Below are 57671 nucleotides of genomic sequence, written 5' to 3' on the forward strand. Positions count from 1 at the left end.
CCTGGCTCGGCGGGGTCTGCGCCCCCCTGTCCGCCAACGAGGTGAGCCTGAGCACGAAGGACACCCACGCGACCGTCTCCGTGTGGGTGACCAACCAGAGCGCCGACACCCTCTCCGGGGTGGTGAGCCTGGACCTGCCTACCGGGGTCACCGCCGAGGGCGCCACGGTCAGCGACCTCGCCCCCGGGGCCTACACCAAGGTGGACATCCCGCTGACCATTGCCGCCGGGGCCCTGAGCCAGGGCTACGTGGAGGTGACGGCCACCTTCACCACCTCCACGGGCGCCGCCTCCACGGGAACGGTCTGGCTGAAGGTGGACGATCCCGACCACGTGGACCGCAGCCACCTGTCCATCGGGGGCTTCTCCAGCCAGAACCTGGGAGGCGGGGAGTACTCCCCGGCCACCAACGTGATCGACGGCGACACCAGCACCTTCTGGCACTCCCAGTGGTCCGGGGCGGTGGCACAGCCCCCGCACTACGTGACCCTCAAGATCGACGCCCTCTACGACGTCACCCGCCTGGGCTACGTGCCGCGCACGGACAACCTCAACGGGGTCGCCGAGCAGTACGTCGTCAATGTGGCCCGCTCCACGGACGGTACCTGCCCCGCGGAGGACTCCGCGTGGCGTCAGGCGGCCTCCGGCACCCTGACCAAGCCCGTCCAGACCACTATCGACCTCCAGGGCGCCACCGGTGTGGACTGCGTGCAGTTCGTCATTAAGACCGACCAGGCCAAGGGGTCGGTGGAGTACGGGTCGGCGGCCGAGATCAACCTCTTTGGGACGCCGTCTTCTTCTCCGTCGCCTTCTCCTTCTTCTTCTCCGTCTGTGTCTTCTTCTCCTTCGCCGTCTGCGTCTGGGTCTTCGTCGTCTGGTGGTGGGGGTGTGGTTCCTGGGGTGATGCCTGTGTTTGTGGCTCGGGTTGCTGCTGATGGGACGGGGAGTGTTCTGGTGGGTGACTGGGATGGTGATGGTGTTCGGTCTTATGGTGTGCGTGTGGGTAGTCGGGTGGTGTTCTATTCTGAGAACTCGGTTCTGGCTGCTCCGGTGGCGTCGTTGTCTCTGGGGAGGGTGTCGGACCGGGTGTTCGTGGGTGACTGGGACGGTGATGGTCGGGACACGTTGGCCCTGGTGCGGGGTAGGAGTGTGTTCTACCAGCAGGTGATGGAGTCCAGTGCCACTACGGCGGGGCGGGTGCCTGAGGGGGAGCTGGTGGTGGCCCGTCAGGGCGACCACGACGTCCTCATAGCCAGGTAACAGCCCCCCCGCCTGGGGGGCGGCGGCCCACCCGCCCCCGCCCCACCGTGAGAACGGTACTTGTTCCCCGCGAGAACGGTACTTATTCGTCGCGAGAACGGTACTTATTTCCTATGGGGAACGAGTACCGTTCTCACGGCTGGGGGCGCCGCCCTGACCGTAGACACAGGGCGTCGCCGTCCCCCGTGGTGGAGGGGGCCCGTGCCGCCTCTACGACCGGGCCCTGGCTGGCGCCGTCCCCCGCGGTGGGGGAGGGAGCCGAGACACTCTGGGCCGACAAGGTCGGATCCCTGCCCACGTCGCCTAGGCCCTACGACTAGCGGCCAGGTCGGGGGCGCACCGGACCTCCCGCCCCCGGCGTCCAGGGTCATCACCTCCCGGCTACCTCACCTGGCTGCCGTTCCCGCTACGTCGCCCAAGGTCCTCACAAGCCGTCGGGACGTGCGGTGCGCGGCACCAGGATCCCGGCCCCCCGGCCAGCTCGCCCCTCGTCCCAGTGCCATCCGGTGAAGACGGCGGCCTCCATGAGCGCACGCGCCCAGACCACCGGCTCCTCGCCCCGTCGGCGTCCCACCCCCAGGTAGTGGCGTAGGAGACCAGCGGCCGCGTAGGCGTCGTCGAGCGCCGTGTGGTGCTGGCCGACCACGACCCCGGCCGCCTGGCAGCAGGCCGTCAGCCGTCGTGAGGGGGTGGTCATAAAGTGCCGGGCCCACTCCATGGTGCACACGCGCGGCACTCTGGCGCCGACGTCGAGCATGTGCCCCCCGCCCAGGGCCTGGGTGAGGAACCCGACGTCAAAACGTGCGTTGTGGGCGACGACGGCCCGCCCGGCCAGGTCACGCACCAGCAGGTCGGCGACGTCGTCCAGGGCGGGCGCCCCCACCAGGTCCTGGGCGCGCAGCCCGTGGACAGCCGTGGGGCCCACGCCCGTCAGGGGGCCGGGGTCAATGAGCGTGGACCAGCTGCGCTCGACCTGCCCGTCGGCGTCAGTGAGTACCACGCCGACCTCCAGGATGGCGTCAGCGGTGGGGGACAGGCCGGTGGTCTCCAGGTCGACGACGGCGTAGCCCACCTCCCGCCATCGCCGGGCGTCGGTGACGTCGGGTGCCGGGCGGCCGGGGGCCACCAGGGGACGCAACGGCTGACGGTCGTGGGGGGCGCGGTGGTAGAAAGGCATTAGCCGCATCGTAGCCAGGCGGGTCCTGCCCGGCGCCCCGCGCCTGCCTCAGCCTCGTGCCCGCCACCTGTCCGCCCGCCTGGCCCGCGCCTGCCCGCCTGGCTGGCCTGCCTGTCCTGCGCCCGGCCGTGCCGCACCCGCCGCGCACCCGTGCCTGCCCGGCGTCCGCCTATCTCAGTCTCATACCCGCCCGCCCTGAGCCTGCGTTGCACCCGCTCGCGCCCGCCGCGCGCCCGCCCACCCGTGCCTGGTCGCCTGGCCCGGCCGTGCCGCACCCGTGCCTGCCCGGCGTCCGCCTATCTCAGTCTCATACCCGCCCGCCCTGAGCCCGTGCTGCACCCGCTCGCGCCGCGCCGGGCCGTGCCGAGCCCGCCCTGCGCCCACCGCGCGCCCGCCGCGCACGCGCGCCCGCCCCCTCCCACCTCCCTGTGGACGTGGCGGAACCCCCAATGCACGGCTCAACCCGTGATTGATCGGCAGCGTTGCCGCCTTCAATCCATCACATTCGCGCATACCGCACCGTCCTGCGGGCACCGTCGCCCGCACCCTGTTCCCTAGACCCTCCCCGGGAGTGAGCATGACACCGTCGTCACGCCGTCGAGCCGCTGGCACTGTCCTGGCCACAGCCCTGGCCGTCAGCGGCGTGGGGCTCCTGGCGCCCGCCACCTCCGCCGCCCCGGTGAGCCACCCCGGCCTGGCCTCCGTCACCCGCTACGAGGCGGCCGACATCCTCTTCCCCGGCAACGACGGACGCGCGCACACCGTCACCTTCGACAAGAACTCCTTCATGGTGGACGGCACGCGCCTGAACATCTGGTCCGGGGAGATCCACTACTGGCGCCTGCCGGACGTCAACGGCTGGCGCGACGTCTTCCAGAAGATGCGCGCTAACGGCTACAACGCCGTCTCCCTGTACATGTTCTGGGGCATGCACCAGAGCGAGGAGGGCGGTGACTTCGACTTCACACCGGGAGGCGTCAAGGACATTGACCTGCTCCTGACCCTGGCCGAGCAGGAGGGCCTCTACGTCATCGCCCGCCCCGGCCCCTACGTCAACGCCGAGATCTCCATGGGCGGCCTGCCCGCCTACATGTCCAACTACGGTGGCGGCCTGCGCTCCACGGACGCCAGGGCCCTGACCGCCTCCAAGTCCTGGCTCAGCGCCGTCAACGCCATTATCAGGCGCCACCAGGTCACCGACGGCGGCGGCTCGGTCCTGCTCTACCAGGTAGAGAACGAGCTCACCGAGGCCAACAGCGCGGACACGGCCTTCCTGGCCGAGCTCACCCGGCACGTGCGGGCCGACGGCATCACCGTGCCGCTGTTCCACAACGACTGGGGCCTGGGCGGGCGCATGTCGGACACCTCCGCCACCGGCCTGGACCTCTACGCCTACGACTCCTACCCGGTAGGCTTCAACTGCTCCGCGCCCCGCAACGCCATCAGGGACTCCGAGGCCGCCTTCCACGCCTACGCCCCGAGCAGCCCCAACTTCATCACCGAGTCCCAGGGCGGGGCCTTCACCCCCTGGGGCGCCTCCTACAACGCCTCGGACTGCTACGGGTACACCGACCCGGACTTCACCCGCCAGTGGGGGGTCAACAATATCGGCAACGGGGTGACCGCCTTCAACTTCTACATGGGATTCGGCGGCACCAACTGGGGGTGGACCGGCTCCCCGGCGTCGGGCTTCACCTCCTACGACTACGGTGCGGGCATTACCGAGGACCGGGTCATGACCGAGAAGTCGGCCGTGCAGAAGGAGATCGGCTACTACGCCAGGGGCGTGCCCGCCCTGCCCTCCATGGACGCCGTGGAGGCCCCCGCGCCCGCCGACCACCAGGGCGACGCCGTGAGCCTCTACTCGCGCCAGGCCTCGGACACCTCCACCTCCGTCACCGGCCACGGTACCCGGACCATCGCGGCCCGCCTGAGGGACTCCAACTCCACCACCGAGACCACCTTCACCATCCCCCTGAGCCTGGGGACCGGCAGGACGGGCCCCACCCACTCCCTCACCCACGACGACCGCGACCCCGCCATCACCTACACCGGCTCCTGGCAGCAGGTGGAGGACACCACCGCCTCCAAGGCCACCCTGACCCGCTCCTCCACCCCGGGGGACACCGCCGCCCTCACCTTCACCGGCACCGGCGTGCGCCTGGTCACCAGCACCGGGACCGACCACGGCGAGTTCACCGTGAGGGTCGATGACGCCGACCCCGTCACCGTCTCCTCCACCAGGGTCGACACCGAGCAGAACAAGCCCACCCAGTTCGTGGCCTTCGAGGCCACCGACCTGGCCCAGGGCGAGCACACCGTGACAGTGACCAACACCTCCGGGGCGGTCCTGGGCCTGGACGCCTTCGACGTCGTGACCCCCCAGGCCACCCAGCCGGTGACCGTGGGCGACGACGACCCCGCCATCACCTTCGCCTTCTGCGTCTGTGTCTTCTTCTGTGTTGCCGTCTTCGTCTTCGTCGTCTGGTGGTGGGGGTGTGGTTCCTGGGGTGATGCCGGTGTTTGTGGCTCGGGTTGCTGCTGATGGGACGGGGAGTGTTCTGGTGGGTGATTGGGATGGTGATGGTGTTCGGTCTTATGGTGTGCGTGTGGGTAGTCGGGTGGTGTTCTATTCTGAGAACTCGGTTCTGGCTGCTCCTGTGGCGTCGTTGTCTCTGGGGAGGGTCTCGGATCGGGTGTTCGTGGGTGACTGGGATGGTGATGGTCGGGACACGTTGGCCCTGGTGCGGGGTAGGAGTGTGTTCTACCAGCAGGTGATGGAGTCCAGTGCTACCACGGCGGGGCGGGTGCCTGCCGGGGAGCTGGTCGTGGCCCGTCAGGGCGACCACGACGTCCTCATAGCCAGGTAGGCACCCCCCACCCCGGGGCGGGGGCCCCCACCACCCCACCGTGAGAACGGTACTTATTCCCCGCGAGAACGGTACTTGTTCGTCGTGAGAACGGTACTTGTTCGTCGCGAGAACGGTACTTATTCGTCGTGAGAACGGTACTTGTTCGTCGTGAGAACGGTACTTATTCGTCGCGAGAACGGAAGAGGGGCAGGGTCTTGGGACCGTCCGCCAACGAGGCCCGCCCAGGGTCCGCGAGGTGCCACGGTCAGGGAGCACGCGCACACAACATATTCCGGACCGGCCACATCCTGGACGGGCCACATCCCGGACCGGCCGTATCCCGGACGGGCCGTATCCTGGACGGGCCACATCCCGGGCCAGCTCGGACGTCCTGAGACGTGCCGAAGATATTAAATACAGTTAAAAACATTCGCCAATTTGTCCTCTCTGCAAAGGAGCATATGATGAGACCCCTTCCTGCGAGGCGCCGACGCCTCGCCCGAGCCGCCGCCCTCCTGGGCGCGACGGCGCTGGTCGCCACCGGTCTGGCGGCCACCGCCCCTACCCAGGCGCTCCCGGCGACCCCACCGGCCGTTGTCGCCGAGCCTGCCGCCACCGGGCACAACGTGGCCCTGGCCAGCGCCGGGGCGGACGTCACCTCCTCGGGCACCGAGCTGACCGACCGGTGGCTCGCGGACAAGGCGATCGACGGCGTCGCCAGCGGAGACTCCCGGTGGTCCTCGAACTACTCCGACCAGGCCTGGCTCGCCGTCCACCTGGCCCGTCCCACGACGATCGACCACGTCACCGTCAAGTGGGAGGCCGCGTGCGCGGCCGCCTACCACCTCGAGGTGTCCAAGGACGGCCAGACCTGGCAGCGGGCCTCGGAGACGATCCGCCCCACCTGCGCCACCACGGACACCCAGACCCTGTCGGCCGCACAGGCCTCTGAGCAGTGGAGCTACGTCAAGATGCAGGCCGAGGAGCGCACCCCCATTAACAACACCAAGTACGGCGTCTCCCTGTACGAGCTGGAGGTCTGGGACGACCCCCAGGCCGCCGACCCGCCCCAGGCGTCCCCGGGCCTCCACCTGGTCCCCCTGCCCGTCAGCCTCACCGACAACTCCGTCACGCAGGCGCCCTTCACCCTGAGCGCCGAGTCCCGAATCGTGCTCGACGGCGCGACGGCCTCCGCCGCCCACGGCGTCGCCGACATCCTGGCCACCGAGCTGCGCGCCTCCACCGGCTACCCCCTGGAGGTCGTGTCCTCCGCCACGCCGGGTGCGCACGACGTCGTCCTGCGCGACGGCGAGGTCCCGGGGCAGACCGGGGACGAGGCCTACGCCCTGACCACGGCCGACACCGGTGCGGTCGTGACCGCCACCAGCGCCCACGGCTTCTTCAACGGCACCCGCACGCTCCTCCAGCTGCTGCCGGCCGCCGCCGCCTCACCCACCGCCCTGTCCACCACCTGGGCGGCCCCGGCCGTGAGCATCGCCGACGCGCCCCGCTACGAGTACCGCGCCGTCATGATCGACCCGGCCCGCTCCTTCATTACCGTGGACGAGGTCAAGAAGATCATTGACGAGGTCTCCAACCTCAAGATGAGCTACGTGCACTTCCACGTGGCTGACGACCAGGGGTGGCGGGTCGAGATCACTAACGAGGGCCGTGAGGCCGGGGACACCATTGACTACACCCGGCTGACCGAGGTCTCCGGCAAGACGGCCATGAACACCCACGACCGTCAGGCCTCCCAGGAGCTGGGCCGTACCGGCTACTACACGCAGGCCGAGTTCCGTGACATCGTGGCCTACGCGAGCTCCCGCTTCGTGACCATGGTGCCCGAGGTGGACCTGCCCGGACACACCAACGCCGCCCTGCACGCCGTCTCCGAGCTCAACACGGCCGGCTCCTCCCACCCGGGCACGCCCGAGGAGCCCACCGCCCCGGCCAACGGGACCGGCAACGTCGGCTACTCCTACCTCGACCCCAACTCGGAGGTCAGCTTCACCTTTATGCGCCACGTCCTGGGGCAGCTCGCGGACATGACCACCGGACGCTTCCTCCACATCGGCGGTGACGAGCCCCACTCCATGCTGAGCCGCTACGGCCAGGCCACGTACAACGCGACCCTGAGCCGCATCCTGCAGACCGTGCGCGACACCGGTAAGAGCCCCATTGGCTGGTCAGAGGCCGCGGCCACGACCATGCAGGCCGGTGACGGCATCCAGTACTGGGTCGGGGACAAGACCACGGTGGCCCGCGCGGTCAACCAGGAGGGGGCCAAGGTCGTCGTCTCCAACGGCGCCACGTCCTACATCGACCAGAAGTACCACTCCTCCACCCCCATCGGCCTGACCTGGGCCTGCTCGGGCACCTGCGACGTGCGCCAGTACTACCAGTGGGACCCGGCCAGCATTATCCCGGGCGTGGGCGACTCGGGCATCCTGGGCAACGAGGCCGCCCTGTGGTCCGAGACGGTCCGCGGCGGGGACCAGAACGAGTTCCTCATGTGGGGCCGTGCGGCCGCCCACGCCGAGATCGGCTGGACCCCCCAGGCCCGGCGTGACGTGGACGACTTCGTGGGCCGGCTGAGCGGCATAGGGCCGCGCTGGACCATGGAGGGCACCAACTTCTACGACACCGCCCAGGTCACCTGGGAGGCGGACCTGGCCGCCACGGCGGGCCTGAGCGTGCGCCCGGGCCAGGAGGTGACCGTCCCCGTGGGCGCGCTCGCCGCCCCGGGCACCGTCACCGACTCCACCACCGTCTCCCCGGACTCCACCGCCGACGCCGACGGCGTCTCCGCCTCCCGCCTGAGCCCGGGCTCCACGGTGAGCGTCAACTGGGGTGACGGCACGGAGCCGACGACGGCCACGGTCACCACGGACCGGCCGCGTGACCCCTACTACGCCTCCGGGCTGTACCGGCTCCTGGGCAGCCACACCTACGCCGCCGCCGGGGACTACACCCTGACCCTGACCCTGGGGGAGAGGACGGCGACCACCACGGTCCACGTGGCCGACGACGCCACCAACCCGTCCCTGCCCCAGCCCTGGGACCCCTCGGTGACCCCGCAGGCCCAGGTCCCCGTCACCGACCTGGCCGTGGGCGGCCGCTACGCCATGGGGGTCACCGGGTTCGCCCCCGGCTCCTACGTGGACATTACCGTGGGTGAGACGCGCCTGGGGCAGTTCCGTATGGACGCCACCGGCGCGCGCACGGGCCAGTGGGTCAACGCCCCCGCCTCGCTGGTGAACGGGCCGCAGACCCTGCGCTTCGCCCAGGGGGACCGGCACGTGGACGTGGCGGTGAACGTCACCGGCGGCCGCGTGGCCCTGGAGAACCCGCTGCCCGCGGGCTCCCTGACCCTGACCGAGGCCGACTCCGAGGAGCGCACCGGTGAGACGCCTCCCAACGGCCCCGCCACCGCGGCGATCGACGGCGACCCCAGCACCTTCTGGCACACCCAGTGGCAGGGTGGTTCCCCCGGGTTCCCGCACCACATCACCCTGGGCCTGCCCCAGGGCCAGACCTGCCGGGTGACGGGATTTGAGTACACGGGGCGCTCCGGGAACCAGAACTCCCGGGCCAAGGACTACCGCCTGGAGGTCTCCGAGAACGGCCAGGACTGGAGCGTGGTCCACGAGGGCAGCCTCGCTGACACCGACGCGCCCCAGGCGGTCAACCTGGATCCCTCCCAGGTCCGTCAGGCGGCCTACGTGCGCATGGTCCAGCTGAGCTCCCAGGCGGGCAACGCCTTCGGCGGGGCCGCTGAGATCCGGGTGGGGGCCACCTGCTCCGCCTCTCCCACGCCCGAGCCCACGCCCTCCCCGAGCCCCGAGCCCGGGCCCAGTCCTGAGCCGACGCCCCAGCCGTCCCCGAGCCCTGAGCCCACGCCCGGGCCCCAGCCCACGCCGTCCCCGGAGCCGAGCCCGGGCCCCACGCCGGGTCCGTCCCCGGAGCCTGTGCAGCCGGCCTTCGTGTCGGCCATGGTGCGTCTGGACCGCGGCACCGCCTTCCTGGGCGACTGGGACGGCGACGGGACCAAGAGCTGGGCGGTGCGCGTAGGCAGCCGCACGGTCTTCTACAACGAGAACGCGGTCGCCGCGACCCCGGCTGGCTCGGTCTCCCTGGGGCGTGCCACCGACCGGGCCTACGTCGGTGACTGGGACGGCGACGGGCGTGACACCCTGGCCCTGGTGCGTGGTACCACGGCCTTCTACCAGACCTCCCTGACCTCCACGGAGACGACGTCGGGCCAGGTGCCCGCCGGCGAGCTGGTGGTGGTGCGCGAGGGCGGCCGCGACGTCCTCCGGGCCAAGTAGCCGCCGGGTGGCGGTCCGGCCGCGCCCGTAAAGGGCCAGGCCAAGGGGTGGGTCACCGGCGTGCCGGGCCTGGCTTCGGCCGCGCCCGTAGGGGACCGGGGCCAGCCTCACAGTCAGGCCCTATGGGGTGCGGACCCGGGCCGTGCCCGTAAAAGACCGGGACCGGCCACCTGTGGTGAGCAGGTGGCCGGTCCTGCTGCCCGGGGGCGCCCTGGGGGCACCCCCGGTCCCACGTGCGTGCCAGACGGAGCTCCCTGCTGCCCGGGGCACCCCGGGGGCACGGCCGTTCGTCGGCCTGTGGGAGTGCGGGCCGACCAGAGGCCCGGGGGCGCCTCGGGGGCACGGCCGTGCGTCTTCGCGCTGGCTCCCGGAATTCTGCCCCAAAGTACCCTGTGGGTCAGCGCGGGCGGCCTACACTCTGCCCATGGGAGCAGCTCTGACCACCCCCGAGACCACCGCCGTCACCAACAGCACGATCGCCACCCAGATGGCCCACCGCACCATCCGCGCCTTCACCTCCGAGCCGCTGGCCCCGGAGGTGGTGGACACCCTTCTGGACGTCGCCCGCCACAGCGCCACCTCCGGCTTCCAGCAGCAGCTGACCATTATCCGGGTGCTCGACCCCGCCGTCCGCGAGGAGGTCCACGCCGCCTCCGGCCAGCCCTACGTCGGGGGCTCACACGGTGAGCTGCTGGTCTTCGTCGTCGACCTGTACCGCAACGCCCTCATCCGCCAGCGCGCCGGGGCCGACCTGGAGCCCCTGGAGCGCACCAACCTGTTCCTGGCCGGCATGGAGGACGCCGTGATCGCCGCCCAGAACGTCGTCGTGGCCGCCGAGTCCCTGGGGCTGGGGACGGTCTACCTCGGCAGCGTCCTGGGCGACCCGCGCCGCCTCGTCCGGGCCCTGCGACTGCCTGAGCGCACCTTCCCCGTCCTGGGCCTCCTCGTGGGGCACCCGGACCAGGAGCCCCAGTACAAGCCGCGTCTGCCGCGTGCGGTGACCTGCGCCGTCGACTCCTACCCCGAGCTGGACGAGGCCGCCCTGGAGGAGTACGACGCCCGCGTGGAGGAGTACTACGACCTGCGGGACGCCAACCGCCGGGTGGACGCCTGGACCACCCAGATCGTGCGGGCCCTGGGCCAGGGTCCTGCCGCCCAGTCCCCGGTCCTGGAGGTCCTCCACGAGCAGCGCCTGGCCCTGCACTAGGACCCGCCGCTCAGGACGGGTGCCGGGTTCCGGGCGCACTCCGCCAGGACCCACCGCGCTGCCCACCTGCTTGCGTCATTACTCGCCGCCTGCTCCGGCCCGCCCACCTCGCGCCCGCCCGGGTGCCGCCTGGGGTCGTACCCGGCCCCTTGCGCCTTTGCGGCCCCGGGACTGTCCTCCGCCGAGTTCGTCGTCGTGCCTACGCGCCGCGGTTGGGTCCGACCGCATGGCTGGCTCGGTGCGCCCTGGCGCGGGCTAGCATCGCTCCATGACGGAGACGACGCCCACCGCCCCCGGTGCCCACCCGGACCGCCTCCCGGCGCTGTCAGCCTTCAGCCTCCCTACGGCCCTGGTCGTCGCTCAGGACGGACAGGTCATTGCCCGCGCCGGGGACGTGGACGCTGTCCACCCCCTGGCCTCCGTCACCAAGCCGCTGGTGGTCTGGTCGGCCCTGGTCGCCGTCGACCGCGGCCTGCTCGCCCTGGACGACCCGGCCGGCCCGGGGCTGCCCGGGGCCACCATTGCGCACCTCATGTCCCACTCCTCGGGCGTCGCCTTTGACTCCCCGGCCGTCCTGGCCGCCCCCGGCACCCGGCGCGTCTACTCCAACTTCGGTATTGAGATCCTGGGTCAGCGGCTCCAGGAGGCCACGGCCACGCCCCTGGAGGCCTGGGTGGAGACCACCGTCCTGGAGCCGCTGGGTATGGCCAGCGTCCTGGTGCCCGGCTCCCCGGCGTACTCGGGCAGCGGCACGGCGGCGGACCTGTCCGTCTTCGCCCGTGAGCTCGCCGCGCCCCGGCTGGTCTCGGCCGACCTGGCGGCGCTGGCCCGCACCCCCTTCCTCCCTCAGCTCGACGGCGTCCTGCCGGGCTACGGGCGCCAGGTGCCCAACGGCTTCGGCCTGGGGCTGGAGGTGCGCGGCCACAAGTCCCCCCACTGGACTGGTAGCCGCAACAGTCCGGCGACCTTCGGGCACTTCGGGCAGTCCGGGAGCTTTGTGTGGGTGGACCCGGTGGCCGGGCGGCAGGCCGTCTTCCTGGGCGAGCAGCCCTTCGGTGCCGTCCACAAGGCGAGCTGGCCAGCCCTGTGCGACCAAATCCTGGCCCTGTGATGCCCGCGCCCTCTCCGTGAGAACGGTACTTATTGCTCGCGAGAACGGTACTTGTTGGCCGTGAGAACGGTACTTGTTGTGTGGGGGACCTGGTTGTGGGGGGGGTGTGGCTGTTGGTGCCGGGGTCGTCAATGTCGGGACCGCCTCGTGTCCTGGGCCCCTCAGTCCAGCTCGATAATGACGGGCACGTGGTCCGAGGCCCCCTTGCCCTTGCGCTCGTCGCGGTCAATGGCTGCTCCTACCACCCGCGCGGCCAGGGCCGGTGAGGCGTAGGCAAAGTCAATGCGCATACCCTCGTTGCGGGGAAAACGCAGGCGCTGGTAGTCCCAGAAGGTGTAGTTGGTCACGTGTGGGCGAGTCACCTCGCTCATGCCCACCGACTCAAAGGCGGCGAACGCCTCCCGTTCGGGCGCCGAAACGTGCGTGGCTCCCGCAAAGGCCGACATGTCCCACACGTCCTCGTCGCGGGGGGCCACGTTCCAGTCGCCCACGAGGGCCAGGGGCAGGTCCGGGTCGGCCTCCAGCCAGGAGCCGACGGCGTCGCGCAGCCGGGCCAGCCACTCCAGCTTGTAGGCGTAGTGGGGGTGGGTGAGCTCGCGCCCGTTGGGGACGTACAGGCTCCACAGCCGTACCAGGCGTGGGACGCCGGTCGCCGTGGCGTCCCTGGCGGTCCCGCTGTCCCCACCGGTCCTGGCGTCCCCAGCGACCCCAGTGGTCCCGGTGCCTGATGCGCCCCCCACGGTGGCGCCTAGTGCGCGGGCCTCGACCACGGGCTCCTTCCCCTGGCCGGCGACCCAGGTGGGCTGTCCGGGGAAGGAGGTGACGACGTCGGACAGGCCGACGCGCGAGGCAATCGCCACCCCGTTCCACTGGTCCAGCCCGTGGACCGCCACCTCGTAGCCAGCGGCCTCAAAAGGTAGGTAGGGGAACTGCTCGGGGCGGCACTTGGTCTCCTGGATGGCCAGCACGTCTATGTCCTGGCGCTCCAGGAAGCGGATGACGCGCTCGGTGCGGGTGCGGACGGAGTTGACGTTCCAGGTTGCCAGGCGCATGAGGGCAGCCTAATGGTGTGGGACAGGTGTCGAGGACACGGCGCCCTGGAGGCAGGGGGCCGAGGTCCTAGGCTGCGTGAGGCCTCGCCCCTGGCTGACCCCGGCAGCGAGCCCGGTGCGGTGAGGCCCCAGGCTGCGTGAGGCCTCGTCGGTGGGGGCGCGGTGGTGGGGGCGCGGCGGCCCTGGGGACAGAGCTCGGCAACCTGTCCCGGTGCCGTCTCTCGGCCGCCCCTCGACGTCGCGCGGGCCGCCAGAAATCACGGTTTCGTCACGTGCGGGACGCCAGTACCCCCTGTGGCGTACCACACTGATGTGCTTTTGCCCAGGCAGGCGCGGTACGCGGCCAGATTCCCGGCAGGAGGTCAGACAACGCACTTGACGAGATGCCTGCCACTTCGTACTCTGTGCGTGGAGTCAAGCGCTTCACATGGCAATCGATCAAGACCGAGCACGGGAGCTCGGTCTTGCGTTTACAGAGAAGGGTTCCCATGAAGACCACCATGTACGCATCCCGCCGCCAGGTCCTGGCTGGCGGCATCGCTGCCGCCGCCCTGGCTACCCTGGCCGCCTGCGGCTCGGACAAGAAGGACACCTCCGCCACGGGCGGGTCTGACGCCGCGGGCAGCGGCGAGGTCGTGAAGATCACCTACTGGCACCGCCTGCCCGACAAGGAGGGCATGACCAAGGTCGACGACGTCGTCGCCCAGTGGAACCAGGCGAACCCCGGCATCCAGGTGACGGCCAAGAAGTTCGACGGCAAGGCCGACGAGTCCTACGCCAAGATCGCCCAGGCCGTGAAGTCCGGTGACGCCCCCGACCTGGCCCAGGTCGGCTACGGCGAGATCGCCGCCGAGTTCCTGGCCGGGGACCTGGAGGACGTGGCCGCCCAGTTCAAGGAGGGCGGCTACGAGAAGAACTACGCCGCCGGTCCCATGGCCCAGTGCAAGCTCGACTCGGTCGTCGTCGGCCTGCCCCAGGACACCGGCCCGCTGGTCTACATCTACGACAAGGCCGCCTTTGACGCCCTGGGCATCAAGGTACCCACCACCTGGGCGGAGCTCAAGGAGGCGGCCAAGACCGCCAAGGCCTCGGGCAAGTACATCGCCTCCTGGCAGGGCGACGAGGTCGGCTACCTCATGTCCGGCCAGGCCGCCGCCGCCGGCGCCTCCTGGTACACCCCGGAGGGCACCACCTGGAAGGTGGACTGCAACTCCGAGATCTCCAAGAAGGTCGCCACCGTCTACCAGGAGCTTCTTGACGAGGGCCTCATTTTCGTCCCCTCCGACGGCCGCTGGGGTGACGCCTTCGGTGCCGCCCTCAAGGACGGCAGCCTCATTGGCACCGTCGCCGCTGGCTGGGAGCCCGGCTTTATCCTCGGTGACCTCGGCGTGACGGAGACCAAGTGGCAGGTCGCCTACCTGCCCAAGTTCGACGGCGTCACCAAGGACGCCACCGGCGCCGACGGCGGCTCGGCCGTTGCCGTCATCAAGGGCTGCAAGCACCCCGCCGAGGCCCTCAAGTTCGCTGACTGGTTCAACCAGCAGATCCCGGCCCTCGTCTCCCAGGGCCTGGTGGTGGCCGCCACCACCGGCAAGCCCGAGACCCCCGAGGCCCTCAAGAAGCTCTGGGGTGGACAGGACGTCTTCGGCTTCCTCGCCGAGGCCAACGCCACCATGAACCCGAACTTCCCCTACGCCCCGACATGGCCTAAGGTCACCAGCGCCATGGCGGAGGTCGGTGGCAATGTCACCCTCGGCAGCGCCAAGGTCGCCGACATCTTCTCCAAGGCCCAGGAGACCTCGCTGACCACCCTCAAGGCCCAGGGGATCTCCGCCAAGGAGTGACCTACCACGGTGGGGAGGCGGGGCTCCTGCCTCCCCACCGGCGGCGGTTCGGGGCGGCCAGGGCGTCGCCCCGGACGCTGGCTGCCAGCCGGGCCCGACACCCGGGTCCAGGTCGTCCAGGACAACCCCGCGTCGGCCGACGCGACGGGCGGCTCCGACACCCGGGCCCAGGGCCCGGTCCGCAGGCTGAGGGCCTCCCCTCCCCGGCCCGCGGTTCGCGCGGCGACTCCATCCCCCAGCACCTAAGGACCTTCATGAGCACAGCACCTGCCGCGGCAAACGCCGCGAACATCAGGGCGATCAGGGCGCGCAGATTCCGTAACACCGTCTACGGGTGGATCTTCGCGGCCCCGTTCACCCTGTTCTTTGCCGTCACCTTCGTGGTGCCGATTATTGTCTCCATCTACCAGGCCTTCTTTACCACGAAGTCCGTGGGCGGCGGCCTCTACGGGGACGGGGAGCGTGTCACCTCCTTCTCCGGCCTGGACAACTTCGAGGCGGTGGTCACCAACGGGGACTTCTGGGTCGGGATGGGACGGGTCCTCCTGTTCGCGGCCTTCCAGATCCCGGTCATGATTATCTCCGCCCTGGTCCTGGCCCTGGTCCTGGACTCATACCTGATTAGGCGGGTCACGGTCTTCCGCCTGGGCTACTTCCTGCCCTACGCCATCCCCGGCGTCGTCGCCGCGATGGTCTGGCTCTACATCTACTCCCCGCATCTGGGACCCCTGACCGACCTGACCGGCATTAACTTCTTTGGGAAGAACATTATCCTGGCCTCAATGGCCAATATGACCACGTGGACCTTTACCGGTTACAACATGCTGGTCTTCCTGGCCGCTCTCCAGGCGATCCCCACCGACCTCTACGAGGCGGCCCGCCTGGACGGTGCGAGCGGTTTCCAGATCGCCACCCGCATTAAGATCCCGATGCTCTCCGGGGCGGCCCTGCTCACCGTGCTGCTGTCTATTATCGGCACCATCCAGCTCTTTAACGAGCCCACCATTATGGCCAGCTCCCAGGCCTGGATGGGGAAGAACTACACGCCGATGATGATGGCCTACAACACTATGATTACCTCTCCGGGCGACCCGCACATGGCCTCGGCGATCTCCATCGTCATGGCCCTGATTGCCGGGGGCCTGGCGGCTGTCTACGCCTTCGTCCAGACCCGTGTAGACAAGTGAGGACGACCATGAGCGACACCACTCAGAGTGACACTGTGACTGACGACGTGGAGGAGGATGCCACCGAGCTGGAGGAGGATGCCACCGGCGACGAGGGCACCGACGCCACGCCACGCCACGACCGGCGCGCGACGGCCGTCCTCCCTGACGGCCGGCGGTACCGGCCCAGCAAGGCGGACCACGCCCGTTCCCTGGAACCTTCCGAGGGGGCCAAGCTGATGACCTGGGTCGTCCTGGTCCTGGTCCTCCTGTACTTCCTCTTCCCGCTGTACTGGCTCATTGTCTCGGCGACGAAGACCAACGCCCAGCTGAGCGAGGGGAGCCTGGGCCTCAGCGATGACCCGCTGTCCACCATGAAGGCCAACTACAACGCCCTCATGGCCTGGACCGACGGCATGTTCTGGCGCTGGGTGGCCAACTCCGTGTTCTACTCCACCGTGGCCGGGGTGATCGGTACGCTGATCTCCGTCATGGCCGGCTACGGTATGAGCAAGTTCAAGTTCCGGGGGGCCAACGTCCTCCAGCTCGCGGTCCTGGGCGGACTGCTCCTGCCGATTGCGCTGCTGACGATCCCCCTGTACATTGTGATGCACTCCCTGGGTTTGACCGACACCATCTGGTCTATTATCATCCCCAGTTGCGTGAGCCCGTTCGGCGTCTTCCTGGGACGCATGTACGCTGCGACGTCAGTGCCTGACGAGCTGCTTGAGGCGGCCCGGATCGACGGCGCCGGGGAGTTCCGCATCTTCTTCACCATGGTGCTGCGGCTCCTGGCCCCAGCGATGGTGACGATCTTCCTGTTCATCTTCGTGGCGACCTGGAACAACTTCCTCCTGCCGCTCATGATGGTGACCAACAGCACCGAGCTCAAGCCGGTGACACTGGGCCTGTACGGCATGATGTCGTACTTCGACCCGACGTATGGCGCGGTCCTCCAGGGAGCCCTTCTCGGCGTGCTTCCGCTGGCCGTGATCTTTCTCTTCCTGCAGCGCTTCTGGCAGGCTGGTCTCGCAGCCGGCTCTGTCAAGGGCTGACAGGTTTGGGGTGGGGACCCCGACGGTGCCCGTCACCAGCAGTGGTGGCGGGCACCGTCATATCTACCGCCTGCTGCCCGCCCCGACCCTCCCACCCGCCCCTCTTCGCGAGAACGGTACTTGTTCGTCGTGAGAACGGTACTTGTTGCTCGTGAGAACGGTACTTGTTCGTCGTGAGAACGGTACTTGTTCGCTTCGGTAGGGGAGGGCGGCTGGGCTGTCACGGTCTGCGGATCCGGGCCCGGGGCCGTCGGACCACTCCCGTCCCGACCTCTGGTGACTGGTGCCCGTGCGGGTTGAGGTGGTCGTTCACGCACTGGTGGTGCGTGGAAGTGGCGGCTGGTGCCTACAGGTCGGGGCTGGCCGAGGGGCTCCATGAGGACTACGGCGTCGAGGAGGCCGGTGCCCGCAGGCCGGGGCTGACTGTTCTCGTCGTCCTCACGGAGGGCGTCGGTGACCTGGTGCTTTGTGGGGCAGGGTAGTGGGGCAGGCGCCCGCCAACGGGCACGTCGTCGGCCTGATTACCTGCGGGCAGGGGCTGGGTGGCCACAGCATTCGTCGAGAGCCAGACGGCCTGGTGACTGCGGGCCGGTGGCCCCGCTGCCGCTCCAGCGGGAGGCCGCAGCAATCGCCTGGTGCCCGCAGGCCGGGGTCCTGGCCCCAGGAGGCCCATAGTCCGCCCCGATCCACGCCGGGTACGTGACAGGCGCCCCGGCGCCCCGAACGCCACCCGTTCTCACGGCAAACAAGTACCGTTCTCACGGCAAACAAGTACCGTTCTCGCGACGAACAAGTACCGTTCTCACGGCAAACAAGTACCGTTCTCGCGACGAACAAGTACCGTTCTCACGGCGAACAAGTACCGTTCTCGCGAGTGGTGGCTGGGGGGTTCGCGGACGACGTCGTAGCCTTGGGACATGGGAACCGCACTCGTCACCGGCGCCACCTCAGGGATCGGGCTTGAGCTGGTCTGGCAGCTCGCCGCAGCCAGGCACGACCTGGTCCTGGTGGCCCGAGACCATCAGCGCCTGGCCGTCCTGGCCGAGGACCTGCACCAGGTAGCGGGCGTGGGGGCGCAGGTCCTGCCCGCCGACCTCTCCACTGCGCAGGGCCGCCAGAAGGTTGCCCAGCGCCTGCTGAGGACGGGAGCGGCAGGGGCCGGGAGCCCCAACCCTGCCGAGGCCGGAAGTACCACACGCCCCGGCCCCGCCGGGACAGGGAGCGGTACCGGTCCCCAGGGCTACGCCCGTCTGGATCCTGCTCGCCTCCGGGATCACGTGCGGCCCCAGGGCCCTGGTCGGCAAGGGGGCTCCCGGCTCCCTGCCCGCTCGGCCCGCGGGCCACGGACCGCCCAGGAGGTGGCCCGTCGTCCGGTGGACCTGCTGGTGAACAACGCGGGCTTCGGTCTGGGGCAGGCCTTCGTGGGCGGGGACGTAGACAGGGAGCGCCGCGCCCTGGAGGTCATGGTCGGCGCGGTCATGGAGCTCAGCCACGCGGCCCTGCCCGGCATGGTGGAGCGCGGTCACGGCGCGGTGCTCAATATCGCCTCGTTGGCCTCCCTGACGGCCATGGGCACCTACGCCGCCCACAAGGCCTGGGTGCGGACCTTCACCGAGGGGCTGGCCACCGAGCTGAAGGGTACCGGGGTGAGCGCCACCGTGGTGTGCCCGGGCCTGACCCGCACCGAGTTCCACGAGCGGGCCCACATGGAGGACGTGTGGCCATCCCTGGTCTGGACCGACTCCCAGGAGGTGGCCCGCCAGGCCCTGGACGCGGTGCGCCGGGGCCAGGTCATCTGCACCCCCACCCTGCGCTACCAGGCGGCGGCCGCTCTCCTGCGTCTGAGCCCCCGGTGGCTGGTGCGCCGGGTCGCCGGGCACGCCTCGTCAGCCACCCGCTACTGAGCCAGCCACCCACTACTGAAGCCACCCACCGGCCCGCCGCCCCTGGCACGCGGCCCTGAGCCTTAGGCATTGTCGGCGCGGCCCGAGTTGCACATTCTTTCTGCCGCCCTGGCTGCTGGAACCGCGGAATCATGCGGATCCGTGGCGCGGGTCAGGGCCTGGGACACGGATGAATGTGCAACACTGACGCCGTTGCACATTCATTAGTCCTCCCGACCGCCTCGGGGTCAGCGAATCGTTGCAATGGCGCCAACGACCTGCTGGCGCTCCATGGATGAATGTGCAACTGCCGGTGCTGTTGCCGCCGGGTCCTCGCGGCAGGCCCCAGGTCGGCGGCCTCGGCTGGGACACGCCACTGCCTGGGGGCTCACACCAGGGCCCGGACCATTGCGCATAGGACTAAAGGCCTGCCATTATGGGGTCATGGCTGAGATCACCTTCCACGGAGCCCCCGTCACGACCGTCGGGGAGCTGCCCGCCGTCGGCACCACCGCACCCGGCTTCGAGCTCGTCGGCGCCGACCTGTCGCCTGTGACCAGCGCGTCTCTGCGCGGCCAGCGGCTCGTCCTCAATATCTTCCCGTCCATTGACACCGGCGTGTGCGCCACCAGCGTGCGCCGGTTCAACCAGCGTGCCGCCGCCCTGGAGGGCACCACGGTCCTGTGCGTCTCGGCGGACCTGCCCTTTGCGCTGGGCCGCTTCTGCGGGGCTGAGGGGATTGACGACGTCGTCACCGCCTCCGTCTTCCGCTCCACCTTCGGGGCCGACTACGGCGTGACCATTGCCGACGGGCCGCTGGCAGGCCTGCTGTCGCGTGCCGTCGTGGTCCTTGACGCCGACGGCACGGTCCTCCACGCCGAACAGGTGCCCGAGATCGGTCAGGAGCCCGACTACGAGGCCGCTGTCGCAGCCCTGGCCTGAGGGCTGAGGTCTGGCGCCGCTACCGGGCCCCGTGCTGTGGTGGCGGCCGCCAGCCTCCTGACGGGCCACTCCTCCCGAGCTGACTCCGTCAGGCCAGTTTCATCCTAGGCTGGCTCCGCCGGGCCGACTTCCCGTCAGGCCTCCGCCGGGCTGGCTTTCTGTCGTGCGCCCCTGGCCTCTGCAGCCGAACGCAGCGCAAACGCCCCCGGCGCATGCGGCCCGGCCTCTACGGCTGGCCGGGGGCGTGCCACTGCCCGAGAGCAGGCCACTGCCCAGGAGCAGGCCACTGCCGCAGACCACTGCCCGAGATCAGGTCGTTGGCCACGCGCTGGCCTGGAGCGAACCACTGCCCGAGAACAGACCGCTGCCTAAGAGCAGACCGCACCAAGGCCTCCGAGGTGCCACTGGGTGACGCCGTCGCCTAACCTAAAAGCCGTGAGTACCAACGATTCCCAGCGCGCCCGCCTCGCCCAGCTCGTTGAGGAGCTGGCCGTCGTGCGCGGCAAGGTCACCCTCGCCTCGGGCCTGGAGTCCGACTTCTACGTGGACATGCGCCGTGCCACCCTGCACCATGAGGCCGCCCCGCTCATTGGCCACGTCATGCTCGACATGCTGGAGGAGGCGGGCCTGGGGCCGGAGGATATTGACGCCGTCGGCGGCCTGACCATGGGTGCCGACCCGGTGGCTACCGCCATGCTCCACGCCGCCGCCTCCCGCGGCCTGGACCTGGACGCCTTCGTGGTGCGCAAGGCGGCCAAGGACCACGGTATGCGACGGCGTATCGAGGGCCCGGAGGTCGCTGGCAGGCGGGTGGTGGTCCTGGAGGACACCTCCACCACCGGCGGCTCCCCGTTGGAGGCGGTCGCCGCCCTGCGGGAGGCAGGAGCCGAGGTCCTGGCCGTGGCCGTGGTCGTGGACCGCGACACCGGTGCGCGCGAGCGCGTCGAGGCAGCGGGCCTGCCCTACCACGCCGCCCTGGGCCTGGACGACCTGGGACTGGGCTGAGGAAGACGTCCGACGGTGCGAACCACGTCCTCGTGATCACGCCTCGTACCCGGTTTTGATTTCGGAAACTTTGCTGTGCTGCGCATAGTTCTGCCGTCACGGAGTTGGCGGCCATTGGTGCCGAGCCGGTCCTTCGTGGCTGCCTTGGGTAGTGTCGACGTCCCGGCCTGGTTCGCCCGGGACGGGGCCCGCGGGCTCCTTGACCGGCTCCGCCTACTGAACCGCCGTGTCAGGACATCTGGCGCGCACGGTGACGACACACTCGTCGAGGGGTTTCTCAGGGGATCTCGTTACTCGCCCGGGGAAGCGCAGTGACCTGGTCGGCCCCGGCCTCTGACCTGCCCGAGGGTGGGTACCGGCCGCGTGCGTCGTACCCGGGGCGCCCGGAGGGGAATGCCCCCGCCGACCGTCAGCGCCCGGAAGGGAACCTCCCCGCCGACCGTCAACGTCTGGAGGAGGACGTCCCCGCCGACCGTCGCGAGGTGGGGGTGGGGCCCTGGCCCGGGGGAGAGGCCGCCTGGCCCACCGACCCCTGCTACGACCCGGCCCTGCTGGCTGCCGGGGACCGGCGTAACGTCGTGGACCGCTACCGGTACTGGTCGGTGGAGGCGATCCGTGCCGACCTGGCTGCCCGCGCCCACAGCCTGCACGTGGCCATTGAGAACGTCAGCCAGGACCTCAATATCGGCTCGATCGTGCGCAGTGCCAACGCCTTCAATGTGGGTGGGGTCCACGTTGTCGGCCGACGCCGCTGGAACAAGCGTGGCGCCATGGTCACCAACCGCTACCTCAGCGTCACCCACCACCCCCAGGCCGCCGAGCTCCTGGCGTGGGCGGAGCGTGAGGGCTACGAGGTGGTGGGTATTGACAACGTCCCGGGCGCCCGCCTCCTGGAGGGCGAGTCCCTGCCTGAGCGCTGCCTGATGGTCTTTGGCAGCGAGGGGGAGGGGATCAGCTCGGGTCTGCTGGCCAGCTGCTCCCGCGTCCTGCGTATCGGGCAGTACGGCTCGACCCGCTCTATTAACGTGGCGGCGGCGGCCGCGGTGGCAATGCACACCTGGATCCTCCAGCACGGCGGACCCGCCCCGGACTGACGTGCCCTGACGTCAGGACGGTCAGGGTCCTGACCGTGACCCCGGTTGACCGAGACCCCGGCTGACCGCGACCTGCGGGCCGCGCTGGCGTCGCTGCCTCAGGCGACCACGCCAGCGTCGCTGCCTCAGGCGGCCCACAGGCCGCGACGCCTGGGGTGGCGCGGGACTCGCTTCCTGGCGAGCCCCGAGGCTCAAGAGCCGCGAACGGCCTGTCAGCCCCACTGCGAGGCTGACAGGCCGTCAGAGGGCTCGGCTGCCCCGGGGCCTGGTGCTGGCCGCCTACCAGACCGAGCCCACCGGGCCCGGCTCGAAGTGCCGGCCAGCCCGCCAGGCCGGGCCCACCAGGTCGGGTTCACCAGGCCCGGGGTGCCGGACCGGCTCAGGCCTTCGGCTCGGCCTCGATAATGGGCTGGGCCGCCTTGGAGTGCACTACCTCGATCTTGCGGGGCTTGGCCTCCTCCGCCACGGGGATCGTCAGCGTGAGCACGCCGTCGGTGTAGGTGGCGGAGATGCGGTCCAGCGCCAGGCCGTAGCCCAGCGTGAGCTGGCGGGCGAAGGTGCCCGAGGGACGCTCGTGGGCGAGCCACTGGACCCCGTCCTCGTCTCGGGCGGGGCGCTCGGCGCGCACGGTGAGGGTCCGGTCCTCCACGTCCACGTCGATCGTGGCGGGGTCGACGCCGGGCAGGTCGATGTGGGCCACGAAGGACTCGCCCTTGCGGTACAGGTCCAGCGGCATGCCCACGGACGCGGGGGTGCGCACCAGGCCGTTGGTGAGCCAGCGGTCCAGGTCGCGGAAGGGATCGAAGGACGACGGTGTTGCCATGTCAACCACCTCCTGTGGTCACGGTCCCGGAGCCTCCGGGAACCGGGCGGGAGGGGCGCGCCTCGCGCCCTTCCCGGACACCTCGATTCTGGCACTCTCGACCCGAGAGTGCTAAGAGGCATCGCCCAGGGTGAAAAAATAGAGCATCGAAGTGTGACCTGGGACCATGATCCGCTTCCAGGATCGGCCGATCCGTGGAACAATGAGCCCTGCACCACTGACTCACCATTCTTCAGGAGGCATCTAGTGGCCATCGCAACCCCGGAGTCCTACGCGGACATGCTTGACCGCGCCAAGGCTGGCAAGTACGCCATCCCCGCGATCAACGTCACGAGCTCCCAGACCCTCTCCGCTGCCCTCAAGGGCTTCGCCGACGCCGAGTCTGACGGTATCGTCCAGATCTCCAACGGCGGCGCCGCCTACTGGTCCGGCTCCTCCCGCCTGGACCGCGTCACTGGTTCCCTCGCCTTCGCCGCCTACGCCCGCGCCGTCGGTGACCTCTACCCCGGCATCGTGGGCCTCCACACGGACCACTGCCCCAAGAAGTTCCTTGACTGCTGGATCCACCCGCTGCTGGAGATCGAGGCCGAGCAGGTCAAGCGCGGCGAGCTGCCGGTGTTCCAGTCCCACATGTGGGACGGCTCGGCGGAGTCCCTGGACGACAACATTGAGATCGCCGTGGACATGCTCAAGCGCTCCCGCGCGGCCCACACCGTCCTCGAGATCGAGATCGGCGCTGTCGGCGGCGAGGAGGACGGCATCAAGGGTGAGGAGAACGCCAGTCTCTACACCACTGCCGACGACGCCTACCGCGCCATCGAGGCCCTGGGCCTGGGCGAGAACGGCCGTTACATCACGGCGCTGACCTTCGGCAACGTGCACGGCTCCTACAAGCCCGGTCACGTCAAGCTGCGCCCGGAGATCCTGGGCGAGATCCAGGCGGACGTCGCCAAGCGCCTCGGCGACCGCCTCCAGACCAAGGTCGGGGTCAAGGACTCGCCGTTCGACCTGGTCATGCACGGCGGTTCCGGCTCCACCGACGAGGAGATCGCCACCGCGGTGCGCAACGGCGTCATCAAGATGAACGTCGACACCGACACCCAGTACGCCTTCACCCGCCCGATCGCGGACTGGATGTACCGCAACTACGACGGCGTCCTGAAGGTCGACGGCGAGGTCGGCTCCAAGAAGAAGTACGACCCCCGCGCCTGGGGCAAGGCTGCTGAGGAGGGCATGGCCGCCCGCGTGGTCGAGGCCTGTGAGCGCCTCGGCTCGGTCGGCTCCGCCAAGCGCTGAGCAGCTGCCCGCAAGGGGCGGTACCGCCGCGGCCCTAGGGGTCGCGAGCCACACGGTCGGCCCGGTCTCACGCTGGTGGGGCCGGGCCGACCTGATCCCGATCGTTACCAAACTGTGTCTTGTGCGGGAGCGTTCTGCATGAGATACTGAAATGGATGTATAGCTATCCCCGATAGAGGGTCTCATGACTTATAGGTACATCCACATCCCCTCCCTTTCCTCCCTTGTCTCCCTCGTCCTGGTCGTGCTCCTCACGGTTGGTGCCACCTCCCCGTCGTTGCCGGACGGTGAGGTCCCCCTGGGTGGAGGTGGGGCACTGACCTGCCGGTTCTTCCCCTGGCTGTGGTGGTGCCAGGTATGAGTGCCGGGCAGGTGCCTGGCATTGGTGGCCAGCTCCCTCTGCGGCGTCAGGCAGAGCGGATCCTCGCTCGTCGGGAGGTGGTCCCGGCGGGGGCGGCGCTGGCCCTCCTGGTCCTGGACTGGATTCCGCCAGGTGTCCAGAGGCCGTCAGGGCTCACTCTTCTCGCCTCAGTTGTTATAGCGGTCTGCGTGGGGCTCTCGGGCTGGTACCCACGGCTCGCGGGCGGTGCCGCCCTGGTGGTGACGGTGGTGGTGAACGCTCTTCCCAGTGACGTCGCCGTGCTGACGGCGCCGGCAATCGGCTCGGTCCTGGTGATCGGCGGCTGGGTGGCACGTCGCTGGAACCTGGCCGTACTCGTAGCGGGCACGGCCCTGCTGGCTGGCTCAGTCATAGGTGGTGACCCCGACCGTGTCAGGTCCTTCGTGGCGTGGTCCTTCCAGATCGTCGTGGGGGTCGGGGTCGGGCTGGTAGTTCGTCTTTATAAGGACCGCCTACAGGTGGCCGACGAGCAGGTCGGGTACTGGCGTCTCAGGGTGGAGGCCGAGGACTCCCGGGTGCGCTCGGTCCTGGCCGCGCAGCTCCATGACTCGGTGGTGGCCTGTCTGGCCCGGATCGTGGTGAACACGGAGTACCTGATCCGCGAGCCGTCTAGGGGCCGCACGCAGGTGTGCGAGGAGCAGATCCTGGCCGACGCCCAGAGCGCGATGCGGCAGATCCGCCAGATCATTCACGCGAGCACCCCGGCGGCTGAGGCGGTCCGAGACGACGGGTCCTGGGTGGCGGTCCTGAAGGAGTACAGGACGCTCCTGGCTGCTGCCGGCCTTGAGCTCCGCCCCTCAGTCCCCTCGGAGCAGGAGCTGGCTGAGGTGCTTGACGGTCCCCGCCTGTCGGTACTGGCGGTGGCGTTGAGGGAGGGCTGCCTCAACGCCCTGAAGTACGCCGGACGAGGGACGTCGGTGAGGGTCCAGGTGGTGCTTGACCCGGACCAGGTCGAGCTCATGGTCAGGTCTACGACGGCCCCGTCGGGCACGCCCGAGGAGGCCTGGCGCAGGGGGCTGGAAGGCGGCATGGGCCTGACCATGCTGACACGCCGGGCTGAGCAGGTCGGAGGCTACGTCAGCTACGGGCCCCTGAAGGACGACTGGCTGCTTGGAGTCGCCCTGCCGCACCCCGCGGCAGGGGTAGGAACAGATCACGGCACCGACGAGGTGCCGCTAGACAAGGAGGAAGAACATGACTGAGAACACTGGTGCTGCCTCGGAGAAGAAGGAGCCGGTCCGCGTACTCCTGGCTGATGATGACGAGGGGTACCGCCGTCAGCTCAGCAGTCTCCTCGGCACCGTCCCCTACATTGACGTGGTCGCTGTGGCTGGAGACGGTCGTGAGGCTCTTAATGCGCTGGAGAAGTGTCAGGTAGACGTGGCACTTGTAGATATTGCTATGCCATCTATGGATGGCGTTGAGGTGACCAAGGTCATAACTGAGTGTTATCCGGATACGAAGGTCGTCATCCTCTCGGGGCTGGTGCCTGAGGACTACATCGAGAAGGTCCTGGCCACCGAGACGATGGGGTTCCTGACCAAGGACATGGGAGTGGACGACATTGCCAGGGGTCTGCGTGCAGCCTCCCAGGGGCAGCAGGTGCTCGGCCCCGAGCCGACGAGGCTCCTGGTGGAGGGCTACCGGCGGCAGGCCCGCTTCCGGGAGGAGAACGCGGACTTCCTCGAGGGCGTGAGGAAGCTGCCGAAGCGCCAGCGAACAGTGTACGACATGCTGGTCCTCTCCTACCAGAACAAGGAGATCGCGAAGGCCATCGGGTACTCCGAGGAGAGTGTGCGCCGGGACCAGATGAAGATCCGGTGTCAGCTCGGCTGCAGCAGCCGTACGGAGCTCCTCCTCAAGGCCGCCAGGCTCACGCAGTACTGAAAACTGTAACGTTTGTGAAGAGCGGCGGAGCCAAAAAGGTGCGATCCTAAAGGAGGGGGTCGTGAGGCCGCGGCCCCCCGACCGTTTCTCACAGGAGGGTAACAATGTCTGTGCTGAAGAGAGTGAGCTCGATCCTCGCTGCCGGTGTCCTGATCGTTGCGGGAGTGATGCCGTCGACGGCGTCCGCAGCTGGGCTGCCGGAGTGTAACACTGGGTGGTCAGTCGCGGTCCGGGTCGTGGGTGGCTCCAGTGAACCGCGGGCCTACGTGCCCGGCTACTACTCAAGTGGTGGCTGGTCTACTCGGAGCTGCTGGCTTGATGAGGATGGTGTGCCGCGTCCGTGGAGGAAGGAGGTGGAAAGGCTTCAGGTTGGGCTGTACTACAGCAATGCTATTAGTAGCTGGGATGGGTACTTCGGGCCGGGCACTAGAAACGCTCTGGTTAACTTCCAGTCCGCAAGTGGGCTCTATCCTGACGGCGTGTATGGGCCGAATACGGGGAGCGTCATGACTTGGCGTGAGATCTACGGCGGAGCCAAGGGGCGGTGGATCTGGTGAACAGTCATAGGAGCATGATCAGTCATTTGATCGGACTAGGCAGCGTAGTTGTCCTGGTTCTTGTCTGTTCGGTGACTGGTTCCTGCTCTACCTCGGTGGATGGCGAGGTGGCGTCATCCACCGAGGGGGCTAGTTATGGCGCGGTGGAGCCTAGTTCGTCATCTGGTGGGGAGAATTCGCTGGGGGTTACTAAGGACATTAGTACCTGGGCTCTCCCTTTTGATGTGATCTTCGATCAGGAGCTCTCAAGGCTGCAGGTGCATCTGGTGCACGTGTGGACAGATGAGTGCATGCTAAAGCATGGGTTCCCGGACTACGAGATCCTGTCCTCGGTCGACGTCCCCTACCCGGAAACTAATCCGCATGGTTTCTCGGCTTTGTTCAATAGTGTGATTGCGCAGAAGTACGGTTACCGTAAGGCTCCGGATCCGGGTTATCGTTACAGTTCGGGTGGTGTCGAGAACAGGGATCGCTCCTATTTTGAGGACAAGTCGCAGGCATTTAAGGACCAGATGTATGCTTGCGTGAACGAGGCGACTGTGCGCGAGAAGGGTCCGGTTCCTACGGGTGAGCCGCCAATGAGTAAGCCTGGATCTTATGAGTCGGAGCTTAACCAGTTTGTGGTAAGTAGTTCTGATCCTGCCCTGGCTGCTCAAGCTAAGGCCTGGGTGGAGTGCATGGCACCACAGGGTATTAGTGACCTGCCCAGTGCTCCTTGGACGCTGCAGAACTATAAAGCTATGCCTGAGTCGCTCAGGGAGCGTTGGGACTGGTGGCCTCTGGGGGATGCCAGTGCTGATGAGATCCAGGTGGCGACCTTTGACGCCGGGTGTCGTGAGTCCTCGGGGTGGAACCAGGCCCTGTACGACCTGACCTGGGACCGCCAGGTTGCCTTCATTGCCGCTCATCACGCCGATGTGCAACGGGAGCTGGACGTTCAAGCTGCCGAGAAAGTCCGCTTGCGTGACTTGTTGTCTCAGGCCACTAACGGGGCAGAGGGTGGTTCGTGATTGCAGAGAGTGTCCGTGACGCCTCTAGATTTTTTGGGAACTCGCCGAAGATTCTGGGGCGTCACGGACATTGTCTGTACAATGGTTTTTAGATTTTCGGTAACTTGCCCTTAAGGAGGAGAGGAAGTGGTCGCATACCGTTTACGCGTGCGCTCCATTATTGTCATCACAGTAGGTTTGACCGCGCTCCTGGGGGCGTGCTCTCAGGAAGGAGAGACAAGCGGGCAGGGGTCCTCGGTGCCGCCTGGTGGGCAGGTCGCCTCCACGGGTAGTTCTGCTGCGGGGGGCGTTGGGGCCGAGGTCACGAAGGATCAGTCTCATTGGACTCTTCCCACTGACCCCTACTATGGTGGGCAAATTTCGGCTTTGACTTCTCAGGCCGAGGAGACCGTGGTCAAGAACTGCATGGTCAAGGCCGGGTTCTCTGACTATCGTGTGCGTATGGATGCTTCGGCGCCAGCGCCCGCCAACCTTGCTGGTGACGGTATCTCCGTTCTCTTTAACGAGACCACTGCGAAGCAGTTTGGATACCGTCGGGCTCCCGATCCGAGAGATCTTCTGGAGGTGGAGACCGAGGCTTCTGGGGGTGACCTTTTTAATGGAAAAAGCAATGAGTTCTTTGACCAATTGGACATCTGCAACCTAGAGGGGCAGGCCGTGGTGGCAGGGGTGAGCGTCGATGAGTTCAAGGCGAGCCATCAAGAGTCGGCAGGATCGGCAGATGCGGTTCAAGAGAATCCTGCGTCCATCGGATCCCAGCTCAATCGGCTTGCTGTGGACCTTAATTCGCCTGAGTTGAGTGCGGCGGCTGCGTCGTGGCGTGAGTGCATGGCGCCCCTGGGGATCTCTGACCTGCCGGACCGTCCCTGGGACGCGGGTTCCACGGGAGGACTTCCTGAGTCCCTTCGGGACAAGTGGAACTGGAGGCCGATCGCTACGCCGTCAGCTGATGAGATCGCTACGGCGAGCGCTGACGCCGCCTGTCGGGCCTCCTCGGGGTGGACCGACACCCTCTACCAGCAGGAGTGGGACACGCGCCAGGCCTTCGTGGACGCCCATCGCGCCGAGCTGGCACCTGTCCTAGCCGAGCACCAGGCCAAGGCCGCCCGCGCCCGGGAGATTATCGCCAAGGGAGGAGCATAAGGTTAGGCAGGAACGAGTAAGAGGACCCAGAGCTCCACCATGAGGTGCCCTAGGTGGCACCTCATGGTTGGTTGCTACGGAGTCGAGTCATTTCCGCGTATCTAGATGGGTCAGGAGGCTCGTCGAAAGTCGAGTCATCCTGGTGCGCTCACACGTAAGAGGTGTATGATTCTCTGTAGGAGGTACCGCATCGCGACCATCGCACACGTCGTAGTGCCCTAGCAACGAGGGCGACTGCGACTGCGGCGACGGGAAGCCCGGTGCAGATTCGGGGTTTCAGGAAGGTGCCTCGCAGTCTCGGATGTCATCTATAACGGTTTGCGTCCCAGAGAGCAATAGTATTGACAACCATAGCGCTTTATGTTCCTGAACCGTTCGACGTACTTATCCATGAGGAGAACAGACAATGACCGACAGTCGCTCGTCCCTACGTTCTATTAGTGCTGCCATGCTGGGTGTGATTATGGTCCTGGGGGCGTGCTCCCAGGGAGGGGAGACAAGCGGTCAGGGGGCTTCGGCGCCGCCTGGTGGGCAAACCTCGCCATCTACAGTTGCAGCTTCTAGCGCCGTCACGACGACAGGGGCCGAGGTGACGAAGGACCAGTCTCATTGGACCCTTCCCACTGATCCCTATTATGGTGGGCAGACTATGGCCTTGACCCTTCAAGCCGAAGGTACTGTAGCCAGGAACTGCATGGTCAAGGCCGGGTTCTCTGACTATCGTGTGCGTATGGATGCTTCGGCGCCAGCGCCCGCCAACCTTGCTGGTGACGGCATCTCCACCTTCTTTAATGAGACCACTGCCAGCCAGTTCGGATACCATCAGGCCCCTGATCCTCGGGATCTTCTGAGGGACGAGGTCGAGGCCGCTGGAGGCAGTCTTTACGCCGGAAGAGGTGACGGGTTCCTTGACCAGCTAAGTATCTGTAACCTGGAGGGGCAGGCTGCTGTGGCGGGGGTAAGCGTGGAGGAGTTTAAGGAGCGGTTCAATAAGTCGGTTGAGGGCGCTCAGGCTGATCCTTCCTCTATTAGTTCCCAGCTTAACCGGCTGGGAACAGACCGTACCTCTCCTGAGTTGAGTGCGGCGGCTGCGTCGTGGCGTGAGTGCATGGCGCCCCTGGGTATCTCTGACTTGCCGGACCGTCCCTGGGACGCGGGTTCCACGGGAGGACTTCCTGAGTCCCTTCGGGACAAGTGGAACTGGAGGCCGATCGCTACGCCGTCAGCTGATGAGATCGCTACGGCGAGCGCTGACGCCGCCTGTCGGGCCTCCTCGGGGTGGACCGACACCCTCTACCAGCAGGAGTGGGACACGCGCCAGGCCTTCGTGGACGCTCACCGCGCCGAGCTGGCACCTGTCCTAGCCGAGCACCAGGCCAAGGCCGCCCGCGCCCGCGAGATTATCGCCAAGGGAGGTGTCTGAGCTCCACCTGCCTACCGCCCCCGTAATCCCCGTGGAATTTCCCTTACCTCACCCCTAGGACCCAGTATGCGTCTCATCCGAACCTCTCGCTCCGATTCCTCAGCCACTCGTGAGAAAGGCGTCAGGGCGCGCTGGTGGTGGGCGGTACTGGCCGTGGTCGCCGCCGTCGGACTCGTTGCCGGGACCTGGGCACTGGCCTCCCGCTTCGAGTCCCCGGCACAGCGCGAGGCAGCCGCCGCACCGCCCTCCGCCAATGCCGTCGTGGTGGAGGTGACTCGTGGTGACCTGAAGGAGCAGACCACCGTCATGGCCTCTGCTGAGGCCAGCGGGGCCCGCAGCCTGCCCCTTCCACGCCCCAACGGGACCGCAGTGGTCACCGCTACCGGGGTGAACGTGGGCGAGGACCTCAGCAGCGGCCAGGTGGTGACCTGGGTCAATGACCGGCCGGTGTTCGCCCTGGCTGGTACCTTCCCCATGTACCGGGACATTGGTGAGGGGGACTCCGGTGCGGACGTGACCATGGTCCAGGAGGCCCTGAGGGACCTGGGCTACAACATCACGGCCACCGGCAGCTTTGGGCCGCTGACCGCCTCCTGCATCCAGAGCCTCTACCAGAAGGTCGGCTCCCAGGCCCCGACGCGCCCGGCTGCCTCTGGTGACGGCCCCGGGGACTCCTCCTCAGCACAAGGCGGGGCCGACAAGGACGACGGGACCCCCGCGCCTGCCGCGGCCCCGGCCACCAAGGCCGCCGCGCAGATCATGCTGCCGGCCTCAGAGGTCATGGTGCTCTCAGGCCTGCCCTCCAAGGTCGCACAGGTCCCCGACGTGGGTACGGTCCTGACGGACAGCAGCGCCACCCTGGGACTGTCCAGCTCCACCATGACCTTGACCGCGCCGGTCCCCGGTAACATGGCCGCCCGCCTGGGGAGCGGCAAGGTCTCGGGGACAGCCGTCCTGGACGGTACCAGCGTGCCGGTCAAGGTGGCCTCAGTGGACGAGAAGAAGCCGGACTCCACCGGTCAGGGCGGTGAGGGGGCAGGCAGCCCGGGCAAGGAGGGCTCCCGCGACTCCGGAGGAGGGGCAGGCGGCTCAGGATCCGTGGCCTCCCTGACGCCCACCAGCGGGGAGATCCCCGCCTCCTGGGCCGGACGCAAGGACGTGCTGGTCACCCTGAACCTGACCGCCCCCCTGACCGGTGTCCTCACCGTGCCCCAGCGTGCCATTGCCACAGACGCTCAAGGCTCCTCCAGCGTCCTGGTCCAAGGGGCCGACGGGGGCTTCACCCAGGTGACGGTGACCGTCTCCGGCTGCGTGGCCGGCACCTGCGCACTGGCTGAGCCCGAGGCCGGCAGCGTCCTGACTGAGGGCGCCAAGGTGAGGGTGGACCGCTAATGGCCACCCTCACCCTGGAGCACGTGTCTAGGACCTACCGGGGCGCCTCACCCGTGGAGGCCCTCAAGGACGTGTCCCTGACGATCAGCCAGGGGGAGTACGTCGCTATTGAGGGGCCCTCCGGCTCGGGCAAGTCCACCCTGCTCAACCAGCTCGCCCTGCTGGACGTACCCACCGAGGGGGAGTACCTCATTGACTCCCACCCCACCACCGGCCTGTCCGACGCCGGGCGGGCCCGCCTGCGCAGCGCCACCTTCGCCTTTATCTTCCAGTCCTTCCACCTGCTGGAGGGACGCAGCGTGCTGGACAACGTGGCCCTGGGCACCCTGTACCGGGGCCTGGCCGCCTCCCGCCGCCGGGAGCTGGCCCGTCAGGCCCTGGAGGTCGTAGGCCTGGCCGCCAAGGCCGGGGAGCGGGCCGCACGCCTGTCCGGGGGTGAGCGGCAGCGGGTGGCGATCGCCCGGGCCATTGCCTCGGGCGCCCCTGTGGTGGTGGCCGACGAGCCCACCGGCAACCTCGACTCCGCCAACTCCCTGACCGTGATGGAGACCCTGGAGGAGCTCAACACCAGGGGCTCCACCCTCATTGTGGTCACCCACGACCCTGCCCTGGCGTCCCGGGCCCGACGTCGCCTGAAGGTCCTGGACGGGGTCGTCACCGACACCACCGAGCCGGTCGCCCCCGCTGCTGCCGGTAGTGCCGCCGCCAGTCCGGCCAGCGTTGCCAGTCCCGCCAGCGCCACCAGCCCCGCGACCCCGGCCCGCAGCACCGGCCCGTCGCGCCGCCACGCCGCCCGACGCACCCGGGGCACCCCTGGCCGCCGGGCGGGCGCCGACCCGGGTGTCCACGAGCGCGACACGCTCCTGCTGCCCTCCGCTCAGGACGGCTGCCCGGACCGGCCCGCGGCCCCGCCCTGGGAGGTGCCCGTCCCGGAGGGGCGGGACTCACGGGTGCGGGTGGCTGACGCCCTGGCCGACGCCTGGCGGGGACTGTGGACCAAGACAGGGCGGACGCTGGCGCTCATGGCCGCCGTCGCCCTGGGCGTGGGCCTGGCCCTGACCACCATGGGACTCTCCCAGACGGCCTCAGGCCAGGTATCGGACATCTTTGACGCCCAGCGCAACCAGCGGGTGGCCATGACCTCACCTGACCTGATGCAGAACCCCGCGCCCGCGGCCGAGCTCCTGTCTACCACCGCCATGGACCGGGTGGGCTCCCTGGCCGGGGTCAGGGAGGTGCTCGTCTACTCCGTCTACGAGCAGGCCCCCGTCGCCACCACCCCCACGGACGCCGCCAACGAGGCGGGGAACCAGCGCTACGAGGTCGTCGGACTGGTGGGTGGGCGCGTCCCCGCCAGCATCCTCACCCTGGACAGCTCCGGACCCTCCGTGACCACGCTGGGGCCCGGCGAGGTGATCGTCGGCACCCAGGTGGCCACACAGATCCAGCTCGGGCCCCTGGCGGCCTCCCCGGCGATCTGGGTCGACGGCGTCCCCATGCGGGTGGTCGGGATCCTCAAGGACGCCGGGCTGCAGGTCACGCTCATTAACTCCGTCATTATGGCCTCCGACCAGGTCACCGGGAAGGCCCGGTACGCGGGTGCGGAGATCAAGGTGGCTCCCGGCGCCGCCCCGCAGGTGGCCGCCCAGGCGCCGGTGGCCTGGCTGCCCACCGCCCCGCAGGGCGTGACCGTGAACGCGCCGCCGGACCCCATGAGCCTGCGTGAGTCCATTGAGTCCAACGTCACCACCATGCTCCTGACCCTGACAGGTGTCACCCTCCTGGCCTCCGTGCTGTCGCTGACCAACTCCATGACCACCGCCGTCTTCCAACGCACAGGTGAGCTGGGGCTGCGCCGGGCCATTGGCGCCCGACGCACCCACCTCACGGCGCTCATTCTCAGCGAGTCCCTGACCATTGGGACCCTTGGCGGGCTCCTGGGTGCCTACGCCTCGGTCATGGTCATCCTCGCCGTCACGATCGTCCGGCACTGGCAGCCCGTCCTGGACCCGGTCCTGGTGCCCCTGGGAGTGGTTGGGGGCATCGTGGTGGGCACTCTGGGCGGGGCCCTGGCCACCAGCAGGGCCGGGCGCATCCAGCCCTCCGACGCCCTGCGGACCACCTAACGCCGGGTGGGTTGCGGTATCTGCGCAGGTCAGGCGCCTAAAAGGAGGCCGGGCGAAAACTTAAACGTTTGTGACGCCCTCTGACGGGCCCGGAGGGTGGACAATGGTTGCCAGGTGCCCCGCCCCTCCTGGGGGGCGAGGCCCTCGCTCCTGACCGGAGCCACTGAGACCACGGCGAGCAACTAGGGAGCCTGACGGTACGTCACCACTTCCAACGCCAGGCATGCTTCCTGGACCTGCGGGAGCCTGGAGTCACGTGTTAGACGGGGGCGCTGCATGAGCAGTAAAGATATGGATACCCGATCCAAGGCCTCTTGGTGGGTCGGGCGCGCGCCTATGGTGAGACGCGCGTTTTGGTGGGGCGGACTGGTACTGCTGTCTCCTGCTCCGATGTCATTTCTGGACATGACGGCAGTTCATGATTTCTTCTCAGTTTTCCCTTCCCCCCTCAAGGTGCCGCCATCGGGTTCGAGTCGTAGTGCCGCAACGGACCTAGCGGAAGTCATTGAAGAAGAACGTATCATTGCCACGCTCGTGGCTGGCCTCCTGCTTTGGCTTCTCTGCATTCTATTTAGTTCAGATGAAGCTAGCTATAAATATTATTCTAATATGCAGTCTGGCCCCATGTCGAAAAGCAGTATCGCACAACGTGTAGTTATTTGCGTTGTGTCCGCCGTATTTGCGCTCAGTGCTGCCGTGATCATCCTCCTATTCTCAATCTCTATCGATTTGTACTACAATCCAACTCCTTGATGACGTTGTAGTGCAGCCACGGGACGTAACCGTCTCTCTTGCGCTATACGGAACGTCGTTCCGGGACTCCTCGTTTGAGGAAGGGGATCTGCTCCACGGGTCCCCAGGGATGTGCCGGACCTGGGCAACTGAGCCTCAAGACGGGGAGCAGCGCTGCGTGCGAGACAGAAGAAGATCCAAGATCAGCATCCCGAGCGGACCGGACCCGCATCCAGAACATGCATGCAGAGCGGGCGTGTTTTGTGTGATCCTCTTTATTTTCAGCACAACCTAGTGTATGCTAGAGACCATGAACAGCGTCGAGAAGAATGTTCGCAACAAAATTGTGAAGGACGAAGATCACCTTATAGTTAGACTGGTTACGTACTTCATTGCGCTGACACTTGTAAAGTGTGTGAGCGATTTGTCTATTGGGTATCAGTGTTTGGTCCATGGTTCATTTTGCGTCGCTCCAGCGATTTTGACGTAGCTGCGTACTTCGGTATAACTGCTCTTATTGTACCTTTCATCCTAAACTTTATCGTGTACGTTGTAATTCTTTATGTTGACGGAAACTATCGTTTGCGTTCTCGTGAAGTTGTGATGTTTATGAGTCTCTCATATCCGTTAGGGTCGTATATTTGTCAACTTATATTTGACGGATTTCGTCTTACTCGAAGATTTTCCCTTTACTCGATGTATATTGCTTGGAACGGATGGGGGGACAGCTCTGCGGCGGTCTTTCGAGCGCCGATCATGTTTTTTGGTATCTGGGTGCTGGGTATGATATGGTTGGGCTTCGCGAGCGAAGTAACACGTCCACGTTATCCTCAGCGGAAAGCTCCGTCACGGACAGACAGTACTTCCGAGCCGACAGGAGCGACTCAGGCAACACGAGGGACGCTCAAGAAGCATTTTGAAGATTCTATCCAAATACTTCTTGGTCCGATCGTTGTGATGTTTGCGGTCATGCCTTTAAGCTCATGGTGGGTCAAGCGTGTCTCTGTGCTCAAGCGCGTCCTCTGGTGGGGCGGCCTGGTCCTGATGTCACCTGCAATAATGTCACTGTTTTACTGGCGTGCTGTCTGCCGCTTCTTTGCGTTTTCTTCCGCGCAGGTTTACGAGACTGGTGACTCGCTAAATCCGGAAGCATTCATCTTAGGACGCATACTCCTGTCGATCTTGGCGGGTGCCCTATGCTGGGTTCTCTGTGGCGTTTTCGGTACGCTCCTGCGTTGTGTGGAAACTGCAAACCTGCCGCGCCCTACAAAAAGTAATGATAATCGATTGGTGGTCGCGGCGGTGTCAACCGCGTTTGTCGTATCAGCCTGTCTCGTCGGACTGATCTGTCTGATCGGCATTAACCTTGATGGCGTCTCGAGCTCCTTTTGAAGATAGGTATTCCAAACTCTGCGAGGGCCGGAGTGAAGCCGTGGGCCGTCCTGGTGTACACTAGAAGCTTGCAGGGTATCGAGGAGAACGTGGGAGACAGGCGTGGAGGACAGTAGCTTCCGACCCGGTAAGCTCGTTGTTTGCTTCGTGGTGCTGACGTCCGCGGCGTGCTTGTATGGTGCTACCGTTGATCTTCATCCGATCTTTAAACTGTTGTATGACATAGGGCCAGGACTTTTCTACTTGGCCAGTCTGGTTTTCATGTTCTCGCCGAGCCTCATCGGTTGCATTCTGATTCGCCGGTTCGGCAAGGGCATATGGTTGGAGCGATGGGAGGCGAAGATGCTTATCGGGCTGTCGTTCCCAATGGGGATGTACTTGTGCGACATTTTGGTGTCATGCTCCCACGCCGAAGCTTCCTTCATGACGTCGCTGTACGCCGCATGGAAAAACTGGGACAATGACCCCAGGATATTCGTGCGGCCCCCGACCGTATTTCTGATCGCATGGGCTATGGGCTTTGTGTGGGCGGCGCTGGCAAACGTATTGGCTCATCCGCGTCGTACGTGGCACCGGATCGACTCGTGGATAAACAGTTTACCATATAGGTCGCAGATGTCAGCGTATCGTGAGAGCCATCAGAACGCCTTGCAATATGGTTTCGTGGTTCCTGTCAAAGAGAATCACGATTTGTCTGCCGTGGCACCTGCAGGCACCTTTGTAGGCTACTGGGGTGAACGTGCTTCCCTGATCAAGCGCACTCTCTGGTGGGTCGGTCTGATACTGCTGCTCCCAGCCCCTGTGTCACTGCTCTACCGACGTGCAGTGTTCAGGTTGGATAGTCCTGATGTGGAGGTGCTCGTCATGGAACGTATCCTCATGTCGATCTTGCTGGGGATCCTGTGCTGGATCCTCAGTGCTGTCTTCGACGTCCTCCTGCGCCGTCGTCCCGAGAGCACGACCCCACCGTACCCTGCAGCAAGCACCGACAGACAGGTAGCAGTCACCGCAGTGTCAACCGTACTCGTCTCATCTCAGCCTGTCTTGTCGCACTGCTGTGCCTGATTGGCATTAGCCTGCACGGGGTCTCAGTCACGTCCTGAGATATGGCGCGGACGAGGGTCAGGGCCCGGCTGTGGGCTCTGGTACTTGACTCGCTATCGGGTTGTGAATCATGTCGAGGAAACTTTGGATGGTGATCCTGTGAGAGATAATGACGACCGGGGACGCGGGCTGGCCCTGTGCTTCACCATAGTAGTGTCAGTTATCTATCTGGCCGGAGAGTATCATAACCGTGTTGCGCAGCTGTTCTATGGCACCTTAAACCTGGCTGTCGCTGCGTTCTTGGTCATCATGCAGTTTCTCCCGAGCGTCATGGGAGGAGCCGTGGTGCGCATATTCGGCAGAAGACTGAGGCTGGATCGGTGGGAGTCCAGGTTATTTATTGGGTTTTCTCACCCCCTGGCGGCTTATATCTACGAACTCGTGAGGGAGGGAGACGCTCGCGGTGGCCCGTTCCCGCAGTCGCTGTATGTTGCGTGGAAGGAATGGGGTAATGGGTCCATAATGAATGTCTGGACCTTGCTCGCGCTCTTATTGCTCTGGGTGTTAGGTGTTGTGTGGGTGAGCCTGGCGGACATACTGTGGCACCCGCTTCGCAGCTGGAGGTGGATTAGGTCGAGAATGGCCGACAGAGTATCTGAAGCACAGGCGACGGTGTTCTGTGAGAGCCCTCATGAAAGCATGGAATATGGTTCTGCGCCCCAACTTGAGGCAGGCTCTGGCCCAGCTGCCGCGGTACCTGTGGACGCCTTTCTGGGCTACTGGGGTGAACGTGCCTCCGTGCTCAAGCGCACTCTCTGGTGGGCTGGGCTGATGCTGCTGCTCCCAGCCCCGGTGTCACTGCTCTGCCAACGTGCAGTGCATCATCTCTTCACGCTCTTCCCCGTGCAGGCACTCGGTTCTGATGCCGCCGTGGAGGTGATAGTCCTGGAACGTGTTCTCATATCGGTCTCGCTGGGGATCCTGTGCTGGATCCTCTGCGCCGTCCTCGACGTCCTCCTGCGCCGTCGTCCCGAGAGTACGACCCCACCGTACCCTGTAGGGAGCGTCGACAGGCAGCTGATAGTCACCGCGGTGTCGACCGTACTCGTCATCTCAGCCTGCCTCGTCGCACTGCTGTGCCTTACCGGCATTAACCTGCACGGGACCACGGCTGCGTCTTGACGTATGGCGCGAGCGGGGCGAGGTTGATTTGCGGGGGGTGGGGGTTCCTGGTCTCTCGCGGCGCGGATTCGGGTGGCTCTATGCGGTCTCCTGGATGATCTTCCGCCTGTCTGCTGATCCGGTCCGTGTGCGTGTCGCAATCTGAGGATCAGAGCAGTGGGCACTCTCTGCCGCGTCGGGGCCCGGGCTCCTGATCTGCGTGGACATTGAGTGTACAAAGGTGAGGACGGGGTGGGGTCGGCTCTGATCCTCAGATTGCGACAGAACCGTCCGCCCACCACCGCCGTGGCCGTGTATAACCCCCCGTCCCCGCTCCAGGTGCGGGGCGAGGCGGGCTGACGGTGCCATAGCACCCCAGGTGCGGGGCAGGGAACCCCTAGTCCGGGCCACGGCTGGTGGCGACGGGCGGCTGCCGGGCGCCACCCCGGCCAAGTCACCGATTATGGCCGGAGTTAAGCAGGGCCGGTGCGTGGTGGCGTGCCTGGGGGGCGGGGTCGTGGTCGAGGGTGTGGTCGGTGGTGACTGGTCCCGGGCTGAGGACGGCCCGCTAGAGGGCGGGTTCGCCACCTGACGAGGACGCCCCGTTCCCCGTTCGTCACGTCAGCCCACACGAGGCCGTCCTCTACCAGACCCTCGCAGACACCAACCAGGAACCCCGAAGAAACCGCCCCAGAATACCATTTTGTTTAATTTCGACTATAAATAAATAGATGGCACACAATGATGTCTAGGAGCGTAATGACGGTAAGAACGGATGACACGGTGCTGACGGCTGCGCGCCTCAGGATAGTCTCTGCCGAGGGCCTCGCCAGTGTTGTGGCATCCCTGGACACGAAGACGGCAAAGCTGAGCACTGCGCAGACGCCCCAAAGGACGAGTCCGACCATGAGCGTGACCATGAGACGTTTCTCCTCGAGAACCTGCAGCGGGGATGTAGGGCCCTCATGACCTGAACCTGCATCTAATGCGTTAAGCGGAACGGGGAAGACCGCAAAGAAACTAAGGACCTCGTCTCTGTCCAGGAACGATAACGGGGCAGCGGACAGCAGCGTCAGACCGGACCACCAGAACGCGCGCTTCAGTGCCGACGCCCGCTTAGTCCACGAGAGGTCGTCCGCCCGGTCCTCTGTCGCTTCGTCGTTCATACTGGTGTCCTGTCTGGCCGGGTCGGGCCGATTGCTGCGCCTCGCTGAGCCTGAGCAGCGCCGCGCACGCCGAGACCGGGTAATGCGAGCACTATAACGCCGAGGCCTGCACCTCATCTGCCGGTTGAGGACGTACCTGGTGAGGGTCCGCGCTCCTGGCGGGACCCGAGCGGGACCCGGCTCGCCAGCCGTCTGCCCGCACCACCCGCTCCAGCCCCCGACGGGACCCGAGCGGGACTCAGGCTCGTCCTGGGCGACGGGGTGCCGAGCCGGCCGGGACGGGGTCCGCGTCTCAGGCGGTACCGCGTCCGCGATGTATGCGCGCTCATGACGTGTTTGTGAGCGAGCGGATCGCGTCCTCGCGCGACGAACTTGTTACGTCCGTCTCACGTTTCAGTAACGACAACGTAAAATACCTGGTATCACGCCAACTAATGATCGTTTTTTGTGCAATCTTGCAGATCTTGCAGGAAACGGCCTCCCGGTGTGAGACGATTCGCCTGCTGCCGGGCGCGCCGCCGGTGCCCGCCCGGCACGCAGCCGCACCCGGCCGCCACCACACCCCCTGCGAACCACCTGGTCCGCCTCACCGTCCCTGTCCAAAGGAGGACTACATGCGACTCGTCTCCCGCCGCTCAGTGCTCGGCGGCTCCGCTGCCCTCGCCATCGCCGCCACCCTCGCCGCCTGCTCGAGCTCCGATTCTGGCTCCGGCTCGGACGACGCCAAGGGCAGCATCTACTTCCTCAACTTCAAGCCCGAGGCGGACGAGGCCTTCAAGTCGATCGCCTCCACCTACAAGGAGAAGACCGGCGTCGAGGTCAAGGTGGTGACCGCCGCAGCCGGAACCTATGAGGCGACCCTCACCTCTGAGGTCGCCAAGTCCGACCCACCCACCCTGTTCAACCTCAACGGCCCCGTAGGCTACTCCAACTGGTCGGACTACGCCTCCGACCTGTCCGACACGGACGTCGCCAAGGCCCTGACCGACGCCTCCCTGGCCCTGAAGGGCGACGGCCACGTCGTCGGCGTCCCGCTGGCCATCGAGGGCTACGGCATCATCTACAACGCCGCCATCCTCAACAAGTACTTCGCGCTGGAGGGCGCCAAGGCCAAGAGCGTGGACGAGATCAAGGGCTTCGACAAGCTCAAGGAGGTCGTCGAGGACATGCAGGCCAAGAAGGCCGACCTCGGCATCGACGGCGTCTTCGCCTCCACGTCCCTGGCCCCCGGGGAGGACTGGCGCTGGCAGACCCACCTGGCCAACTACCCGGTCTTCTACGAGTACCGTGACGACAAGGTCGACGACCTCAAGGAGATCAAGCTGACCTACTCGGACAACTACAAGCAGATCTTCGACCTCTACCTGGCCAACTCCACCGTCAGCCCCACCGAGGCCACCGCCAAGCAGGTGACCGACTCCATGAGCGAGTTCGCCCTGGGCAAGGCCGCCATGATCCAGAACGGCAACTGGGCCTGGTCGCAGATCGCCAAGGTGGACGGCAACTCCGTCAAGGAGGAGGACATCCACTTCCTGCCCATCTACATTGGCGTCAAGGGCGAGGAGAAGGCCGGTATCGCCATCGGCACGGAGAACTACCTCACCGTCAACTCCCAGGCCACGGAGGCCAACCAGAAGGCCACGCGGGACTTCCTCACCTGGCTCTTCACGGACCCCGAGGGGGCCAAGCTCGCCTCCGAGAAGCTCAGCATTATCGCGCCCTACAAGGCCTACGCCGACCTGGCCCCCAGCGACCCGCTGGGCAAGGAGGTCGTCACCTACATGGGCAACAGCGACCTCTACCCGGTCACCTGGGCCTTCCAGACCTTCCCCAGCCAGGACTTCAAGAAGCAGCTCGGCCAGCACCTGGCCCAGTACGCCTCCGGGAAGGAGGAGTGGAGCGCGGTCAAGGACTTCTTCACCAGCCAGTGGAAGACCGACAAGGCGGCCGCCTCCTGAGCCGCGCACCGGCCTAGCTCCAGGCGGCGGTGCCCGGCCAAGGCCAGCCGGGCACCGCCGCCCGCCACCACCCCTCCGCCCCCCGCTCCGACCCGCTGGCGCACCGAGGCGCCGGCCCCACCACGAGGCACCCATGACCAAGGCACTGAAGTACTACTTCCCGATATTCGCAGGACCAACTCTCCTGGCATTTCTCGTCGCATTCGTCGTCCCCTTCTTTATGGGACTCTACCTGTCGTTCACCAAGTTCAAGGCGCTGACGAACGCGAAGTGGGTCGGCGGCGACAACTACCTCAAGGCCCTGGACCCGGGCTCGGGCTTCATCCCAGCGCTCGGCTTCACCGCCCTGGTCTCCGCGATCTCCATTATCACGGTGAACCTGGGGGCCTTCGCCCTGGCCTACATGCTCACCCGCAGGCTGCGCGGCACCAACTTCTTCCGGGCCGTCTTCTTCATGCCCAACCTCATTGGCGGCCTGGTCCTGGGCTACACCTGGCAGGCCATGCTCAACGCCGTCCTCAAGTACTGGGGACAGACCATCACCAACGACTGGCGCCTGGGCCTGGCGGGCCTGGTCATGCTGGTGAACTGGCAGCTCATGGGCTACATGATGATCATCTACATTGCGGGCCTCCAGAACGTGCCGCCCGAGCTCATAGAGGCCGCCCAGATCGACGGCGCCTCCTCCTGGCAGACCCTGCGCAATGTCACCCTGCCGATGATCATGCCCTCCATTACCATCTGCCTCTTCCTCACGCTGACCAGCACCTTCAAGATGTACGACCAGAACCTCGCCCTGACCGACGGGAACCCGCTGGGGAGGACCCGTATGGTTGCCCTCAACATCGTCGACACCATGTACGTCAAGAGGAACCAGGCCGGAGTGGCCCAGGCGGAGGCGGTCATCTTCTTCATCATTGTGGCCGTCATGGCGCTCGTCCAGCTGCGCGCCACTCGTTCCAAGGAGGTCGACGCCTGATGAGCGCCCCCACCCAGACCGTCTCTACCAGCACGCTCGTCCACGACCGTCCTCCCCGGTACAGTCCCGGACGAGACGCCGCCGTCATTGTCCTGACCCTGCTGACACTGGTCTGGATCGTCCCCCTGGTCTTTATCCTCATTAACTCCTTCAAGGGTCGCTTCTACATCTCCGACGACCCCTTTGGAATCCCCCTCGGGGACACCTTCGCGGGCCTGCAGAACTATGCCACCGGCCTGCGGCTCTCCGGGTTCCTGCGCGCCATCGGCTGGTCCGTGTTCATCACGGTGGGGTCCGTGTCCGTCATTGTGCTGCTGACCGCCATGACCGCCTACTACATTACGCGCATCAGGAACTGGTTGACGTCCGCGATCTACTACGCCTTCGCCTTCTCCATGATCGCCCCCTTCCAGATGGTCATGTTCCCCACCTCCAAGGTGGCCGACATGCTCGGGCTGGCCACGCCCTGGGGCATGATCATCCTCTACCTGGGCTTTGGCGGGGGACTGAGCGTCTTCCTGTTCGCAGGGTTCATCAGGTCCATCCCCCTGGAGATCGAGGAGGCCGCCTACATTGACGGCTGCTCCCCGCTCCAGACCTACTTCCGGGTGGTCATGCCCCTGCTCAAGCCCACCGCCGTGACCGTGGCCATCCTCAACGCCATGTGGGTGTGGAACGACTTCCTCCTGCCCAACCTGGTCATTGGCCGCGACGACCGCTACAAGACCATCCCCATTGTCATCCAGATGCTCATCGGATCCAACGGGGACAAGGACACCGGCGCGCAGATGGCCATGCTGGTGCTGGCGGTCATCCCGATCGTGGCCTTCTACCTGGCGTGCCAGAAGTACATTATCGAGGGGGTGGCGGCCGGCGCCGTCAAGGGCTGAGCGCCCCGGTGCCACTGCCTGCCCCTGCCCGCCCCACCGACAAGGAACGCCGTGGCCTCCTTCATCCGCCCCGACTCGGCCTTCTACCAGGCCTGGTCCGCCGCCGCCGACCTGGTGGTTGTCAACCTGCTGACGCTCACGGCCTGCCTGCCGGTACTGACCGCCGGAGCCTCCCTGACGGCCTGCGCCCGCGTGACCGGGGACATGGCCCGCGGCCAGGACGGCGGCGTCGCAGCCTCCTGGTGGCGCACTTTCCGTGCCGAGCTGGGACGCTCCCTGGGATGGTGGGTGCCGACGGCGGGCCTGCTCGCCCTGGCCCTGTGGGAGCGCCTGGTCCTGGGGCGGGCCGGGCAGGGGGCGCTGTCCGGGCTGGTCCTGGTCGGCGTGCTCCTCCTGGTGGCCGTGCTCGTGTGGCTGGTGCCCCTCACGGCCTTCTTCGACGCGCCCCTGGGCCGCCACCTGGCCAACGCCGCCCGCCTGGCGGTGGGCGCCCTGGGCCTGACGGCGGCGAGCCTGGGCGTCCTGGCCGCGCCCCTCCTGCTGGCCTGGCTCGTGCCCGGCTCCTGGGCGGCGCTGGCCTGGTTCACGGTGCTGCTGGGGGTGGCCTTCCAGGCCTACCTCATCGCCCTCCTCCAACGCAGGACCATGAGCCGCCTCCGGCAGCGCGCCGCCCGGGCCTAGGGCCTGCGCGCCGCCCCTCCCGCCCCGCTCTCCGGTAGGCTCGAGGACGGCCTGCCCACCGGCACGCCGCACATGAGACCAGGGAGCATCCATGCCAGCCGTTGTCGTCGTTGGGACCCAGTGGGGGGACGAGGGAAAGGGCAAGGCGACTGACCAGCTCGGTCAGGACGTCGACTACGTCGTCAAGTTCAACGGCGGCAACAACGCCGGCCACACCGTGGTCATCGACGGGGAGAAGTTCGCCTTCCACCTGCTTCCCGCGGGCGTGCTCACCCCCGGGGTCACCTCGATTATCGGCAACGGCGTCGTGGTGGACCTGGAGGTCCTCTTCGCCGAGATCGCCGAGATCGAGAGCCGCGGCAAGGACGTCTCGGGTCTGCGCGTCAGCGCCGACGCCCACATTATCCCCTCCTACAACCGCGTCCTGGACCGCGCCACCGAGCGTTACCTCGGCGAGCGCCAGCTGGGCACCACCGGCCGGGGGATCGGCCCCACCTACGCGGACAAGATGAACCGCGTGGGCATCCGCATCCAGGACCTCTTCGACCCCTCTATCCTGCGCCAGAAGGTCCGCAGCGCCCTGGAGCAGAAGAACGGCCTGCTGGAGAAGGTCTTCGACCGCCGTCCCATTGACCCCCAGGCCGTGGCCGACGAGCTCCTGGCCTACGCCGAGCGGGTGCGCCCCATGGTCGTGGACTGCAGCCTCGTGCTCAACCGGGCCCTGGACGCCGGTCAGACCGTCCTGTTCGAGGCCGGCCAGGCCACCATGCTCGACATCGACCACGGCACCTACCCCTTTGTGACCTCCTCCAACCCCACCGCGGGCGGGGCCTGCACCGGCACCGGCGTAGGGCCCACCCGCATTGACCGCGTGGTGGGCGTGGTCAAGGCCTACACCACGCGGGTGGGGGAGGGGCCCTTCCCCACCGAGCTGACCGGGGCCGAGGGCGAGCGCCTGCGCGCCGAGGGCGGCGAGTACGGGGTGACCACCGGCCGCCCGCGCCGCTGCGGCTGGCACGACGCCGTGGTGACCCGCTACGCCGCCCGCGTCAACGGGCTCACCGACCTGGTCATGACCAAGCTCGACGTCCTGACCGGCCACAGGACCGTGCCCGTGTGCGTGGCCTACGACGTCGACGGCACACGCACCACCGAGATGCCCCTGACCCAGAGCGACCTCCACCACGCGGTGCCCGTCTACGAGGAGCTGGAGGGCTGGGACGAGGACATTACCGGGGTGCGCCGCTTCGAGGACCTGCCCCCGGCGGCCCGGGCCTACGTCCTGCGTATCGAGGAGCTGGCCTGCTGCCACGTCTCGGCCATCGGCGTGGGCCCCGGGCGGGAGGCCACCATTGTGCGGCGCAGCCTCATGGGCTGAGCCCTGCTGGCGCGGCAGGACGCAGACGGTGGGGCGCGGCCCAGCCGGGCCCGGTGCCGGCGCCCGGCCGGAGCTGGGACCCGGCAGCCTCGCCGGATCCGGTGTCCGGCGGTCTCCTGGGCGCGTGCGGGAGGCCGCCTGCCCGGTCGGGGCTACGCCGGGGACCCGTGCCGGGACCCGTCCTGGTCCTGGGGGGCGTCGTCCTGGGCGGGGGAGGACGTGCCCGGGGCGTCGTCGCCCCCCTGGACGGTGCCGGTCCTGGCTGCGGCCGCCTGGGCGGCCAGCACCTTCCTCCTGCGGATAACCACGAACCCGACCGCAGCCACGACCAGTACCAGGAGGCCGCCCACGAGCAGACGCCCGGAGGCGCCCGACAGGATGGTGGTGTCGGAGGCCTCCACGGCGACCGCCCGCAGGTCCTCGGGCTCGTCCAGGACGTTCTTCCACGTGGCCGTGTTGCCGTCCTTGGTGCCGTTGCCGGAGACCTCGGTGACCTTGCCCGGGAAGGTGGCGGAGATGGTCATCTCCAGGCCCTCGATCCCTGCCTCCGGGGCGATGTCCGCCTCCCTGCTCAGGACGTCCTTGGGGATGGTCAGGGTGTAGCTGCCGTCCGCGTGGGTGATGGAGCCGGACTTGCCGGTGGAGGCGAAGTTGGCCAGTGAGTCGCCGGACACCTTGATCTCGCAGGCGGGGAAGCCCTCGTACTCGGTGAAGGTGTAGGTCGCCTTGGTCCCCTCGGGCACGGTGCCCGTGCCCGCAAGCTTCTTGGTGCACTCGTCCTTGGTCAGGGCGCCCGAGCCCGTGTCGTCCCAGAGCGTCATGCCGTAGTCAACGGTGTCGTTGTCGTGGATCGTGAAGTCCGCGCGCACGCCGCAGGCAGACAGCAGGAGGACGCCGGGCAGGGCCAGGGCGAGGCCGAGGCGGCGCAGGTGGGGGGTAGTCATGGCAGAAGTCTACGAAGACGGGGGCGGGGCCCAGGACACCCGGGTCCCGCCCCTATCACCGGCAGCGGCTCGCGCGCCACCACGCCTCCTGCGCCAGCGCCCGCCCCGTGCGTCGGCAGCGGCTCGCTGCACGTGGGGGGTAGGTGACCAGCAGGTGCGGGCCCGCCCGTGCGCTGGCAGCGGCTCGCGCGCCGGGCTTCAGTGCCGGGCTTTAGTACTGCGGAGGCTGGTAGGCGGACTGGTCGGGCTGCTGGTAGTCGCCCTGGGACGCAGGCTGGGGGTAGCCCTGCTGGGGGGCGTAGCTCGAGGGGTAGGCCGCCTGGGCCGCCGCCTGCCTCTTGCTCCTCCTGCGGGAGGCCACGACGACGGCCACGATCACGCCGACCGCCACCAGGGCGCCGACGACGCCCAGGACGATCCACAGCGTGGAGGAGCTCCCGGAGCTGGTGGAGCTGGTCGAGGAGCTCCCGGCCGCGGAGGAGCCGTCCTTGTCGGCCGGGGCCGTGGGCTTGCCGTCCAGGCCCACGGCCTTGAGGTCGCCGGTCTCCTCAGCCATCTTGCTCCACACGGCGGTATTGCCCTCCTTGGTCCCGTTGCCGGAGACCTCGGTGACCTCACCGGGGAAGGTGACCCTCAGCTCCACGGGGAACAGGTTCAGGGCGGCGGCGGTCTGCGGGTCCTTCTTCATGTTCTCGATGGCGCTGTGGGACATGAGGAACGTGTACCTGCCGTCCGCGTGGGTAATGGTGAGGTCCTTGTTGCCCGAGCTGATAGGCGCCCTGGTCGTCTTTATCTCGCAGGCCGGGGCGCCGTTGTGGTCGGTGAAGGTGTAGGTGGGCTTGGTCCCCGAGGGGAGGCCGGACGAACCGCCCATTGCCGACTCGGTGCACGTGTCCTTGGTCAGGGTGCCCGATCCCGTGTCGTCCCACACCAGCATGGTGAGCTCGAAGGTGTCGTCGTCGTGGATGGTGAAGCCGATCTGCGCCCCGCAGGCGGACAGCAGCAGGACCAGGGGGGTAAGCAGGGCGACGCCCAGGCGCCGCGACCGTGAGGGGGTACTCATAGACGGGAGTCTACGGAAGAGCGCGGCAAAAGGGGGAGCCCCGGGAGCGGCAAAAATAAGGGGGAGCCCCGGGACGTGCTTCCCGGGGCTCCCTCAGGTACGCAGCTGATCGGGTGCCGGTCAGTACTGGGCCGGGGGCTGGGGGTAGCCACCGCTCTGGGGGTAGCCACCCTGACCTGGCTGGGGCTGACCTGGCTGGGGGTATCCGGGCTGACCTGGCTGGGCATAGCCACCCTGGCCGGGCTGGGGGTAGCCGCCGGGCTGACCTGGCTGGGGGTAGCCACCCTGGCCGGGCTGGGCGTAGACAGGTGCCCCGGGCTGCTGCTTCTTCTTGCGGGAGACCACGACGACGGTCACGATGACGCCGACGACGACCAGGGCGCCGACGACGCCCAGGACGATCCACAGCACGGCCGAGCCGCCCTTGTCCGCGCCCACGGCCCTGAGCTCACTGGTCTCCTTGTTCGCGGCCTTCCACACGGCGGTGTTGCCCTCCTTGGTCCCGTTGCCGGAGACCTCGGTGACCTCACCGGGGAAGGTGACCCTCACCTCCACGTCGAACGTGCTCGCGCTGGAGTTCTTATTGTCGCTCATATCCATGACGAAGGTGTACTTACCGTCCGCGTGGGTAATGGCGCTCTTGCCCCCGCTCTTGTCGCTGATGGGCGCGTTGAGGGCCTTTATCTCGCAGGCCGGGGAGCCGTTGTGGTCGGTCACCGTGTAGGTGGGGGTGACCCCTGAGGGCTTGCCGAACGTCTTCGTCATGGACTTCTCGTTGCAGTTCTCCTTGATCTGGGCCGCGCCCGTCTCGTCCCACACCAGTATGGTGGAGTCGACGGTGTCGTCGTCGTGGATGGTGAAGCTGATCTGCGCTCCGCAGGCGGACAGCAGCAGGGTCAGGGGGACAAGCAGGGCGGCGCCGAGGCGGCGTGCGTGTGAGGGGGTGCTCATGGGCACGAGTCTACGGAGACGGGCCACGAGCCTGGCAAGTCGTTCCCGCCGACTCGCGCCCCGGCCTTCTCTCATGGCGGATCCTTGAAGGGCACTCCCGGGCGCCCGCCGTACCCGTCTGCCCTCGCGCCTGCGCCCCGGTGCCGCAGCACTGCTGGACGCTCCCGGGCGCCTGCCCGGGCGGGTGTGTGGGGGAGAACACCGGGCTTCGGGGAGCCGAAGACCGGTCCTTAGGACCTAAGAACCTGCGCCGACCTGGCAGATGGGAGAGGATTGACCCGACCGTACGAGAGTCAAGCACCCCCAGGAAGGGACCACACATGACTGTGTCTGAGCAGGACGTCCGCGCTGCCGCACCGGCCAACGCCCCAGAGGACGTCGTCGCCTTCGCCGTCCGCCTCGCCGAGCTCGGCAAGCCCGAGAACGTCTACTTCTGCGACGGCTCCGACGCCGAGTGGGACCGGCTGACCAGCGAGATGGTCGAGTCGGGCATGTTCACCCGCCTCAACCCGGACAAGCGCCCCAACTCCTTCCTCGCACGCTCGCTACCCAGCGACGTCGCCCGCGTGGAGTCCCGCACCTTCATCTGCTCGCAGAAGGAGGAGGACGCCGGTCCCACCAACAACTGGTACGACCCGGCCGAGATGAAGAAGATCCTCCACGAGAAGTTCGACGGCACCTACAAGGGCCGCACGATGTACGTGATCCCCTTCTCCATGGGCCCCCTGGGCGGCCCTATCTCCCAGCTGGGCATTGAGATCACCGACTCGCCCTACGTGGTGGTCAACATGCGCATTATGACTCGCATGGGCGCCGCCGCCATGGACCTCATCAACGAGGGCCGCACCTGGGTCCCCTGCGCCCACTCCGTGGGCGCGCCCCTGGCCGAGCACGAGAAGGACACGGCCTGGCCCTGTAACGACGAGAAGTACATCACCCACTTCCCGGAGACCAACGAGATCTGGTCCTACGGCTCGGGCTACGGCGGCAACGCGCTGCTGGGCAAGAAGTGCTACGCGCTGCGCATCGCCTCCACCATGGCCCGCCGCGACGGCTGGATGGCCGAGCACATGCTCATCCTGCGCCTGACCGACGAGAAGACCGGCAAGCAGTACCACGTCACCGCCGCCTTCCCCTCGGCCTGCGGCAAGACCAACCTCGCCATGCTCCAGCCCACCATCCCGGGCTACAAGGTGGAGACCATCGGCGACGACATCGCCTGGATGCGCCCCGGCCCCGACGGCCGCCTGCGCGCCATCAACCCCGAGGCCGGGTTCTTCGGCGTCGCCCCGGGCACGTCCTACAAGACCAACCCGATGGCCATGGACACCATGAGGGCCAACTCCATCTTCACCAACGTCGCCCTGACCGACGACGGCGACGTGTGGTGGGAGGGCATTGACGCCCCGCTGCCCGAGCACCTCATTGACTGGCAGGGCAACGACTACACCCCGGCCGACGCCGCGGCCGGCAAGAAGGCCGCCCACCCCAACAGCCGCTTCACCACCCCGGCCTCGCAGTGCCCGATCATCTGCCCCGACTGGGAGGCCCCCGAGGGCGTGGCCGTGGACGCCATCCTCTTCGGCGGCCGCCGCGCCACCAACGTGCCGCTGGTGGCCGAGCAGTACGAGAACGCCCACGGCGTGTTCATCGGCGCCTCCGTGGCCAGTGAGGTCACCGCCGCCGCCCTGGACGCCAAGGTCGGCTCGCTGCGCCACGACCCCATGGCCATGCTGCCCTTCTGCGGCTACCACATGGCCGACTACTGGGCCCACTGGCTGACGATGCAGGACAAGCTCGGCGACAAGTTCCCCAAGGTCTACCAGGTCAACTGGTTCCGCAAGGACGAGGACGGCAAGTTCATCTGGCCCGGCTACGGGGAGAACTCCCGCGTGCTGGACTGGATCGTGCGTCGTGCCGCCGGCGAGGCGGGCGCCGTCGACGGCGTGACCGGCCGCTACCCCAAGCTCGAGGAGTTCAACCTCGAGGGCCTGGACCTGGGTGCCGAGGAGTGGGCCAAGATGTACGACATCGACCCCGACGCCTGGGCCGCCGAGATGGACGGGACCGAGGAGTACTTCGCCCAGTTCGGTGACAAGCTCCCCCAGGCCGTCAAGGACCAGCTCGCCGCCTTCCGCGAGCGCATCGCGGCCGCCAGGGCCTGAGCCGACGCCGGCCCGCCCTGGCGCTGGCCCGGAGCAGGCCGGTCTGGCTGGGCCGGGCCGCCCTGGACCAGGACGCCCTGGGCGGGCCCGGATCCCGGCAGGGCTCGTAGCCCGGAAGCCCGGAGGCGGGCCGGTAGGCCCCTGCCTGGACCGCCCTGTTGACGGCGCCCGGCCACCCCGAGAGGGTGGCCGGGCGCCGTCGTGCCGCGGCGGCCCGCGCTCCCGTGGCGGCCCGCGCTCCCGTGGCGGCCCGCGCTCCCGCGGGGGCTGGCGCGCGTGGACGCCGGCTCAGGCGTAGTTCCGGGCCAGGAAGTGCTCGAAGGAGCTGACCCCCACGGTGACCGTACCGGTCCCGGAGCTCACCTCGATACCCTGCCCACCCACCTGGAACAGGCGCCAGAACGCCCCGGTGCTGCTGGCCCGCAGCCCGAAGGGGGCGCCGTAGCGGTGCTCGATCGTCTTGGCCAGGTACCAGGCGTAGTTCGCCCGGTCCCGCACCGATATGCAGGTGCCTGCGGCGGGCTCCGGGGAGACGGCGACCTCCAGGCCGTCGGAGTGGGGTCGGGCGTACCACCCCTGCGCCCGGTACCCGGGCCCGTCGAGGACCGGGGCGGGGCGGGCGCCCGCCGCGGTGAGGACCTCGTCGGCGGGGGAGCCGGCCAGAATCTGCTCGACCATGTCCAGGACCTCGAGGATCGTCATCCCGGGCTGGAAGGGGACGACCGGGCCGAGCCGGGCAGGTCCGCCGACAGGCTCGTCGACGGCTCCGTCGTCAGTCCCGTCTGAGGAGCTGCCCGTGGCGATGCGCTGCCGCAGCTCCTCCAGGCTCATGCCCGTCCGAGGGGTGCTGACCGGGGACCCGGCGGGCGGGCCGCCTGGGGCGCCGTCGCTCCGGGACGGCTGGGTGAGGATCCCCTCGGTCCCAATGAGATCCATCTCACTGACGGCGGTGCCTCCGGCCATGCCTGCAATGACGTCCGTCATGGAGACCTCACCCCTCTCCAGGAGGGCGCGGGGGACCAGGAGGTCGCTCTTGCCGCCGGCGTGGGAGGTGGTGGTGACCCGGACCCCCTCAGGCTCGCCGGTGAAGGCGACCTGCGCCCAGGGGGCCTGGGGTCCCATGGTCCAGCGGTAGGCCAGCGGCCGGCGCCAGGTCGGCGGGGTCAGGGCGATGTCGGTGGGCAGCGTGTTGAGCAGGTCGCCGACGGTGTCGTCCAGGTCGTTCCAGGTGGTGATGACCGGGGTGTAGGGCAGCCAGTCCCTGGCCCTGCCGTCGAGCACCAGCAGCCACTGGTAGGGAAGCCCGCTGCCGGGGGTCCACAGCTTGAAGGCGCCGTGCTCGCGGCTGTCGATGACCGGGGCGCGGTCGAAGGAGGAGACGGTCACCGAGCAGCCGCCGGTGGACGGGTTCGCGGCGGCCCCGACCTCGATGACGCGCTCGTCCACGTACCAGCGGAAGCGGATACCCGGCCCCAGCATCTCGTGGGGAGGGGAGTCCAGCAGGGCGGCCGCCCCCAGGAGGAAGTGGTGCACGCCGGCCTCGGTCAGGGACTGGTCCAGCAGGGCCGCGACACGGTTGGCTAGCTCCAGCTCGGGGTCCATGCTCGTGAGTGTCCTTGCGGGGTGGGTAGGTGCCGGGCAGGGACACGCCTCCTGGCGGCGCGCCCTCCGGCTGTGAGGGTAGGAGGGAGGTGACAGGGGTAGATGGTATCCGCTCGCGCTGCCGGTGCCCGACCCGGCGGCGGCGTGTGGGCGGCCGTGCCGGTACGCTGGCCCCGACCAGGCGTCCCAGGCTCGACCCGGCGGCGTGTGGGGGGCCGGCGGCCGCGGTGAGTAACCGGTTGCCGCGGCGGGGGCCAGCGGCTGCGGTGGGCGCCCGCCGGGGCGGTGAGGGGCGGTGGGTGGCTGTGCGCCTGCCGGGAGCGCAGGGCCCCGGTAGGGTGGAGGAGTGAAGATCCTGCTGCTGGGGTCCGGCGCGCGAGAGCACGCCCTGGCCCGTGCCCTCGTCAACGCCCCCGAGACCACCGAGCTGGTCGTCGCCCCCGGCAACCCCGGGACCGCCATGATCGCCACCAACTTCGCCATTGACCCCACCAGCCCCGTCGAGGCCGTCGAGCTGGCCACCCAGATGGGGGCCGACCTCGTCGTCGTCGGCCCCGAGGCGCCCCTGGTGGCCGGTGTGGCCGACGCCGTCCGCCAGGCCGGTGTCCCCGTGTTCGGCCCCGGCGCCGCGGCCGCCCGCCTGGAGGGCTCCAAGGCGTTCGCCAAGGAGGTTATGGCCGCCGCGGGCGTGCCCACCGCCACCGCCGTCGTGTGCGCCACCCCGGAGGAGCTCTCCGCCGCCCTGGACCGGTTCGGCGCCCCCTACGTGGTCAAGGACGACGGCCTGGCCGCGGGAAAGGGGGTGGTCGTCACCTCCGAGCGCGACGCCGCCCTGGCCCACGGCCGCTCCTGCCTGGCCAGGCAGGGCGGGCGCGTCCTCGTCGAGGAGTACCTGGACGGCCCCGAGGTCTCCCTGTTCTGCGTGTGCGACAGCGCCACCGTCCGCCCGCTGGCCCCCGCCCAGGACTACAAGCGTGTCGGGGACGGCGACGTCGGCCCCAACACCGGCGGCATGGGCTCCTACTCGCCGCTGACCTGGGCCCCGGCCGACCTGACCGAGCAGGTGGTGCGTGAGGTCGCCCAGCCGGTCGTGGACGAGATGGCCCGCCGCGGCACCTCCTTCACCGGCCTGCTCTACTGCGGGCTGGCCCTGACCGGCAAGGGGCTGCGGGTGGTGGAGTTCAACGTCCGCTTCGGCGACCCCGAGACCCAGGTGGTCCTGGCCCGCCTGACCTCCTCCCTGGCCCAGCTCCTCCACGCCGCCGCCACTGGGCGCCTGGCCGAGGTCCCCGCCCCCACCTGGAGGCCCGAGGCCGCCGTCGACGTCGTCCTGGCCGCCCCCGGCTACCCCGGCGCCGTCACCACCGGTGGGCTCCTGACCGGCCTGGACGCCGCCGAGGAGGTGGAGGGCGTCCACGTCCTGCACGCTGGCACCGGTTTCAGTGACGACGGCGAGCTCGTGGCCACCGGCGGACGGGTCCTGTCCGTCGTGGCCCTGGGTGACGACGTCCAGGCCGCCCGGGAGCGCGCCTACCAGGCCGTGGGGCGCCTGGGCCTGCCCGGCTCCCACTACCGCACCGACATTGCCGCAGGGCGCTGACCCGTGGGCCGGTCAGCGCCCCGGGAGCTGTCGGAGGCTCCCGGGGCGACCCGCCCGAGGCCGCCGTGGGGCCGGGTCGCCGGTGCCGTGGTCGCCGTCCTGGCGGTCCTTCTCACCGCCCTCGTGGCCCCGGTCAACGGGGGCTGGTGGTGGGTGCAGCGGGCCGCCTTCATCCTGACTGCCACGCTGTGGTGCGTCCTGTTTGGCGCCGTGCTCTGGGTCGGACGGCGGGCGGCCGGCCCCGCCGGGTCCCGGCGCGGTCCGCGTTGGGCGAGGATCCTCATCGCGGTCGTGGCCGTGCTGTTCGGGACCGGGGCCCTCGCCGTCCTGGGCGCCACCGTGTCGTCGCTGGTGGCCGGCCCGCAGGAGCTGAGGATCTCCCAGTGCCTGTCGCTGGGCCGCCCCGGGGCGCGCAGCGAGTACACGGCGCACCTGCTCACCGAGGCGGGGGAGAAGCTGGACGTCAGCGTCTCGGGGGCTGTGCGCAGCGGCGTGGATAGCCAGCTGCGGTACCTGTGTGCCTCGCACGCCCCCTTCACCATGCGCTGGTACCCCTCCAAAGGCCCCGTCCTGGAGGTGCGCGAGGGCTAGCTCTTTGCTGGCGCGCTCCGGCCGGCGCGACGTCGCGCCCCTTGCGGCCCCCGCCGCGCCCCTCGTGGCGCCTCCCTGCGGCCTCGGAGGAACGGTAAGGGCCGGGAGCAGCGGGGCGCCCCTACGGCCCCGGAAGGTGTTCTTGGCCGTGCCGTGGGACGGGTGACATGATGCTGCCATGCGTCTAACCCGTCTGCTCAGGGTCAGCTCCTGGAGCGTGTCGCCGTGGAGGGTGGCAGGTGCGACGCTGCTTAGCGGGGTCCTCTGCTTCCTCGCCCCCGGCGTCCTCCCCGGTACGGGCCCCCTCGGCCTGGTACGGCTCGCCCTGTACCCCGTGGGGATGCTCCTGGTCTCGGTGACAGTCCTCCTGAGCGCCCCCCTGCTGGGGCGCGTCGCCCGGGCGGAGTCGGAGGCGGCGGACGCCCTGAGGGCCGCGGCGGCGGCCGGGACGGGAGGCTGGGACCGCGAGCACGCGCGGTTCCTCTACATGTTCAGGGTAAAGATGGTCAGGGTGCTGGCCGTCGGCCTGGGGTCGGTCCTCCTCCTGGTGAGCGTGCTGACCACTCTCCTGGCCCTCGGCAGGATCGGGGCCGACCTGCTGGAGGGCCCTGAGACGATTCACGTGGAACACTGCTACGGGCCCTGGGACAGGGGCCAGGCGCCTGACGGGGTGGTGGTCCACGACGACGGCCTCACCCTGGTGGGCCCGGACGGGTGGTCCAGGTACGTGAAGCTGGACGGACCAGCGAGGGAGGGCGTCCGGCGGGCCTGCTACGGGGGCGCCCCCGCGCAGGTCCGCATGTGGGCGCGCACCCGCGTCGTCGCCGCTGTCGAGGCCGGCTGAGCCGCGCCGCTACGCCCGTGCCCGGCCGGGCAGTCCTTCCACAGCCGCTCCAGGGGCCCAGCCCCCGCTCGGCGGAACCTCCCGGCGTCCCCGGAGGCGGTCGCCTAGCCGGGGGAAGGCCCCGGGGCCGGGGCCCGGCGTGCCGGCCCTGGTGGCAGGATGGGGCCATGCGGTGCCGGGGAGGCAGCCGGGCCGCCCGCCTGCGGCTCCCGGTGGCAGGATGGGGCCATGAGTGACACCCGCCTGCCTGAGGCCCCCGCCCTGCCCGGCTGGGAGCACCGCTCCAGCGGCAAGGTCCGTGACGTCTACGTCCCCGCCGACGACGGCCCCTGGGTGGGCCAGGACGTCCTGCTGGTCGTGGCCTCCGACCGCATTAGCGCCTACGACCACGTGCTGTCCACCCCCGTGCCGGACAAGGGCAGGGTGCTGACCGCCCTGAGCGTGTGGTGGTTCGAGCGCCTGGCCGACGTCGTACCGGGCCACCTGCTCAGCCTGGACGTGCCCGGGCCGGTCGCCGGACGCGCCATGGTCTGCCGCCGCCTGGACATGTACCCCGTGGAGTGCGTGGCCCGCGGCTACCTCACCGGCTCCGGCCTGGCGGAGTACCGGCAGCACGGGTCCGTCTGCGGCGTCGCCCTGCCCGACGGGCTCACCGAGGCCTCCCGCCTGCCCGAGCCGGTCTTCACCCCGGCCGCCAAGGCGGGGCTCGGTGAGCACGACGAGAACGTCACCTTTGAGCGCGTGGTCCAGATGGTGGGCCCGCACGCCGCCAGCGCCCTGCGCGAGACCACCCTGGCCCTGTACGCCCGGGCCGCGCTCCTCGCCCGGGAACGGGGCATTATCCTGGCCGACACCAAGTTCGAGCTCGGAACGGACGCCACCGGGGCCCTGGTCCTGGGCGACGAGGTCCTCACCCCCGACTCCTCCCGCTTCTGGCCCGCCGAGGCGTGGGTCCCGGGGCGGGCCACGCCCTCCTTCGACAAGCAGTACGTGCGTGACTGGCTCACCTCCCCGGCCTCGGGCTGGGACCGTGCCAGCGGGCAGGAGCCGCCCGCCCTGCCCGACGACGTGGTCGAGCGCACCCGGGAGCGCTACCTGGAGGCCTACGAGCGGCTCACCGGCAGGGCGCTGGCATGACCAAGCGGTCAGTGCCGCCGACGGCCTCGGGGCGGGGATCCCCCGGGCCCGCCAGCCCGCCCGGGCCGGGTGCCGACGCGGCAGGGCCCCCTGAGGCCGCCAGCCAACGCACCTTCCGCCCCGGTCCCGGGCTGGTCGTCGTCCTGGCCGGGACCGGGATGGTCGTGGTCCTCGCCCTGGGGGCGGCGGTCAGCAACGCCCTGGGCGCGCACGGGGTCGCCGCCCTGCTCGGCGGGGCCTCCCTGGTCGTGGTGGGCCTGGCCCTCCTGGCCGTCCTGCGGGTCCCGGCCCGTTCCCTGGTGGTCAACGCGCCGCGTCTGCGCCTGGCCCGGGTCCGTTCCCGGGCCGCCCGGCGTGACCGGCTCCGCCAGGACGACCCGGCACGCACCCGGCGCCGGTGGCGCAGGGGCCGGCAGGAGGCGGACGGGTCGCCCCAGGGGGCGTCCCGGGCCCGCGGGCATCACGAGGGCCGTGCCGCGGGGCACACCGCGGGCCAGCTGGTCCTGCGCACCGTCGCCGGTGAGCTCACCCTGCCCGAGGCGGATCCTGACCGCCGCGAGCTGACCACCCTGGACGTGGTCTCCGGGCCCGTGACCACCCTGGTGGCCGCCTCCGCCCCGGGCCGGTGGGCGGACGAGCACCTGGCTGGCACCACCACCGGGGAGAGCCTGGCGCGGCTGGTCCAGCTCCTGGCTGGCACGCTGGGGTTCGTCCTGCTGGCCCTGGGACTGGCCTCCGTCCTGGGGCAGGTGCTGTCGTGACCGCCCGCCAGCAGCGGCCCGCCCGCCGCCCCCGGGGCGAGCCCGCCTCCGGCGTGGACTGGGGCGGCCCCCGCCAGCCGGTCCACCAGGACGCCGTCGACCTCGACCAGGAGGGCGCCACGAGGTGGGGGAGTCCCGGTCTCGGCGCTCGCGGCCCGCAGGACGCCACCGACTGGGGCGGGCCCGCCGACGCCGCTGCCCCGCGCCGGGGCTCGCCCTGGGGCGCCACGGCCCGCCGCCAGCGTCTCATGGGGGTCGTCTTCGCCCTCCTGGGACTGGTCCTGGCCACCAGCGCCGCCATGAACCTGGCCCGCAGCGCCCAGGCCGGGCACCCCTGGATCCCGCCGTGGCTGGTGGCCGCCCTGGGAGGGGCGGGCCTGGTCGCTGCCGCCGGCTACCTCGCCTGGGCGGGAGGCACCCCGGTGCGCAGGGAGGCGGACCGCTGGACGCCGACCCTCGTAGACGCCGCCGCGGGCCTGACCAGCGGATCGGTGGAGGTCGCCGACCCTCGTCGGCTCCTGGGGGCGGGCCCCGCCGGTGCGGGCCGGCAGGACGCGGGCCGGCAGGACGGGGGGCCGCCGCGGGTACGTGTCGCCT

46 protein-coding genes (2 of these 46 only partly in view) are annotated in these 57671 nt (G+C 68.3%); 39 read left to right on the forward strand and 7 right to left on the reverse strand.

All coding sequences use genetic code 11. From position 1 onward, the window contains the following. Window positions 1–1259, forward strand: the final stretch of a protein-coding gene (locus tag JJJ15_RS08760) for an exo-alpha-sialidase (RefSeq protein WP_200510480.1). It extends 1954 nt beyond the left edge of the window; only the last 1259 of its 3213 coding nucleotides appear in the window; its start codon lies off the left edge, out of view; the stop codon is at window positions 1257–1259. Window positions 1260–1683: 424 nt separating this feature from the next. Here the strand turns inward: JJJ15_RS08760 and JJJ15_RS08765 are convergent, their stop codons facing one another. Further along, window positions 1684–2436, reverse strand: coding sequence for a 3'-5' exonuclease (locus tag JJJ15_RS08765; protein ID WP_200510481.1), 753 nt, complete (start codon window positions 2434–2436; stop codon window positions 1684–1686). A 577-nt stretch (window positions 2437–3013) separates the two neighbouring features. Between JJJ15_RS08765 and JJJ15_RS13515 the strand changes: the two genes are divergently transcribed. The 4 genes from JJJ15_RS13515 to JJJ15_RS08785 all read left to right on the forward strand — a co-directional run bounded on the left by JJJ15_RS13515 (window position 3014) and on the right by JJJ15_RS08785 (window position 11937). After that, window positions 3014–4981, forward strand: coding sequence for a beta-galactosidase (locus JJJ15_RS13515; RefSeq protein WP_200510482.1), 1968 nt, complete (start codon window positions 3014–3016; stop codon window positions 4979–4981). 771 nt (window positions 4982–5752) lie between these two features. Next, window positions 5753–9619 (forward strand): family 20 glycosylhydrolase, encoded by a 3867-nt coding sequence (locus JJJ15_RS08775; protein WP_200510483.1) that lies wholly within the window; start codon window positions 5753–5755, stop codon window positions 9617–9619. Between the two features lie 424 nt (window positions 9620–10043). Continuing rightward, window positions 10044–10826 carry an NADPH-dependent oxidoreductase gene (locus tag JJJ15_RS08780; protein ID WP_106110318.1) on the forward strand — a complete coding sequence of 261 codons (783 nt, stop codon included), beginning with the start codon at window positions 10044–10046 and terminating at the stop codon, window positions 10824–10826. Window positions 10827–11094: 268 nt separating this feature from the next. Then, window positions 11095–11937, forward strand: coding sequence for a serine hydrolase domain-containing protein (locus JJJ15_RS08785; RefSeq protein WP_200510484.1), 843 nt, complete (start codon window positions 11095–11097; stop codon window positions 11935–11937). A 161-nt stretch (window positions 11938–12098) separates the two neighbouring features. Here JJJ15_RS08785 and JJJ15_RS08790 read toward each other — a convergent pair whose 3' ends face one another. Next, window positions 12099–12989 (reverse strand): exodeoxyribonuclease III, encoded by an 891-nt coding sequence (locus JJJ15_RS08790; protein ID WP_200510485.1) that lies wholly within the window; start codon window positions 12987–12989, stop codon window positions 12099–12101. A 488-nt stretch (window positions 12990–13477) separates the two neighbouring features. Between JJJ15_RS08790 and JJJ15_RS08795 the strand changes: the two genes are divergently transcribed. The 8 genes from JJJ15_RS08795 to JJJ15_RS08830 all read left to right on the forward strand — a co-directional run bounded on the left by JJJ15_RS08795 (window position 13478) and on the right by JJJ15_RS08830 (window position 21978). Then, on the forward strand, window positions 13478–14833 hold the full coding sequence (locus JJJ15_RS08795; RefSeq protein WP_200510486.1) for an extracellular solute-binding protein: 1356 nt from the start codon (window positions 13478–13480) through the stop codon (window positions 14831–14833). 254 nt (window positions 14834–15087) lie between these two features. After that, on the forward strand, window positions 15088–16020 hold the full coding sequence (locus JJJ15_RS08800) for a sugar ABC transporter permease (protein ID WP_200510487.1): 933 nt from the start codon (window positions 15088–15090) through the stop codon (window positions 16018–16020). A 218-nt stretch (window positions 16021–16238) separates the two neighbouring features. Then, window positions 16239–17054, forward strand: coding sequence for a carbohydrate ABC transporter permease (locus tag JJJ15_RS08805; protein WP_200512011.1), 816 nt, complete (start codon window positions 16239–16241; stop codon window positions 17052–17054). A gap of 326 nt (window positions 17055–17380) precedes the next feature. After that, window positions 17381–17536 carry a hypothetical protein gene (locus JJJ15_RS08810; RefSeq protein ID WP_200510488.1) on the forward strand — a complete coding sequence of 52 codons (156 nt, stop codon included), beginning with the start codon at window positions 17381–17383 and terminating at the stop codon, window positions 17534–17536. Between the two features lie 435 nt (window positions 17537–17971). Then, window positions 17972–18958: an SDR family NAD(P)-dependent oxidoreductase gene (locus JJJ15_RS08815; protein WP_106110322.1), complete on the forward strand. Its 987-nt coding sequence runs from the start codon at window positions 17972–17974 to the stop codon at window positions 18956–18958. Between the two features lie 423 nt (window positions 18959–19381). Next, entirely contained in the window at window positions 19382–19879 is a 498-nt protein-coding gene (tpx, locus tag JJJ15_RS08820; RefSeq protein WP_106110323.1) for a thiol peroxidase, read from the forward strand. A 435-nt stretch (window positions 19880–20314) separates the two neighbouring features. Then, window positions 20315–20884 carry an orotate phosphoribosyltransferase gene (pyrE, locus tag JJJ15_RS08825; RefSeq protein WP_106110324.1) on the forward strand — a complete coding sequence of 190 codons (570 nt, stop codon included), beginning with the start codon at window positions 20315–20317 and terminating at the stop codon, window positions 20882–20884. 449 nt (window positions 20885–21333) lie between these two features. Beyond that, on the forward strand, window positions 21334–21978 hold the full coding sequence (locus JJJ15_RS08830; protein ID WP_246742267.1) for a TrmH family RNA methyltransferase: 645 nt from the start codon (window positions 21334–21336) through the stop codon (window positions 21976–21978). 379 nt (window positions 21979–22357) lie between these two features. Here JJJ15_RS08830 and JJJ15_RS08835 read toward each other — a convergent pair whose 3' ends face one another. Next, window positions 22358–22801 carry an Hsp20/alpha crystallin family protein gene (locus JJJ15_RS08835; protein WP_106110325.1) on the reverse strand — a complete coding sequence of 148 codons (444 nt, stop codon included), beginning with the start codon at window positions 22799–22801 and terminating at the stop codon, window positions 22358–22360. A 246-nt stretch (window positions 22802–23047) separates the two neighbouring features. Between JJJ15_RS08835 and fbaA the strand changes: the two genes are divergently transcribed. The 19 genes from fbaA (at window position 23048) to JJJ15_RS08930 (ending at window position 45416) form a co-directional block, all read left to right on the forward strand. Continuing rightward, window positions 23048–24097, forward strand: a complete 1050-nt coding sequence (gene fbaA / locus JJJ15_RS08840; protein WP_200510489.1) for a class II fructose-bisphosphate aldolase — start codon at window positions 23048–23050, stop codon at window positions 24095–24097. 184 nt (window positions 24098–24281) lie between these two features. Then, entirely contained in the window at window positions 24282–24458 is a 177-nt protein-coding gene (locus JJJ15_RS08845; RefSeq protein WP_165271646.1) for a hypothetical protein, read from the forward strand. Next, window positions 24455–25699 carry a hypothetical protein gene (locus tag JJJ15_RS08850; RefSeq protein ID WP_200510490.1) on the forward strand — a complete coding sequence of 415 codons (1245 nt, stop codon included), beginning with the start codon at window positions 24455–24457 and terminating at the stop codon, window positions 25697–25699. Before JJJ15_RS08845 ends, JJJ15_RS08850 begins: the two co-directional genes overlap by 4 nt. Continuing rightward, window positions 25692–26384 (forward strand): response regulator transcription factor, encoded by a 693-nt coding sequence (locus JJJ15_RS08855; protein ID WP_200510491.1) that lies wholly within the window; start codon window positions 25692–25694, stop codon window positions 26382–26384. Before JJJ15_RS08850 ends, JJJ15_RS08855 begins: the two co-directional genes overlap by 8 nt. Window positions 26385–26488: 104 nt before the next feature. Continuing rightward, a complete protein-coding gene (locus JJJ15_RS08860) occupies window positions 26489–26941 on the forward strand; it encodes a peptidoglycan-binding domain-containing protein (RefSeq protein ID WP_200510492.1) in 453 nt (150 codons plus the stop codon). Window positions 26942–26955: 14 nt separating this feature from the next. Next, window positions 26956–27951, forward strand: coding sequence for a hypothetical protein (locus JJJ15_RS08865; protein WP_200510493.1), 996 nt, complete (start codon window positions 26956–26958; stop codon window positions 27949–27951). Window positions 27952–28341: 390 nt separating this feature from the next. Further along, entirely contained in the window at window positions 28342–29094 is a 753-nt protein-coding gene (locus tag JJJ15_RS08870; RefSeq protein WP_200510494.1) for a hypothetical protein, read from the forward strand. 730 nt (window positions 29095–29824) lie between these two features. After that, window positions 29825–30517 carry a hypothetical protein gene (locus JJJ15_RS08875; RefSeq protein ID WP_200510495.1) on the forward strand — a complete coding sequence of 231 codons (693 nt, stop codon included), beginning with the start codon at window positions 29825–29827 and terminating at the stop codon, window positions 30515–30517. A gap of 66 nt (window positions 30518–30583) precedes the next feature. Next, on the forward strand, window positions 30584–31909 hold the full coding sequence (locus JJJ15_RS08880) for a hypothetical protein (protein ID WP_200510496.1): 1326 nt from the start codon (window positions 30584–30586) through the stop codon (window positions 31907–31909). After that, window positions 31909–34035 (forward strand): ABC transporter ATP-binding protein/permease, encoded by a 2127-nt coding sequence (locus JJJ15_RS08885; protein WP_200510497.1) that lies wholly within the window; start codon window positions 31909–31911, stop codon window positions 34033–34035. Before JJJ15_RS08880 ends, JJJ15_RS08885 begins: the two co-directional genes overlap by 1 nt. A 390-nt stretch (window positions 34036–34425) precedes the next feature. Then, window positions 34426–34788, forward strand: a complete 363-nt coding sequence (locus tag JJJ15_RS08890; RefSeq protein WP_200510498.1) for a hypothetical protein — start codon at window positions 34426–34428, stop codon at window positions 34786–34788. Between the two features lie 390 nt (window positions 34789–35178). Further along, window positions 35179–36159, forward strand: coding sequence for a hypothetical protein (locus tag JJJ15_RS08895; protein WP_210338791.1), 981 nt, complete (start codon window positions 35179–35181; stop codon window positions 36157–36159). A gap of 102 nt (window positions 36160–36261) precedes the next feature. After that, window positions 36262–37224, forward strand: coding sequence for a hypothetical protein (locus JJJ15_RS08900; RefSeq protein WP_200510500.1), 963 nt, complete (start codon window positions 36262–36264; stop codon window positions 37222–37224). A gap of 138 nt (window positions 37225–37362) precedes the next feature. Beyond that, window positions 37363–38385 (forward strand): hypothetical protein, encoded by a 1023-nt coding sequence (locus tag JJJ15_RS08905; protein WP_200510501.1) that lies wholly within the window; start codon window positions 37363–37365, stop codon window positions 38383–38385. Between the two features lie 1759 nt (window positions 38386–40144). Beyond that, entirely contained in the window at window positions 40145–41488 is a 1344-nt protein-coding gene (locus tag JJJ15_RS08910) for an ABC transporter substrate-binding protein (protein WP_200510502.1), read from the forward strand. A gap of 133 nt (window positions 41489–41621) precedes the next feature. Further along, a complete protein-coding gene (locus tag JJJ15_RS08915) occupies window positions 41622–42467 on the forward strand; it encodes a sugar ABC transporter permease (protein WP_200510503.1) in 846 nt (281 codons plus the stop codon). Beyond that, the gene (locus JJJ15_RS08920) at window positions 42467–43357 is read left to right on the forward strand and encodes a carbohydrate ABC transporter permease (protein ID WP_200510504.1); all 891 of its coding nucleotides are present in this window, start codon (window positions 42467–42469) and stop codon (window positions 43355–43357) included. The genes JJJ15_RS08915 and JJJ15_RS08920 overlap by 1 nt, the downstream gene beginning before the upstream one ends. A 51-nt stretch (window positions 43358–43408) precedes the next feature. Next, on the forward strand, window positions 43409–44038 hold the full coding sequence (locus JJJ15_RS08925; RefSeq protein WP_200510505.1) for a DUF624 domain-containing protein: 630 nt from the start codon (window positions 43409–43411) through the stop codon (window positions 44036–44038). A gap of 91 nt (window positions 44039–44129) precedes the next feature. Continuing rightward, entirely contained in the window at window positions 44130–45416 is a 1287-nt protein-coding gene (locus tag JJJ15_RS08930) for an adenylosuccinate synthase (protein WP_200510506.1), read from the forward strand. Between the two features lie 152 nt (window positions 45417–45568). Here the strand turns inward: JJJ15_RS08930 and JJJ15_RS08935 are convergent, their stop codons facing one another. From JJJ15_RS08935 to JJJ15_RS08945, 3 genes are all read right to left on the reverse strand, one after another. Then, window positions 45569–46360, reverse strand: coding sequence for a hypothetical protein (locus JJJ15_RS08935; RefSeq protein ID WP_200510507.1), 792 nt, complete (start codon window positions 46358–46360; stop codon window positions 45569–45571). 211 nt (window positions 46361–46571) lie between these two features. Then, window positions 46572–47423 (reverse strand): hypothetical protein, encoded by an 852-nt coding sequence (locus JJJ15_RS08940; protein WP_200510508.1) that lies wholly within the window; start codon window positions 47421–47423, stop codon window positions 46572–46574. Window positions 47424–47543: 120 nt separating this feature from the next. Further along, complete coding sequence (locus JJJ15_RS08945) at window positions 47544–48374, reverse strand: GGIII-like transmembrane region-containing protein (RefSeq protein WP_200510509.1); 831 nt, start codon at window positions 48372–48374, stop codon at window positions 47544–47546. A gap of 320 nt (window positions 48375–48694) precedes the next feature. Here JJJ15_RS08945 and JJJ15_RS08950 point away from each other — a divergent pair, with 320 nt between their 5' ends. Continuing rightward, window positions 48695–50539: a phosphoenolpyruvate carboxykinase (GTP) gene (locus tag JJJ15_RS08950; protein ID WP_200510510.1), complete on the forward strand. Its 1845-nt coding sequence runs from the start codon at window positions 48695–48697 to the stop codon at window positions 50537–50539. A 288-nt stretch (window positions 50540–50827) separates the two neighbouring features. Here the strand turns inward: JJJ15_RS08950 and JJJ15_RS08955 are convergent, their stop codons facing one another. Further along, entirely contained in the window at window positions 50828–52141 is a 1314-nt protein-coding gene (locus JJJ15_RS08955) for a hypothetical protein (RefSeq protein WP_200510511.1), read from the reverse strand. Window positions 52142–52487: 346 nt separating this feature from the next. Here JJJ15_RS08955 and purD point away from each other — a divergent pair, with 346 nt between their 5' ends. From purD to JJJ15_RS13200, 6 genes are all read left to right on the forward strand, one after another. Then, window positions 52488–53741, forward strand: a complete 1254-nt coding sequence (purD, locus tag JJJ15_RS08960; protein WP_200510512.1) for a phosphoribosylamine--glycine ligase — start codon at window positions 52488–52490, stop codon at window positions 53739–53741. A 3-nt stretch (window positions 53742–53744) separates the two neighbouring features. After that, window positions 53745–54332 (forward strand): hypothetical protein, encoded by a 588-nt coding sequence (locus JJJ15_RS08965; RefSeq protein WP_200510513.1) that lies wholly within the window; start codon window positions 53745–53747, stop codon window positions 54330–54332. Between the two features lie 178 nt (window positions 54333–54510). Then, a complete protein-coding gene (locus tag JJJ15_RS08970; protein WP_200510514.1) occupies window positions 54511–55176 on the forward strand; it encodes a hypothetical protein in 666 nt (221 codons plus the stop codon). Between the two features lie 228 nt (window positions 55177–55404). Continuing rightward, entirely contained in the window at window positions 55405–56313 is a 909-nt protein-coding gene (locus JJJ15_RS08975; RefSeq protein ID WP_200510515.1) for a phosphoribosylaminoimidazolesuccinocarboxamide synthase, read from the forward strand. After that, window positions 56310–57074 carry a hypothetical protein gene (locus JJJ15_RS08980; RefSeq protein WP_246741992.1) on the forward strand — a complete coding sequence of 255 codons (765 nt, stop codon included), beginning with the start codon at window positions 56310–56312 and terminating at the stop codon, window positions 57072–57074. The genes JJJ15_RS08975 and JJJ15_RS08980 overlap by 4 nt, the downstream gene beginning before the upstream one ends. Then, window positions 57071–57671, forward strand: partial view of a PsbA protein gene (locus JJJ15_RS13200; RefSeq protein ID WP_246741993.1) — the 5' portion only. 221 nt of this gene lie beyond the right edge of the window; only the first 601 of its 822 coding nucleotides appear in the window; its start codon is at window positions 57071–57073; its stop codon lies beyond the right edge, outside the window. Before JJJ15_RS08980 ends, JJJ15_RS13200 begins: the two co-directional genes overlap by 4 nt.

Origin of the sequence: Actinomyces sp. HMT897 (genome assembly GCF_016626125.1) — a bacterium.
Classification (GTDB): Bacteria; Actinomycetota; Actinomycetes; order Actinomycetales; family Actinomycetaceae; genus Actinomyces.

Excerpts from the sequence above, each read along its gene's own strand:
- JJJ15_RS08765 (WP_200510481.1), bottom strand. The coding sequence starts at position 2,436 with ATGCCTTTCTACCACCGCGCCCCCCACGACCGTCAGCCGTTGCGTCCC.
- JJJ15_RS13515 (WP_200510482.1), top strand. The coding sequence starts at position 3,014 with ATGACACCGTCGTCACGCCGTCGAGCCGCTGGCACTGTCCTGGCCACA.
- JJJ15_RS08775 (WP_200510483.1), top strand. The coding sequence starts at position 5,753 with ATGAGACCCCTTCCTGCGAGGCGCCGACGCCTCGCCCGAGCCGCCGCC.
- JJJ15_RS08780 (WP_106110318.1), top strand. The coding sequence starts at position 10,044 with ATGGGAGCAGCTCTGACCACCCCCGAGACCACCGCCGTCACCAACAGC.
- JJJ15_RS08785 (WP_200510484.1), top strand. The coding sequence starts at position 11,095 with ATGACGGAGACGACGCCCACCGCCCCCGGTGCCCACCCGGACCGCCTC.
- JJJ15_RS08790 (WP_200510485.1), bottom strand. The coding sequence starts at position 12,989 with ATGCGCCTGGCAACCTGGAACGTCAACTCCGTCCGCACCCGCACCGAG.
- JJJ15_RS08795 (WP_200510486.1), top strand. The coding sequence starts at position 13,478 with ATGAAGACCACCATGTACGCATCCCGCCGCCAGGTCCTGGCTGGCGGC.
- JJJ15_RS08800 (WP_200510487.1), top strand. The coding sequence starts at position 15,088 with ATGAGCACAGCACCTGCCGCGGCAAACGCCGCGAACATCAGGGCGATC.
- JJJ15_RS08805 (WP_200512011.1), top strand. The coding sequence starts at position 16,239 with ATGACCTGGGTCGTCCTGGTCCTGGTCCTCCTGTACTTCCTCTTCCCG.
- JJJ15_RS08815 (WP_106110322.1), top strand. The coding sequence starts at position 17,972 with ATGGGAACCGCACTCGTCACCGGCGCCACCTCAGGGATCGGGCTTGAG.
- tpx (WP_106110323.1), top strand. The coding sequence starts at position 19,382 with ATGGCTGAGATCACCTTCCACGGAGCCCCCGTCACGACCGTCGGGGAG.
- JJJ15_RS08835 (WP_106110325.1), bottom strand. The coding sequence starts at position 22,801 with ATGGCAACACCGTCGTCCTTCGATCCCTTCCGCGACCTGGACCGCTGG.
- JJJ15_RS08845 (WP_165271646.1), top strand. The coding sequence starts at position 24,282 with ATGACTTATAGGTACATCCACATCCCCTCCCTTTCCTCCCTTGTCTCC.
- JJJ15_RS08850 (WP_200510490.1), top strand. The coding sequence starts at position 24,455 with ATGAGTGCCGGGCAGGTGCCTGGCATTGGTGGCCAGCTCCCTCTGCGG.
- JJJ15_RS08855 (WP_200510491.1), top strand. The coding sequence starts at position 25,692 with ATGACTGAGAACACTGGTGCTGCCTCGGAGAAGAAGGAGCCGGTCCGC.
- JJJ15_RS08860 (WP_200510492.1), top strand. The coding sequence starts at position 26,489 with ATGTCTGTGCTGAAGAGAGTGAGCTCGATCCTCGCTGCCGGTGTCCTG.
- JJJ15_RS08865 (WP_200510493.1), top strand. The coding sequence starts at position 26,956 with ATGATCAGTCATTTGATCGGACTAGGCAGCGTAGTTGTCCTGGTTCTT.
- JJJ15_RS08875 (WP_200510495.1), top strand. The coding sequence starts at position 29,825 with ATGGATGCTTCGGCGCCAGCGCCCGCCAACCTTGCTGGTGACGGCATC.
- JJJ15_RS08880 (WP_200510496.1), top strand. The coding sequence starts at position 30,584 with ATGCGTCTCATCCGAACCTCTCGCTCCGATTCCTCAGCCACTCGTGAG.
- JJJ15_RS08885 (WP_200510497.1), top strand. The coding sequence starts at position 31,909 with ATGGCCACCCTCACCCTGGAGCACGTGTCTAGGACCTACCGGGGCGCC.
- JJJ15_RS08890 (WP_200510498.1), top strand. The coding sequence starts at position 34,426 with ATGTCATTTCTGGACATGACGGCAGTTCATGATTTCTTCTCAGTTTTC.
- JJJ15_RS08910 (WP_200510502.1), top strand. The coding sequence starts at position 40,145 with ATGCGACTCGTCTCCCGCCGCTCAGTGCTCGGCGGCTCCGCTGCCCTC.
- JJJ15_RS08915 (WP_200510503.1), top strand. The coding sequence starts at position 41,622 with ATGACCAAGGCACTGAAGTACTACTTCCCGATATTCGCAGGACCAACT.
- JJJ15_RS08920 (WP_200510504.1), top strand. The coding sequence starts at position 42,467 with ATGAGCGCCCCCACCCAGACCGTCTCTACCAGCACGCTCGTCCACGAC.
- JJJ15_RS08930 (WP_200510506.1), top strand. The coding sequence starts at position 44,130 with ATGCCAGCCGTTGTCGTCGTTGGGACCCAGTGGGGGGACGAGGGAAAG.
- JJJ15_RS08935 (WP_200510507.1), bottom strand. The coding sequence starts at position 46,360 with ATGACTACCCCCCACCTGCGCCGCCTCGGCCTCGCCCTGGCCCTGCCC.
- JJJ15_RS08940 (WP_200510508.1), bottom strand. The coding sequence starts at position 47,423 with ATGAGTACCCCCTCACGGTCGCGGCGCCTGGGCGTCGCCCTGCTTACC.
- JJJ15_RS08945 (WP_200510509.1), bottom strand. The coding sequence starts at position 48,374 with ATGAGCACCCCCTCACACGCACGCCGCCTCGGCGCCGCCCTGCTTGTC.
- JJJ15_RS08950 (WP_200510510.1), top strand. The coding sequence starts at position 48,695 with ATGACTGTGTCTGAGCAGGACGTCCGCGCTGCCGCACCGGCCAACGCC.
- JJJ15_RS08955 (WP_200510511.1), bottom strand. The coding sequence starts at position 52,141 with ATGGACCCCGAGCTGGAGCTAGCCAACCGTGTCGCGGCCCTGCTGGAC.
- JJJ15_RS08970 (WP_200510514.1), top strand. The coding sequence starts at position 54,511 with ATGCGTCTAACCCGTCTGCTCAGGGTCAGCTCCTGGAGCGTGTCGCCG.
- JJJ15_RS08975 (WP_200510515.1), top strand. The coding sequence starts at position 55,405 with ATGAGTGACACCCGCCTGCCTGAGGCCCCCGCCCTGCCCGGCTGGGAG.
- JJJ15_RS08980 (WP_246741992.1), top strand. The coding sequence starts at position 56,310 with ATGACCAAGCGGTCAGTGCCGCCGACGGCCTCGGGGCGGGGATCCCCC.